We start from the raw sequence: 57,323 nt of genomic DNA on the forward strand, positions 1-57,323 counted from the left end.
GCCGTCTGTCGGTGCTGGGCGCGATCATTCGCGATTTCAACAAGCTCGCCGCCCATGCGCGCGGCGAAACAACCGCCGAGGTCACCTCGGCGCATCCGCTCGACGACACGCAGGTCGACGCATTGAAGGCGAAGCTCAAGACGAGCCTCGGCCGTGACGTGAACGTCGATCTCCGGGTCGATCCCGCGATTCTCGGCGGTCTGGTCGTGCGCGTCGGTTCGCGCATGGTCGACAGCTCGATCAAAACCAAACTCGACAATCTCGCGCTCGCGATGAAAGGCTAACCATGGACATCCGCGCCGCAGAAATCTCGCAGGTCATCAAGGAACAGATCGCCAACTTCGGCACCGAGGCGCAGGTCTCGGAAGTCGGTCAGGTCCTGTCGGTCGGTGACGGCATCGCCCGCGTCTACGGGCTCGACAACGTCCAGGCGGGCGAGATGGTCGAGTTCAACGGCGGCATCAAGGGCATGGCGCTGAACCTCGAGGTCGACAACGTCGGCATCGTGGTCTTCGGCTCGGACAGCGCGATCAAGGAAGGCGACACCGTCCGCCGCACCGGCACCATCGTCGACGTTCCCGTCGGCCGTGGCCTGCTCGGCCGCGTCGTCGACGCGCTCGGCAACCCGATCGACGGCAAGGGCCCGATCGATTCGTCGGAGCGTCGCCGCGTCGAGGTGAAGGCCCCGGGCATCATCCCGCGAAAGTCGGTCCACGAGCCGATGCAGACCGGCCTCAAGGCGCTCGACGCGCTGGTGCCCGTCGGCCGCGGCCAGCGCGAGCTGATCATCGGCGATCGCCAGACCGGCAAGACCGCCGTCGCGCTCGACACCTTCATCAACCAGAAGGGCGTCAACCAGGGCGACGACGAGTCGAAGAAGCTCTACTGCATCTACGTCGCCGTGGGTCAGAAGCGCTCGACCGTCGCGCAGATCGTGCGCGCGCTCGAAGAGAATGGCGCGATGGAATATTCCATCGTCGTCGCCGCGACGGCCTCAGAGCCGGCGCCGCTGCAGTATCTCGCGCCTTACGCCGGCGTGACGATGGGCGAGTTCTTCCGCGACAACGGCATGCACGCCGTCATCGTCTATGACGATCTGTCGAAGCAGGCCGTCGCTTACCGCCAGATGTCGCTGCTGCTCCGCCGCCCGCCGGGCCGCGAGGCCTATCCGGGCGACGTGTTCTATCTCCACTCGCGCCTGCTGGAGCGTGCGGCGAAGCTGAACGACGCCAACGGCTCGGGCTCGCTGACCGCGCTGCCGATCATCGAGACGCAGGCCGGCGACGTGTCGGCCTACATTCCGACCAACGTGATCTCGATCACCGATGGCCAGATCTTCCTCGAGACCGAGCTGTTCTACCAGGGCATCCGCCCGGCGATTAACGTCGGTCTCTCGGTCAGCCGCGTCGGCTCGGCCGCGCAGACCAAGGCGATGAAGAAGGTCGCCGGCTCGATCAAGCTCGAGCTCGCGCAGTATCGCGAGATGGCGGCGTTCGCGCAGTTCGGCTCGGACCTCGACGCCTCGACGCAGAAGCTGCTCAACCGCGGTCAGCGCCTCACCGAGCTGCTGAAGCAGAAGCAGTTCGCGCCGATGCCGTTCGAAGAGCAGGTCGCCTCGATCTACGCCGGCGTGAACGGCTATCTCGACGGCATTCCGGCGAAGGACGTCACCCGCTTCGAGGAGTCGCTGCTGGCGCATCTGCGGGCGAACCATGCGGCGGTGCTGACGGCGATCCGCGACAGCAAGGATTTGTCGGACGACACCCGCGCCAAGCTTAACGACCTGCTCAAGGAGTTCGCGCGCACCTTCGCCTAATCGACAGCTCGTGCTCGTCATCCCCGCGAAGGCGGGGACCCAGCACGAAAAATAAGCGCCGGCGGAAGCGGGCAGTTTGTAAGTAGGACTGGGTCCCCGCCTTCGCGGGGATGACGACAAAGAGAAGGTGGGCATGCCCAGCCTCAAGAGCCTCAAGGTCCGCATCACCTCGGTGAAGTCGACCCAGAAGATCACCAAGGCGATGAAGATGGTCGCCGCCGCCAAGCTGCGCCGTGCGCAGGAAGCGGCGGAAGCCGCGCGTCCCTACGCCGAGCGCATGAACGCGGTGCTGGCCTCGCTGGGCAGCCGCGTCGTCGTCGGCCCGCAGTCGCCGAAGCTCCTCGCCGGCACCGGCGCGGACCAGGTGCATCTGCTGGTGGTCGCGACCTCGGAGCGTGGCCTCGCGGGCGCGTTCAACACCAACATCGTCCGTGCCGCGCGCCGCAAGGCGGAGCAGCTCCTTGCCCAGGGCAAGACGGTGAAATTCTACCTCGTCGGCAAGAAGGGCCGCGCCCCGCTGGCGCGCACCTATCGCGACAGCTTCGTCCATCAGGTCGATCTGTCGGCCGTGAAGAAGCTCGGCTTCGCCGACGCGTCGGGCGTCGCCGAGGATCTGATCGCTCGCTATGAAGCGGGCGAGTTCGACGTCGCGCACCTGTTCTACGCCCGCTTCCAGTCGGCGCTGGTGCAGGAGCCGACCGAAAAGCAGATCATCCCGGTGGCGCTGCCGACCGCAACCGAGGCCGCGGCGAACACCGCTGCTGCCGGCGCGGTGCCTGCCGCCGTCGAATATGAGCCCGACGAGGAGTCGATCCTCGCCGAGCTGCTGCCGCGCAACGTCGCCATCCAGGTGTTCCGCGCGCTGCTGGAAAACGCCGCGTCGGAGCAGGGTTCGCGCATGACCGCGATGGACAATGCGACCCGCAACGCCGGCGACATGATCAACCGCCTGACCATCACCTACAACCGGACGCGTCAGGCCGCGATCACCAAGGAACTCATCGAGATCATCTCGGGCGCCGAAGCGCTCTGACGGATTAGAGGCGAAGGAAACAGACCATGGCTCGTAAGCCCGCCACCGCGCAGCAGACCCCCAATAACGCCGGCCGCATCGCGCAGGTCATCGGCGCCGTCGTCGACGTGTCGTTCGAAGGCGCGCTGCCGGAGATCCTCAGCGCGCTGGAGACGACCGTCGACGGCCGCCGCCTCGTGCTCGAGGTTGCGCAGCACCTCGGTGAATCGACCGTCCGCACCATCGCGATGGACTCGACCGACGGCGTCGTCCGCGGCCAGCCGGTGACCAACACCGGCGCGCAGATCACCGTGCCGGTCGGCCCGAAGACGCTCGGCCGCATCATGAACGTCATCGGCGAGCCGATCGACGAGCGTGGCCCGATCGGTGAATCGCAGCGCGCCCCGATCCACGCCGAGGCCCCGCTCTTCGTCGACCAGTCGACCGAGACCGCCATCCTCGTCACCGGCATCAAGGTCATCGACCTGCTCGCCCCGTACGCGAAGGGCGGCAAGATCGGCCTGTTCGGCGGCGCCGGCGTCGGCAAGACCGTGCTGATCCAAGAGCTGATCAACAACATCGCCAAGGGCCACGGCGGCACCTCGGTGTTCGCCGGCGTCGGCGAGCGCACCCGCGAGGGTAACGATCTCTATCACGAGTTCCTCGAAGCCGGCGTCATCGCGTCGGACGCCGATGGCAACGCCATCTCGGAGGGCTCGAAAGTCGCGCTGGTGTTCGGCCAGATGAACGAGCCGCCGGGCGCCCGCGCCCGCGTCGCGCTGTCGGGCCTGACCATCGCGGAATATTTCCGCGACCAGGAAGGCCAGGACGTGCTGTTCTTCGTCGACAACATCTTCCGCTTCACCCAGGCGGGTTCGGAAGTGTCGGCGCTGCTCGGCCGCATTCCGTCGGCGGTGGGCTATCAGCCGACCCTGTCGACCGACATGGGCCAGCTGCAGGAGCGCATCACTTCGACGAACAAGGGCTCGATCACCTCGGTGCAGGCGATCTACGTGCCCGCCGACGATCTTACCGATCCGGCGCCGGCCACCTCGTTCGCCCACCTTGACGCCACGACCGTGCTGTCGCGCCAGATCGCCGAGCTCGGCATCTACCCGGCGGTCGATCCGCTCGACTCGACCTCGCGCGTGCTCGAGCCGCGCACCGTCGGCGTCGAGCATTACGAGGTCGCCCGTTCGGTCCAGGAAGTGCTGCAGCGCTACAAGTCGCTGCAGGACATCATCGCCATTCTCGGCATGGACGAGCTGTCGGAAGAGGATAAGCTCACCGTCAGCCGCGCCCGCAAAATCCAGCGCTTCCTGTCGCAGCCGTTCCACGTCGCCGAAATCTTCACGGGTTCGCCGGGCGTGTTCGTGTCGGTGGAAGACACGATCAAGGGCTTCAAGGGCCTCGTCGCCGGCGAGTATGACCATCTGCCCGAGGCCGCCTTCTACATGGTCGGCACCATCGAGCAGGTCATCGAGAAGGCGCAGCGCCTGGCGGCCGAGGCGGCCTGATGGCCGACAAGCTCCAGTTCGACCTCGTGTCGCCCGAGCGCGCGCTGCGCTCGGAGGCGGTGCATATGGTCGTGGTGCCGGGCACCGAGGGTGACTTCGGCGTCCTCGCCGGCCACGCGCCCTTCATGTCGACGATCCGCCCCGGCGCCATCCAGGTGTTCGCCGAGGCCGGTTCGGCGCCGGCGCGCATCTTCATCGACGGTGGCTTCGCCGAGGTGAACGAGCGCGGCCTGACCATCCTCGCCGAAGCGGCGGTGCCGGTGGAAGAGCTTCAGCCGGAAGCGATCGCCCGCGATCTTGCCAATGCGCGTGAGGATCTGCGCGACGCGAAGACCGATGCCGAGCGCATCGTCGCCGAGCGTCGCATCGCCCGCTTCGAGGCGATGCAGGCCACGATCACCAACTAAGACTTGGGGCTCCGCCTTAAGCGGAGCGATCAGTTCTTCGAACGCCGGCCGGGGCTCACCGCTTCGTGCCGGCGTTCGTATGTCCAGCTCTTGGCGGATTCGTCGCCGCCGCTCACCGTCGCGGTCAGCCGGTCGCCCTCGCGCTTGTAGGCAATGCGCTTAGGGAAGCCGTGCTGCGGGTTCTCGAAGGCGACTTCGGTCCCGTTTTGCGAAACCAGCTTGAACGGTACCGGCCGCCGACCGCCGGGCGCGCCCCAGAAGATAATGCTGCCGTCGGTCTCGGTGGTGATGCGCATCAGCTCGAAGCCGAGCATGCGCGCTTCCTTGCCCGATCGGCCGAGGCCGAGCATGGCGCCGCCGCGCGGGTGCGTCCAATGCTCTTCGGTCCAGCGTGCGTCGCGCTCGCTGACCCAGTCGCCCGACAGCCAGTCGAGCGCGTCGATGGTCGGCGAATCGGCAGCGACCGCGGCGCCGGCAACCAGCAGCCACCCCAACCCGGCGGCGGCGGCGATGCGACTCACTCTCATGAAGCCTCCCGGCCGGGAAGCTACCTCAGCCGCGGTAGGCGCGCCACCCGCCCTCGGGCAGCGCCAGCCGGTCGAGCACCAGCCGGATGACATCGGGGTTCCACGGCAGGCCGATATGGCTGCCATCGACGGCGATATTCTCGCGCTGCCCGCCCTCGGGGATCATCGCGGCGCCGGGCGGCACGATGCCCTCGTCGGGGCTGTAGATCGAAGTGATCGGCACCGGCGGGCATTCGTGGAGCGCGCTGTCGATCGGTACGGCATCGACCTTGTGGTCGTTGAGCGCCTCATAGAGCCGCCAGGCATTGTTGGCGCGCAGATCGCCGACGCTCGGCGTGCCGAGCGTGATCACCTGCCGCACGCGCTCGGGCTCCATCTTCGCAAGCTCGCGCGCATAGAGGCCGCCGAGGCTCCAGCCGATCAGCGACACCTTGCGGCCATGCTGGTCGTGCCAGCCGCGCAAGCGCGCCAGCATCGCATCGAGCACACCCCTGCGGAGGCCAAGGTTGCGGCCAAGCTCCCAGCCGGTCACCGGATAGCCGAGCGCGGCGATGCTGCGGCGCAGGGGGGCGGTCAGCCGGTCGTTGGCGGCGAGGCCGGGGAACACCATCACCGGATGGCCGTCACCTGCCGGAAGCTGGCGCAGCGACCGCTTCTCGGCACCGTAGCGGATATATTCGGGAAAGGCGCGAAGCTCGGCGAACAGCCGGGGTTTCGAGGGCGGTTCGAGGGTCGTCGCCATGCCCGTCTCCTTATTTCAGCGTCGCGATGAAGGCGCGGACCTCGTCGCCGATGTCGGCGCGCTCCAGCGCCAGCGCGATATTGGCGTTGATGTGCCCCGCCTTGTCGCCACAGTCGAAGCGGCGGCCGGCATAGGTGTAGCCGTGGAACGGCTGCTTGCCGATCAGCTCGGCCATCGCATCGGTCAGCTGCACCTCGCCGCCGGCGCCGCGCTTGTGCGCCGACAGCACGTCCATCACCTCCGGCTGCAGGATATAGCGGCCGACGGCGGCGAGCCGCGACGGTGCGTCGGCGGGCTTCGGTTTCTCGACCATGCCGGTCATCTCGGTCAGCGGCCCATCGGTACGGCCCGGCGTGATGATGCCGTAGCGGTTGGTGTGCTCGCGCGGCACTTCCATCACCGCGAGGATGTTGCCGCCGACCTTGCCATACGCCTCAACCATCTGCTTCAGGCAGGGCGATTCGGGCGACCACAGCAGCTCGTCGGGCAATAGCACCGCGAAGGGCTCGTCGCCGACGATGTGGCGCGCACACCAGACCGCGTGGCCGAGGCCGAGCGGCTCCTGCTGGCGGACGTAGGCGATGTTGCCGGGGGTGAGCTGCGTGCCTTCGAGGTCGGCGAGCGCCTGCGCCTTGCCGCGCGCGCCCAGCGTCGCGACCAACTCGCCGGCGACGTCGAAATAATCCTCGAGCGGATTCTTGCCGCGCGCGGTGACGAAGATCAGCTGCTCGATGCCGGCGGCCAGCGCTTCATCGACTGCATATTGGATCAGCGGCCGGTCGACGACGGGCAGCATCTCCTTCGGGATGGCCTTGGTGGCGGGCAGGAAGCGCGTCCCCATGCCGCCCACCGGGAAAACCGCCTTGCGCACCGGCTTTGAAGCCATCGATCAGAATCCCCTGTCCGTCATGACGCCACGCTAGGTCAGAAACGCTTTAGCAAACGTAAGTAATAGGCGCGCTCTTCCTCCGACCGCTGCGGATCGGCGGCGCGCTCCTCCAGCAATTTGCGGATCGCCTGAACGCGGCGCAAGCGGTCCTCGTCGGGCAACTTGACCAGCCCCTGGCCGAAACCACTGCCCGGTCGGCCGAGCGGATCGACGCCAGAGCCCGGCGTGCCCGGCTGCGCCGCCATCGCGCCGCCCGCCGCGCGCTGCATCGCCTGCGCCTGCCGGTCGAGCACCTGCGCCGCCTCGCCGAGCGCGGACAGCGCCTGCTCCTGCGCCAGCATTGCGTCACCCTGATTACCCTGCGTCAGCGCACGCTGGGCGGCCTGCATCGCCTGCCCGGCGCGGGCGAGCGCGGGGGGTGGTTGTAACCCGGATGTGCGGACCTCTGCTTGCAGGGCACGCGTCGCCGCCTCCAGATCGCCCTGCGTCTCGGCGAGGCCCGCCATCGCACCTTGTCGGCCGGTGACGGCACGGCGGACGCTCTCGGCAATGGTGTCGGCCTGCAAGTCGCGCTGCTGCGCCCCGAGGTCGCGCGCCGTCTCGGCGGCCTGTGCCGCTGCCTGCGCCCGCTTCGCCATTGCCGGATCACCGCCGCCGCTACCGAACTGCAGGCTCTCCATCAATCGGCGCAGATTGGCGAGCGCTTGTTGCGCGCCCTCTTTGTCGCCGGCCGCCAGCCGGTCGCGCAGATCCTGCATCATCGCGTCGAGGAAGGAGAGGTCGAGCGACATGCCTGCCCCCGCAGTGCCCGGCGATCCGGGCTGCGCCTGCATCGCCTCGACCTGGCGGCGCAGATAGTCGCCCATGCCGGCGGTCAGCCGGTCGAGCATCGCGGCGGTATCGGTATCGTTCGCCGATCCCATGCGCTGCGCCAGCTCGTCCATCGCCTGCCGCATGTCGTCCATCGCCCGGCTCGCGCCGCGATCCTCCAGATCGACCGCGATGTCCCACAGCAGACGGATCGCCGACAGCGCGCGCACATCCTCGCTGTCATAGGCGAGGCGCATCGCCGCCGCACGCAGCCCGATGAACACCGCGAGGTCGCCGCCATAGTCGGCTGGCTGCGACGCGAGGTCGGTCAGCTTGTCGCCCGCCGGAACGCGGTTCGCGGGATCGCGGATCAGGCCCTTGCGGATCGCGATGATCTCCTTTGCCACCGGATGCAGGAAGCGCCGTTCAGGCAGGCGCAGCATCATCACCGCCGAATGGCCGGTCTGGCCGCCGCCGTCGCGCGCGGTCAGCCGCAGCGCCACCACCTCGCCGGCAAAGGCATCGGCGGTGAGGTCGGCGAAGCTGGCGCCGCGGCCGTTGCGCACCGCCCCGTCGAGCGGCACGCGGCGGAGGGCGCCGCCGCGCCGCATCTCCAGCGCCACCGCCATCGCGCCATGATCGTCCTGCGCCTGCCAGGCAACGCGCAGCGCGCCGGTAGGGGCGGTCTGTGGCACCCCGTCGAAGCGGATCGTCGGCACCAGATCGGCAGCAAAGCGAACGTCGAGACGCGCCGCCACCCGCTTGCCGAAACGAAGGTCGTAGCGGCCCTCCTCGCCGATCTTCACTGCGACACGCCCGTCATGCACCGGCACGATGCCGTCGGCGCTGGACAGTCGCCAATCGCCCGCCGGCCCCTCGATGCGCAAGGTCATCCGGCTGCCCGCCAGCGCCTCGACCTCGCGGCTGCCGGCGCCGTAGGTGAAGGTGCGCGGCGGCCGGCCGGCATAGGGCGGCGGCTCGACGGTGACGGTCACGCGAAGGTCGGCGAGGCTGACGGCGTAAGGCGAGAAGCCCTCGCTGATGCGGTCGGCCCATGCATCCTTGGCTAGCAGTGCGCCGATCAGCAGCGCGGTGGCGAGCAGCGGTAGCAGGCCATAGCGCTCCGCATCGTCGAGCTTGAGGTGCGGCCAGCCCAGGCGCAGATGCTTCGGCGTCGCCTGCGCTCGCGCCCGCGCCCACAGCCGCACCGCAACCGGGTCGGACAGGTCGACCGCCCGTTCGTCGAGAAGCGACAGGCTGCCGCGCTTCGTCCCGCTCGCCGCCTCCAGCCGCCGTAAAGCCTCGGCGCGGGTCGACAGCGGCACGTCGCGGACAGCGAGGAACAGCGCGGCGGCGGTGCCGAGCGCGAGCCCGTAAAGCAGGGTGACGCGCAACTCGCCGGGCAGGCTGGTCGCCGGGCCCATCAGCGAAAGCGCCAGCCAGATCGTCCAGCCGACCGCGATCCATTTTAGATGTCGCGTCCACGCCCGTTCCAGCCACAGCAGCGTGGCAGCGGGCAGCAACAGGCGTTCGGCAGTCGCGGGCAGGCGGCTGATCGGCAGGCCCGCGTCCATCGCTTAGTCGCCGTTCAGCCAGGGGGCGGGGTGGTCAAGCGCCAGCAGCGCCTCGATCGACTGACGCGGGCGGATCACCGCCCAGCGCTCGGCGCTCACCATCACCTCGGGGGTCAGCGCGCGCGAATTATAGGTCGACGCCATCGTCGCGCCGTAAGCGCCGGCGGTCATGAAGGTGAGCAGATCGCCTTCCTCGACGCTGTCGAGCTCGCGGCCCTCGGCGAAGGTATCGCCGGTCTCGCACACCGGGCCGACCACGGTCGCGGTGATGCGGTCGTTCCTCGGCCGCACCGCCTGGATCGAGTGGTAGGCGTCGTAGAGACTCGGGCGCAGCAGGTCGTTCATCGCGGCATCGACGATGACGAAGCAGGTGGTGCCGCCGGTCTTCAGCCGCACGACGCGCGTGACGAGGATGCCGGCATTGCCGACGATCAGCCGGCCGGGCTCGAAGATCAGCCGCACGTCCCAGCCCTGCGTCAGCCGGGCGACCATCGCGCCATATTCGGCCGGCGTCGGCGGCTCAGGCAGGCTCGGGTCGTAGGGCACGCCGAGACCGCCGCCGAGGTCGGCGCGCTCGATGCGGTGGCCGGCGGCGCGCAGCTCGGTGATGAAGGTACCGACGCGGGTGAAAGCGCGCTCAAGTGGCGCGAGCGAGGTGAGCTGGCTGCCGATGTGGACGGCAACGCCGATCGCCTCGACGCCGGGCAGGCGGGCGGCGAGCGCATAGGCGGCGCCGGCGCGCTCCATCGGGATGCCGAACTTGTTCTCCGCCTTGCCGGTCGAGATCTTGGCGTGCGTGCCGGCGTCGACGTCGGGGTTGAGGCGGAAGGCGACGGCGGCGGTGCGGCCGAGGCGGGTCGCAACGGCGGACAGCGTCTCGACCTCGGTCTCCGATTCGACGTTGAACTGATAGATGCCGTCATCGAGCCCAGCGGCCATCTCGTCGGCGGTCTTGCCGACGCCCGAGAAGACAATGCGCTCGGGCGGCACGCCGCCGGCGAGCGCGCGCTTCACCTCGCCGATCGACACCACGTCGGCGCCGGCGCCGAGCTTCGCCAACGTGGCGATCACGCTCTGGTTCGGATTGGCCTTCACCGCATAGGCAACCAGCGGATCGTCGAGCGCCGACAGCGCCTCGCGGAACACCCGGTAGTGGCGCTCGATCGTCGCCGCCGAATAGCAGTAGAAGGGTGTGCCCACCTCGGCGGCCAAGGCCTCGAGGTTGACGTCCTCGGCGTGGAGGACGCCGCCGCGATAGTCGAAATGGTCCACGGCGATCCTTATTGCGGCGGCGGCAGGTCGAAGGGGTCGTCCGGCCGTTCCTCCGACCGCTTGATCGGGTCGTCGACGCGCTCGGGCGCCGCCTGCGTCGGCGGCTCGAGCATCTGCGTAACGGTGGCGGGTGCCGGTGCGCCATAGGGCGCGGGCGGCAGCGTGCCGTCAGCGGGCTGCAGGTCGGCCTTGCGGCCACAGGCGGCGAGCAAGGCCAGCGCGATCAGGGCGGCGGTACGCATCAACCGATCTCCCGCCTAGCGTCGGCGATGCGGGCGCGCACGCCGTCGGGCGCGGTGCCGCCGAAGCTGGTGCGGCTGGCGACCGACGCCTCGACCGACAACACTTCGTACACGCGGTCATCGATCCGCGCATCGATGGCGGTCAGGGTGGCGAGCGGCAGGTCGGGCAGCGGCACGCCCGCATCCTCCGCCGCTTTCACGGCGCGACCGGTGATGTGATGCGCCTCGCGGAACGGCACGCCGGCGACACGGACCAGCCAGTCGGCTAGGTCGGTGGCGGTCGAGAAGCCGCCCGCGGCGGCGGCGCGCATGCGGTCGGTGTTGAACGTCAGGGTCTCGACCATGCCGGTCATCGCGGCGAGGCACAGCGCCAGGGTGTCATAGGCCTGGAACGCCGGCTCCTTGTCGTCCTGCATGTCCTTCGAATAGGCGAGCGGCAGGCCCTTCATGGTGACGGCGAGCGCCTGGAAGGCGCCGAGCAGCCGCCCCGAATGTCCGCGCACCAGCTCGGCGGCGTCGGGGTTGCGCTTCTGCGGCATGATCGAGCTGCCGGTCGAGAAGGCGTCGGGCAGCGAGATGAAGCCATAGGGCTGGCTCGCCCAGATCACGATCTCCTCGGCGAGGCGGGAGAGGTGCAGCCCGGTCATCGCCGCCGCCGACAGGAATTCCAGCGCGAAATCGCGGTCGGAGACGCTGTCGAGCGAGTTGGCGGTCGGACGCGCGAAGCCAAGCGCCGTCGCGGTCGCTTCGCGGTCGAGCTGGAAAGAGGTGCCGGCGAGCGCGGCGGCGCCCAAGGGGCTTTCGTTCATCCGCGCGCGGGCGTCGGCGAAGCGGCTGCGATCGCGCTTCGCCATCTCGAAATAGGCCATCAGATGGTGGCCGAGCGTCACCGGCTGCGCCACCTGCAGATGGGTGAAGCCGGGCATGATCGTCGCGGCATGCTCCTCCGCGCGAGTCAGCAGCGCGCGCTGGAAGGCGGCGAGGCCGGCGTCGATGGCGTCGACGGCGTCGCGAACCCACAGGCGGAAGTCGATCGCGACCTGATCGTTGCGCGAGCGCGCGGTGTGCAGGCGGCCGGCGGCCGGGCCGATCAGCTCGGCCAGCCGCGCCTCGACATGCATGTGGATGTCTTCGAGCGCCAGATTCTCGACGAGGCCGCCCGCTTCATATTCCTTCTCGATGGCATCGAGCCCCTCAAGAATGCGGTCGGCATCCTCCGCGCCGACGATGCCCTGCGCCTTCAGCATTCGGGCATGCGCTTTCGATCCGGCGATGTCCTGCCGCCACAATCGCTTGTCGAATGGGATCGAGGCGTTAATTTCGCGCATCACTGCAGACGGGCCGTCGGCGAACCGACCGCCCCACATGGCATGGGAGTTTGATGTGCGATCGTTGATGGGAGCGCTCCTGCTACTGGGCCTCGGCGCCTGCGATGCCGCGACGCCAGCCGATACGCAAAAGGCGGAAACGCCGCAACCCGCTGCCCCCGTGGCCGTGACAAAGACGGCAGCCGAGAAGATCGACCGCAGCCAGGCGGGCAAGCCCTTTCCGGTAACCGGGGTGTTCGTCGACCGGCACCAGAAGGCGACGACGCTCGCCGCGTTCAAGGGCACGCCGGTGCTGGTGAACCTGTGGGCGACCTGGTGCGCGCCCTGTCTTGCCGAGATGCCGGCGCTCGACCGGCTGGCGGCGCAGGAGAAGGGCAAGCTCGTCGTGCTGCCGATCAGCCAGGATCTCGAAGGCTGGAAGGCCGTCGACAAATTCTTCGCGCCCGGCAAGTTCGCGACGCTGATTCCCTATCTCGACCAGCCCAATGAATGGGCGCTGGCGGTCGGCGCCAAGGGGCTGCCGGTCAGCATCCTCTATGACGCGCAGGGCAAGGAGGTCTGGCGGGTCAACGGCCCACTGGAATGGGATCAGCCCGAGGTCGCCGCGTTGCTGAAGAGCTAGGCAAGCGCCGCGAGGCGGTTCGCGACCTCCAGCACCGGCAGGCGGCTCTCGTCGCGGCGCAGGCAAATGAAATGCGCCGCCGGATTGGCGATGGCGCGAGCGCTGACCTTGCGCAGCGTCCCACGCTCGAGCGCGGCGCTGGCCAGCGGCTGGCGCAGCAGCGCGATGCCGAGGCCGGCTTTGGCGGCGGCGACGACGGTATCGTAGTCCTCGAACCGGCGGTCCTGCCAGCGTGGGCGATACCGCACCCCCGCCTCGGCCAGCCACGCCCGCCACTGGCTGGCGTCGGAATCGTGGAGCAGCGGATTCGCGAGCAGCTCGTCGGCGCGGGCGTCGGCGCCTAATCGGTCGGCCAGCGCCGGCGCGGCGGCTGGAGCCAGCGTCTCGCCGAACAGCCGCCGCGCGTCGAGGCCGTCCCACTGGCCGCGCCCATAGCGGATCGCGACGTCGGCCTCGCGCGCGTTGAGGTCACTGGTGCGGTGGTCGACGATCAGGTCGATATGCAGGTCGCCGCGCTCGATTTCGCTGAGGCGCGCCAGTAGCCAGAGCCGGGCGAAGGACGGCACGGCGCTGAGCTTCACCGTCTGCCGCCCCTTCCACGGCCGCCACGGCTCGGCACCGCGCTGCAGGGTGCCGAGCGCCGCGCGCGCCTCCTTGGCGAAGCGCTGGCCGGCGGGAGTCAGGCGGACGCCGCGCCCGTGCCGCTCGAACAGCCGCGTGCCGAGCCACGCCTCCAGCGCGCCGATCCGCCGGCTGACCGAGCCGTGCGTCAACCCCAGCGCCTCGGCGGCGGCGGAGAAGGAGCCGCCGTCCGCCGCCGCGAGAAGCGCGCTGAGCCCGTCGAGCGGCGGCAGGGGCAAGTTGTGCATATCATGCACAGCTTGCTGGCGAACGGTGCACTATGTCAATTCACCCGCGCCGCTACATCCGGGGCATGCGCTTCACCCTGCTTCTCTTCGCCGCGATCCCCTTCGCCCTTGCCACCACCGCCCACGCCCAGCGCGTCGACGACAATGCCGTCGCCGATGCCGAGGACGCCTTCGGCTCCAACGACGGCGGCGAGGACCTCGGCGTCTACAGCACTTACGACGTGCGCGGCTTCTCGCCGCTGAAGGCCGGCAACGTCCGCGTCGAGGGGCTCTACATGGACCGGCAGGCCGACCTGTCGTCGCGCCTCGTCGAGGGCAACCGCATCCGCGTCGGCCCCTCGGCGATCGGCTATGCCTTCCCGGCGCCGTCGGGCATCGTCGACTATCGACTGCGCACGCCGGGAGAGGCGACAGTGCTGAGCCTCGTCAGCCAGGCCACGAGCTTCGGCGGCGCGTTGGTCGAGGCCGACGCGATGCTGCCACTGGCCGGGCGCACCCTCGACATCGGCGGCGGCGCCAGCTTCAGCCGCAGCGAGTATGCCTCGGGCAACAATGCCGACATCCTCAACCTGATGGTGACCGCCGTATGGCGCCCCGACGATACGACCGAGGTCCAGCCCTTCTGGAGCCGCGGCCGCACCAGCGACGAGGACATCTACCCGATCATCATCGGCAACGGCACGGCGACCCCGCCGCGCATGACGCGCCGCCGCTTCGTCGGTCAGCCGTGGGCCGACGTCGAAAGCGAGCGTTTCACCTATGGCGGGATCGGGCGGACGATCCTCGGCGACTTCGGCCTGCGCGGCGGCGTGTTCCGCTCGGTCAACATCGTGCACGAAGGCCACAGCATGCTGATCAACGCGGCGACGCCGGGCGTGCTCGCCGCGCGGACGGTGGTGGCGATCCCGCCGCGTTCGAACCGCTCGACCAGCGGCGAGATCGGCGTGGCGCGGCGGTTCGAGACGGGCGCGCTGGTGCACGACCTGCGATTCATCGCGCGCGGCCGTTCGCAGCGGCGCATATACGGCGGCTCGACACGCATTGCGCTGCGCCCCGCGCCGTTCGACCAGCCCGATTTCGTTGACCGTCCCGCCGTCACCTTCGGCGCGCAGAGCGACGATCAGGTGCGGCAATGGACGGCGGGCCTCGCCTATGAGGGCAGCGTCGCGGGTGTCGGGCAGCTCAACCTCGGGTTGCAACGCAGCCATTATCGCAAGTCGGTCGAGGCGCCGGCGGGGGCGCTGCCGGTGTCGCGCGAGAAGCCGTGGCTGTTCAACGCCGCCGCCACCGTCGAGATCGCCGGGCCGCTGGCGCTCTACGGCAGCTACACGCGCGGGCTGGAGGAGAGCGAGGTGGCGCCCGACATCGCGCTCAACCGCGACGAGGCGCCGCCCGCCGTCCGCACCCGTCAGGTCGATGCCGGCGTCCGGCTGCGGGCCGGGCCGATGACCTTGATCGCGGGCGGTTTCGAGATCGAGAAACCCTATTACGGTCTCGACGGCGCCAGTCTCTTCCGACGGCTCGGTACCATCCGCCATCGTGGGCTGGAAGCGTCGGTGACCGGATCACCGGCGGAGGGCTGGACCCTTGTGGCGGGCGGCGTTCTGCTCGATGCCGAGCTGTCCGGCGACGAGGTCGATGCGGGCACGGTGGGCAAGCGGCCGGTGGGCGCGGCGTCGCGCATGCTCACCGCCAGCGTTGAGTGGCGGCCGCTCACGGCGCTTTCGTTCGACCTGTCAGCCGACCACAAGGGGGCGATGCGCGGCGACATTGCCAACGGGGTGCGGGTCGACAGCTACACCAGCGTGGACCTCGGCCTGCGCTACCGCTTCCGGCTCGACAGCCGGCCCGCCGTGCTACGACTTCAGGCGACCAACCTGCTCAACACCTATGCGTGGGAGGTGTCGGGCAGCAACGCCTTCACCTATCTCGAGCCGCGCCAGCTGGTCGCCCGGCTGACCGTCGATTTCTAGAGTTCGTACTTCTCGAGGATGATGGTCTCGGCGTCGGCGCCGGCTTTCCACTCGCGCATGAATGGCTGCGCCACCATCGCCTCGACATAGGCCTGCGCCACCGGCGGCAGCTCGATGTCGTAGGTGACGAAGCGGGTGACCACCGCCGAGAACATGATGTCGGCGGCACCGAACGCGCCGAACAGGAAGTCGCCCCCGGCGCCGAAGCGGGTGCGCGCCTCGGTCCACAGCGCCGTGATCCGATCGATGTCGGCCCGCGTCTCGGCGCTGACCGCGAAATTCGGATAATGGCGCCCCAGATTCATGCCGCACTGCTGGCGCAGCGCGCTGAAGCTCGAATGCATTTCTGCCGAGATCGAGCGCGCGAAAGCACGCGCCGCGGGATCTGCAGGCCAGAAGCGGTCGCCACCGACCTTGTCGGCGAGATAGTCGGTGATGGCGAGGCTGTCCCAGACGACGACGTCGCTGCCGTCCCACAAGGTCGGCACCTTGCCCGAGGGCAGCAGGCCGTCCGCCTTCGCCGCCTCATATTCGGGCGTCCACATCGGGATCACCCGCTCTTCGTGCGGCAGCCCCGCATGCTTCACCGCCAGCCACCCGCGCAACGACCAGGAGGAGTAGCGCTTGTTGCCGACGATGATCTTCAGCACGGGTGAGGTCTCCGGGGTCTAGATGGACGCGAGAACGGCGGCGCGCAGCTCGGGGATGCCGAAGCCCTTTTCCGAACTGGTCGCGAGCACTTCTGGATACGCGGCCGGGTGGGTGCGGGCGCCGTCGGCGACCTTGAGGCGCGTCGCCTCCAACTCGGTCGGCTTGATCTTGTCACCCTTGGTGAGGACGACCTGATAGCTGACCGCCGCCTTGTCGAGCAGGTCCATGATCTCGCCGTCGACCGGCTTCAGCCCGTGGCGGCTGTCGATCAGCAGCAGCACGCGCTTCAGCGTGGCGCGGCCGCGCAGATAATCGTTCACCAGATGCTTCCACTTGCGCACCACGTCCTTGGGCGCCTCGGCAAAGCCATAGCCGGGCATGTCGACCAGCCGGAAGACGATCGGATCGCCGACGTCGAACAGGTTCAGCTCCTGCGTGCGCCCCGGCGTGTTCGAGGTGCGCGCCAGGCTGTTGCGGCCGGTGAGCGCGTTCAAGAGCGACGACTTGCCGACGTTCGAGCGGCCGGCGAAGGCCACTTCGGGCACGTCGGGATCGGGCAGGAACTGCAGGCCCGGCGCCGACTTCAGGAAGGCGATCGGCCCGGCGAACAGCTTGCGCGCCGCCTCGATCCGCTCGGCGGCTTCCGCTTCCTCTATCGTCACTTCTTCCGCCTTGCCGGGCGGGTCGGCGCCGGGGCCGGCGTGGCGGTCGCCTCGATCACCGTGTCGGCGGCCGGCGCCGGGTGCTTGCGGATCAGCACGTACTGCTGGCCGATCGAGATGATGTTGTTGACCGTCCAGTAGAGCTGAAGGCCGGCGGCGAACGGCGCCATGATGAACATGAAGATCCACGGCATGATGCCGAACACCTTCGCCTGGATCTCGTCCATCGGCTGCGGATTGAGCTTCTGCTGCAGCCACATGGTGATGCCGAGCAGGATCGGCAGCACGCCGATGGCGATGAACTGCGGCGGCGTGAAATCGAGCAGGCCGAACAGGTTGAGCGGCGTCATCGGATCGGGCGCCGACAGGTCGCGGATCCACAGCACGAACGGCTGGTGTCGCATTTCGATGGTGAGCAGCAGCACCTTGTAGAGCGCGTAGAAGATCGGGATCTGCAGCAGGATCGGCAGGCAACCCGCCATCGGGTTGACCTTCTCGGTCTTGTACAGCGCCATCATCTCCTGCTGCATGCGCAGCTTGTCTTCCTTGTGCCGCTCCTGGATGGCCTTCATTCGCGGCTGGATCTGCCGCATGCGCGCCATCGAGGCGAACTGCTTGTTGGCGATCGGGAACAGCAGGATTCGAACGATGACGGTAAGGCCGATGATCGCCACGCCGAAGTTGCCGAACATGCGGAACAGCCAGTCGAGCAGGTAGAAGATCGGCTTGGCGATGAAGTCGAACCAGCCCCAGTCGATGGCGCGGTCAAACAGGGGTACGCCGGTGTCGTCCATATAATGGTCGAGCAGCGCGGTTTCCTTGGCGCCGGCGAACAGGCGCATCGAGCTGCTCGCCGCCTGGCCGGGGCCGACGATGGCCGGCTTGCCCGCCGCGTCCGCCTGGAAGCGGTCGCCGGACGACTGGCGGAAGCTCGCCTCGATCGGCGTACCCTTGCCGGCAACCAGCGCGGTCAGCCAATATTTATCGGAGAAGCCGAGCCAGCCGCCGGTGCTGGTGAAGTCCATCGTGCGGTTGGCGGCCTCGCGCACATCCTCCCAGTTCACGTCGTTCACGCGGTCGTCGAACACGCCCATCGGGCCGACATGCGCGGTCCAGCTGTCAGGATCGGTCGAGGCGCCAACGCGCGACACGAGGCCGTAGGGCCGCGCCACCAGCGCCTGCGTACCGCCATTGGTGACGCGCTGCGTGACCGTGAACATATAGTCTTCGTCGATCGCGATGGTGATCGCGAAGCTCTGCCCGCCGGCGTTGGCGCTGGTCAGCGTCACCGGCTTGCCGACCGACAGCACCGCGCCCTGCGGCGCCTGCCAGACGGTGTCCGGTCCCGGCAGGCCGCTAGCGCCCGACCAGCCGAAGCCGGCGAAATAGGCCTTGGGCGACCCCGAGGGCGACAGCAGGCGGATGTTCGGCGAGCCCTTGGCGATGGTCTCGCGGTAATTGGTCAGCACCAGATCGTCGATGCGCGCGCCGGTGAGGTTGATCGAGCCGGTCAGGCGATCGGTGCGGATCGGCACGCGCGGCGTCTCGCCCAGCACGGTCGCACGGTCGCGGATCGCGGTGATGGTGTCGGCCGCCGGATCGGCGCCGGGCTTGGGAATGACGACCTCCTTGCCGTCCTCGATCTTGGTCGCGGGCGGGTTGGCGGTCGGGAAATAGCGCTCGGAGATCGCGCTCCAGCCGAACAGCACGACCGCCGACAGGACGATCGCGAGGATGAGGTTCTTCTGTTCGTTCACGTGGAGGGACCTTTTTAGGACTCTGGCTTCGGCGGCACCGGGTCATAGCCCGAACCGCCCCAAGGGTGACAGCGCGCGATCCGCCTAGCCGCCAAGCCGCACCCCTTCAAGGCTCCGAAGCGCCGCAGCGCTTCGATGGCGTAGGCGGAGCATGAGGGCTGAAAGCGACAGGTCGGTGGCAGCACCGCGGAAAAGGTCAGCTGCCAGAGGCGCGCGACGCCGATCAGCAGCCTGGCGATCATCGCGCCGCTTTCGCCAGCGCCGCTTCGAGATCGGCCTTCATCACGGCGAAATCGCGGGTCGGCGTGTCGTCCCGGCCGACCAGCACATGGTCAGCACCGGGGCGGCCGGCCGCGGCGATCACCTCGCGCGCCAGCGCGCGCAGCCGCCGCTTGCAGCGGTTGCGCACCACCGAATTGCCGATCTTCTTGGTGACGGTGAAGCCGACGCGCATGCGATCATCCGAATCGCGGCGGTCGTTGATCAGCAGGACGAAGCCCGGAGTCGCGAATCGGCGGCCGCGGTTGGCGGCGAGGAAGTCGCGGCGCTGGGTGAGCGTGTCGAGCGTATTAGGCCGAGAGCGACTTGCGGCCCTTGGCGCGGCGCGCGGCGATCACCTTGCGGCCACCGACGGTCGCCATGCGGCTACGGAAACCGTGGCGACGCTTACGGACCAGGCGGCTCGGCTGATAGGTGCGCTTCATTGTACGTCCTCAAAAACGGCAAGCGGGCCGCCACGCGGCGACCTGAAAATCGGAAGCGGCGAGATAGCGGCGACTTCGGCGAAAGTCAAACCTCTGCCGCCACCGGCGCCACAGGCGGTTTGACGCCGCGGCGCCGGCGCAATGCCAGCTCGGCGACCTTGCCGAACCGCGGGTGCCGCCGCTTGAGGATCACATAGCGCCGCCGCGCCCAGCGCGAGTTTCTCAGCAGTAGGACAAGCCCGGCCCCGAAAGACAGCAAGCCGAACGGTCCCGGCGTCGTCGGCCCGAGGATCAGCGGCCCGAAAATGACGAGAATCGCGCCGATCCCGATCTGCAGCATCCGCATCGGCGGGCTGCGCATGAATCGGCTGAATGGGGTGGGGGCGGGCATGCGCCCTTAGATACGCAACTCTGCGGTGAATTTATGTCAGCGCGGGTCGGGTGACAGCCGCCACGGCCGGCGGCGGAGCGCCACGTCGCTCCAATGACCCCAGCGCGGGTGGCGGCGCTTGAACATCACATAGCGCCGCTTGGCCCAGGCCGAGCTGCGCAGCACCAGGGTCAGGCCGGCGGCGAAAGCGATGACGCCCCACGGCCCCGGCACGGGCCCGCCGATCAGCGGGCCGAGGATCATCAGCAGCCCGCCGGCGACGAGCTGGGCGATCCGCAGCGTCGGGCTGCGCAGGAAGCGGGGACGATAGGCGGTCATAGCGGTCGATGTAGGAAACGCACCGCCGCCCGGTAAGCTGCCTTGGCCTCGGCCCATCGGGCATCCTAAGCTGTTCGTCGATCTGGGACGGGAGAATAGGCGATGAACGATTTCATCCGTGTGGCGGCCGTGGCCGGCGCGATGCTGGGGGCGACGCCGGTGCTGGCCGCCGATCCGCCGACCAGCCCGATCTGGCACGAACAGAAGGTGAAGAACTACCTGCCGCACATGAGCTGGCCGGAGGTCGCCGACCTGCTGATGCGCAGCGACCTCGTCATCATTCCCGTCGCCGCGATGGAGGAGCACGGCCTCCATGGCCCCATCGGCACCGATTTCCTCAACAGCAACGAGGAAGCCAAGCTGATCGCGCAGAAGGCCGACATCCTCGTCGCGCCGATCCTGCTGCCCGGCAATTCACCCTATCACATGGGCTTTCCCGGCACGATCAGCCTGCCCGCCGAAACGATCCAGAAGGTCTATTTCGAGGCGGTGCAGAGCCTGATCCAGCACGGCTTCAAGCGCTTCCTGCTGCTCAACGGCCATGGCGGCAACGCCGCGACGACGCGCTTCATCGTCGACCGCGTCAACCAGGAGACGCCGGGCATCGCCGTCGAGGTCGGCGAGGCGATCCAGCCCTATCTGGCGAAGATGCGCGGGGCGGAAGGCGCGAAGCCGCCGGTAGCGGCAACGCCGGTGTTCGACCGCCATGGCGGCACGCCGGAGACCAGTTCCTCGCTCTACCTGACACCCAACCTCCTCGACATGTCGAAGGCGAAGACCGCGCCGCTGAAGCTGCCCGAGCATATGCAGAAGATGCTGCCGCAGGTGGTTGCCGAGGACCCGACCGCCAAGCTGGTGTTCCTCGCCGAGGGGCTGAAGGCGAAGGAAACCGGCAAGAAGACCTCGACGCGCGAGATGACCGCGACCGGCGTCTGGGGCGTTGCCGACTTCGCGAGCGCCACTGCCGAGCGCGGCAAGGCCAACATCACCCGCCGGGTGGATGCGACGGTGCAGTTCATCGAGGCCTGGAACAAGCTTCGCCCGTCGGGGACCAAGTGATGGACCGCCGCCATTTGCTCGCCGCCGGCCTCGCGCTGGCCGTTGCGCCGCGCGCGGTCCTCGCTGCCGTGCCGGAGGTCGATCAGCGCTTCCTGAAGCTGCTCGGCCGGGCGCCGCGTCCCGCGCAGCCGATCGGCGACTATGTCCCGGCGCGCCGCTCAGGTCGCATTCTCTACCTGTCCACCACCACCGCGCGCACCGACGGCCAGCCCGATTTCCGCGGCAAGGTCGGCGGCGAGCTGACTTTGGCGCAGGGGCAGCAGGCGGCGCGCGCGGCGGCGCTGGCGATGCTGGAGACGATCTACAACGAACTCGGCGGCACGCTCGCGCCGGTGACGCAGATCCTCAACATGGTCGGCTATGTCGCCTCGGCCGACGGCTTCTACGATCAGGCGAGCGTGATGAACGGCGCCACCGCCGTCCTCATCGAGGTATTCGGCGCTGACATCGGCCGCTCCAGCCGCTCGGCGATCGGCATCAAGGCGATGTCGCGCGACGCGGCGGTCTCCATCGCCGCGACAGTGGAGGTACAGGCGTAATCCGGCATCGACTTTTCTGATTGTCCCCCTAATCTGCGCCGGAACAAAGGGGGATCGATGGTCGCTCACGTTACCACCGTGGCGTTCCTGGGGTTGGAGGCGCGCAGCGTCGATGTGCAGGTGCAGGTCGCCAAGGGCGGGATGCACGCCTTCAACGTCGTCGGCCTTGCCGACAAGGCGGTCAACGAATCGAAGGAGCGGGTGCGCGCCGCGCTGGCGGCGATCGGCCTCGCGCTTCCCTTCCAGCGCATCACCGTCAACCTGTCGCCGGCCGACCTGCCGAAGGAAGGCAGCCATTTCGACCTCGCCATCGCCATGGGGTTGCTCGCGGCGATGGGCGTCGTCGATGCCGAGGCGCTGTCACACTATGTGGTGATCGGCGAGCTCGGATTGGACGGGCGGTTGGCGCCGGTACCGGGCGTGCTGCTGGCGGCGTTGCACGCGTCGGAGAAGGATCTCGGGCTCATCTGCCCGGTGACGCAGGGCGGCGAGGCGGCGTGGGCAGGGCGCATCGAGGTGCTGGCGGCGCCCGACCTGCTGTCGCTGATCAACCATCTGAAGGGCGCGCAACTGCTCGCCCCGCCCGAACGCGCGGTGGCGGACAGTAGCTGGAACGGCCCCGACCTCGCCGAGGTGAAGGGGCAGGAGACCGCGAAGCGCGCGCTGGAGATCGCGGCGGCCGGCGGCCACAATCTGGTGATGGTCGGGCCGCCGGGGGCGGGCAAATCGCTGCTCGCCGCCTGCCTGCCCGGCATCCTGCCCGAATTGAGCCCGCAGGAAGCGCTCGAGGTGTCGATGGTCGCCTCGGTCGCCGGGCAATTGGAAGGCGGCCGCCTGCTGCGCCGCCGGCCCTATCGCGCGCCGCATCATTCGGCGTCGATGCCGGCGCTGGTCGGCGGCGGGGCCAAGGCGCGGCCCGGCGAGGTCAGCCTCGCGCATCTCGGTGTGTTGTTCCTCGACGAGCTGCCCGAATTCCAGCGCCCGGTGATCGATTCGCTGCGCCAGCCGCTGGAGACCGGCGCCATCGTCGTCGCCCGCGCCAATGCGCATGTGAGCTATCCCTCACGCATCCAGCTCATCGCCGCGATGAACCCCTGCAAATGCGGGCATCTGGGCGACGCGGCGCTGGCCTGCTCGCGCGCGCCGCGCTGCGCCGCCGACTATCAGGCGCGGGTGTCGGGGCCGTTGCTCGACCGCATCGACCTGCACGTCGACGTGCAGGCGGTGTCCGCCGCCGACCTCGCGCTGCCGCCGCCCGCCGAAACCTCCGCCGACGTGGCCGCGCGCGTGGCTACCGCTCGCGCCATCCAGACGGCGCGCTACGCCGATCACGGCGGTGTCCGCACCAACGCCGAGGCCGACGGCAAGCTGCTCGAAGCCGTCGCGACCCCCGACGAGCCGGGCGGCAAGCTGCTGGCGCAGGCCGCCGAGGCGATGCGTTTGTCGGCGCGCGGTTATCACCGCGTGCTGCGGGTCAGCCGTACGCTTGCCGATCTGGCAGGTGCGGAGACGGTGGGGCGGGTGCATGTCGCCGAGGCGCTGAGCTATCGGCGGCGTGCGCCGGTCAACTGAACGAGCGTGACGAAGGACGGACGCGAATGAGTGAGCATCACGGAAGCTGCCATTGCGGGCGGGTTCGCCTGACCTTGCGCGACACGCCGACGGAGGCGGGCGAGTGCAATTGCTCGATCTGCCGGCGCAACGGCGGGCTGTGGCATTATTGCGCTCCCGCCGCGCTGACCGTCGAGGGCGACGGCGTCGCCTATCAGCAGGGCGATCGCGCGCTCGACCTGTGGCATTGCCCGACCTGCGGCTGCACCACGCACTGGACGCCGACCGATCTGGCCTATCCGCGCGTCGGCATCAACCTCAGGATGTTCGATCCCGCGCTGTGGCACGACCTGCCGCGCCGCCTGATCGATGGTGCCAGCTACTAGCCCGCCATCCTAATCCCGCGCCGCCCGGATCAACCGCCGCCGCGTCTCGTGGCTGCGCGCCGCGCACCACGCCGAGACCGACACGCCCTTCGGCGGCAGCGGGGCACCGTCTTCCAGGCGCAGCGCGGTGGGCGATCCCTCGGGCACCAGCGCCAGCACCGCACCGCGCCGGTGGCAATTGTCGCAGATCATCTTGCGCTCGGCGCGGGCGCGATCGTCGCTGACCCGCTTGTCGGCGAGGATGGCGAGAAAGGTGGCGCGGTCGAACAGCAGTTGCCGGCCGCAGCCGAGGCAGCGGACGAGGATATCGGCCTTCTGCGCGACAGCATCGGACAGGCGGCGAAAGCGGATGATTGAGTCGGCCACATAAGAACAAAAGCAGAATATTCTTCATGTGTGGAGTCAGCGACTCGGCCATATCAGGGCGCGACGTCCGATAAGGCTAGGGCGGGGATCCATCAGGTGGAGCTCCGAAATGGAGTGCTAAGCGCACCATGTCGCCTAATCGTAACAAGCATTTAGCGTGCGAAAAAATGGGAATCCTATCGATATGTATAGGTAGGTGAGGTACACCGCACGCGTACATTCGTCCGCAGTCTCAGGGGGCGAGACTGTTGCGGGGGGTCTTTAGGTTGCTCTCACCCGAACGGGTGATGGTGACACCGCGCAGAAGCGCTACCGAGATCGCAGGGTTGTGAAGCTGTTGGCCAGGCACGGCCGGCAGGTTCGCGGAGTTGGGGCGTTCTCATTTATGGGGTCGATGGGTCACGGCGTTTGCCGTGCAGCGATGCTGCGCGCATGCCTGACGGCGGCTGTCGCCTGCGCGACGGTGGCGCCGGCGGCTGCGGCGACCTTTGCCCAAGCCCTTAGAACTGTTGCCGAAAATCACCCGCGTCTGCAGGCGGTTGACGCCATCGCTGCGGGTGGCCGCGCGGATATCGATGCGGCAAAGGCTGCGTGGCGGCCGCAAGTCTCGCTGGTCGGCGACACCGGCTGGCAGCGCAGCGGCCTTACCTCGCGCTCCGACACGGCCTTCCTGCCCGGCGTCCGCGCCACGCAGCTCGTTTATGACGGCGGCCGCACCGGCGCCGACGTCGCGCAGCGTCGTTACCGCGCCGAGTCGCTGGCGGTCGAGCATGACCGCGTCCTCGCCGATCTCGCGCAGCGGCTTTCCGATGCCTATCTCGAATGGTCGAGGCAGCGCGCGCTGCTCGCTATCGCTGACGAGCAGGTCGTGTCGCTGCAACGGCTCGAGACCATGGTTCGCCAGATCGCCGAGTTCGATCGCGGCCGGGCCTCCGACGTGGCGCTGGTCTCGACGCGGCTTGCCCAGTCCGAAGCGCAGCGCGACGCACGTCGCATCGCGATCTCCGATGCGCGCGCGCTGATCCGCCAAATCGCCGCCGCCGAGGTCGAGCCCGAAGGCGAGATGCCGTCACCCGACCCCTTCATGCCGAAGTCGCTCGACGCGGCGCTCGGCGCGCTCGACACGCACCCGGCAGTGCGGATCGCCGATCTGGAGATCAGCCAGGCGGGCGCGGCGGTCGATGCTGCCCGTGCCTGGTGGAAGCCGCGGCTGTCGCTCGATGCGGGCAGCGAATCGGAAAGCTCGCTCACCGGCCGCACCAATCTGTTCGGCACCGTCGAGCTGAAGCTGCGCTCCACCCTGTCGCCGATCGACGGTGGCGGCGGCTCGGCGCGGCTGGCGAGCGCGCAGGCCAACGCCTCGGCCGCGCGGCTGGAAGCGCGCTTCACCGAGCGCAATCTGCGCGACGAGGTGGTGCGGCACTGGACCTCGGTCGCTGACCGCACGCCGCGGCTCGCGACGCTGTCGGCGCTGGTTGAAACTACCGACGCGTCGAGCGCGGTGGTCGGCGAGCAGTTCAAGCTCGGCCGCCGATCGATCCTCGATCTGCTGTCGTTCGAGGTCGAGCGTTTCTCGGCGCGCACCCAGCTCGAAAGCGAGCGCCGCGACCTGCTCGCCGCCAAATATCGCCTGCTCGCCGTGACCGCTCGGCTCAGCCCCGCCTTCGTTCCCGATGCCGTCGCGGCGCCGGTGGAGGGCGGGTCATGACCGCGCCGCTGTTCGACGCCATTGCCCGCTGCCTGACCCTGCAGGGCACGCCCAAATCGACGGGCGTGCTGTCGACCGCCATCGTTCCCGAGGCGGTTGGCGATCCCGCCGCCGTGCTGACCGGCCTCGCCACCCTTGGCATCCAGGGCGCCTGGACGCGTGGCGACCGGCTGACCCCCGACATGCTGCCAGCCGTGGCGCTGACCGCCGATGCCGAGCCGCTGGTGCTCGTCGCCGATGGCGAGACGATCCGGGTGGAGAACGGCGCGGCGCTCGATGGCGAGGCGCTCGCGGCCCTGCACGTCCTTCTGCTGCGTACGCCGGTCGCTCGCGACACCCGCGCCGATGCGCTGGTCGAAACCGATGCGCCCGGCTGGTTCTGGCCGACGCTCTGGTCCTACCGTCGCTATTTCTTCGAGGCAGGTGCGCTGTCGGCGGTGATCAACCTGCTGAGCCTTGCCGGCATCATCTTCATGATGACGGTCTATGACCGGGTGCTGCCCAATCAGGCCTATGTGACCTTGTGGTCGCTGGCCGGCGGCGTCGTCATCGCGATGATCTTCGAGTTCGCGTCGCGCACCTTGCGCAACAAGGTGCTCGACGGCGCCGGCAAGAAGATCGACCTTGTCCTCGGCGATGCGGTTTTCACGCACGTCCTCGGCACCCGGCTCGAGCATCGCGCCGCCTCGTCGGGCGCGTTCGCCAATCTGCTGAAAGAGTTTGAATCGGTTCGCAGCTTCGTCACCTCGGCGTCGCTGACCGCGGTCGCCGACCTGCCGTTCGCGCTGCTGTTCCTTGTCGTCACCGCGCTCATCGCCGGGCCGCTGGTCTGGGTGCCGCTCACCGCTTTCATCCTGGTGCTGGCGCTGTCGCTCGCGGTGCAGATCCCGCTCGCGAAGCTAGCCACCGAAGGGCTGCGTGAAGGCGCCGTGCGCCATGGCACGGTGATCGAAAGCCTCGAGGGGCTGGAGACGCTGAAGGCGCTGCGCGGCGAGGCGGCGATGCGCCGTCGTCACGAAGCGGCCAGCGCGGTGATCGCGGGCACCTCGGTGCGCAGCCAGGCGATCTCCAACTTCGCGCTCAACACCACGATGTTCATCCAGCAGGCGGCCGGCGTGCTGCTGCTTATCTGGGGTGTCTATCTGGCGAGCGCCGGCGAAGTCACTGCCGGCGCGCTGATCGCCTCGGTGCAATTGAATTCGCGCGCGCTGGCGCCGCTCGCCACCCTGTCGTCGCTGGCGGTGCGCTTCCAGGCGGCGCGCAGTGCCTTGACCGGCCTCAACCGCATCATGGCGCTGCCGCGCGAGCGCGATCCGGCGCGTGCCTATCTGTCGGGCGACCATTGGCGCGGCGAGATCGAGCTGCGCGGCGTCGAGTTCGGCTATGCGAGTGAAGGCCCGCTCGCCGTTGAAGGCGCCTCGCTGAAGCTGAAGCCCGGCGACCGCGTGGCCATTCTCGGCCGCATGGGGTCGGGCAAGTCGACGCTGCTGCGGTTGATGTCGGCGCTCTATCGGCCGCGCGCCGGCCAGATCTTCCTCGATGGCGTCGAGATGGGGGCGATCGAGCCTGCCGATGTCCGTCGCACCATCCAACTGGTCGGCCAGGATGCGCGGCTGTTCCACGGCACCCTGCGCGAGAATTTGCGCGCCGCCGCGCCGCAGGCCGATGACGCCGAACTGGTGCGCATCGCCACCGCGCTCGGCGTCGCCGAGATCGCGGCGGCCGATCCCGCCGGCTTCGACCGGCCGATCGGCGAGCGCGGTGACACCTTGTCGGGCGGCCAGCGGCAGGCGGTGGCGCTGGCGCGCGGGCTGCTGCCGGCGCCGAAGGTGCTGCTGCTCGACGAGCCGACCTCGGCGATGGACCAGCGCTCGGAGGCCGAAGCGCTGCGGCTGCTCGAATCGCTGCCCGCCGACACCATCATCGTGCTGGTCACCCACAAGCAGTCGGTGCTGCCGCTGGCCAATCGCCTGATCGTCATGGACCGCGGGCGCATCGTTGCCGACGGGCCCAAGGCGGACGTTCTCGCGGCGCTCGGCGAAGGTCGGGTGAAGGCGGCGGCATGAGCGCGACCGACCTCTTCCGCCAGCCGCTGGTCGCCGCCCGCGACAATGATCGGCATCCGGCATGGCTGTGGTTCTCGATCACGCTCGTTGGCCTGATCGTCGCGATGCTGATCTGGTCGCGCTTCGCCATTCTCGAACAGGTGACCACCGGTCCCGGCCAGGTGGTGCCGTCCGGCCGGCTGCAGATCATCCAGAACCTCGAAGGCGGCATCGTCTCCGAACTGAAGGTGCGCGAAGGCCAGATCGTCGAGCGCGGCCAGCCGCTGGTGACCATCGACCCGACCCGCGCCGAATCCTCTTATCTCGAAATGGAAAAGCGCCGTCGTGGGCTGCTCGCGTCGGTGGCGCGACTGCGCGCAGAGGCGACCGGGCGCGCCATGGTGTTCCCGCGTGAGATCGCGAGCGATCGCGAGCTGGTCGCCAACGAGCGCGCCACCTATGCGGTGCGTCGGCAGGCGGTCGATCAATCGGTGGCGGCGCTCGCCGCCAGCACCCGGCTGCTGCGCCGCGAACTGGCGATCACCGAGCCGATGGCGGCGCGCGGCCTCGTGCCCGAGGTCGATGCGCTGCGCCTCCGCCGCCAGCTCAACGAAACCGAGATGCAGATGGGCGAACGGCTCAACCGCTACCGGGCCGACGCCGGCACCGAACTCGCCAAGGTCGAGGCCGAACTGGCGCAGGTGTCGGAAGTCGCTGCCGGCCGCCGTGACATGTTCGAGCGCACGGTGATGCGCGCGCCGGTGCGCGGCACCGTCAAGAACATCCAGGCCTCGACGGTCGGTGGCGTGGTGCAGCCGGGTGCCGACATCATGGAGATCGTGCCGCTCGAGGACGAGCTGCTGATCGAGGCGAAGATCAAGCCGTCGGACGTCGCCTTTCTGCGCCCCGGCCTCAAGGCGACGGTGAAGCTCACCGCCTATGATTATCTGATCTACGGCTCGCTCCCCGGCACCGTCGAGACGATCGGCCCTGATACGGTACGCGAGTCGAAGCTCCCCAATGAGGAGCCTTTCTACCGCGTGTTGGTGCGCACCGACCGCGCCTACATCCGTCACAACGGCAAGCTGCTGCCGATCATCCCCGGCATGACCGCGACCGTCGACGTGACGACCGGCCGCCGCACCGTCTTCGATTTCTTCCTGCGTCCCGTCCTCAAGGTCGAGGAGGCGTTCCGTGAACGCTGACCGGCCCGCTTCCCGCCAATCCTGCCTGCCGGCCGCCCCGGTAGTTTCGCGCTTCTAGGAGACTTTCCATGGCTCTCATCGCACGCATTCACACCGCCGGTCAGCCGACCCGCACCGTTCGCCTCCGCAAGGGGCGCAACAAGCTGGTGCTGCAGCCCGGCGAGAAGGTGGAGATCGTCGACGAGGCCACCGGGCAGGCCCCGGCGCAGGCCGCGGCCGACCGCGCCGGCGACGATCTGATCGTCAGCGCCGGCGACGGCGTGACGGTGCGGATCGAGGGCTTCTACGCCGCGGGCGGCGGCGAGATGTACACGCTGAGCCTGCCGGGCACCGCCTATGCCGAAGTCACCCCGGCGACCTCGCTCGCGGCGTGCCAGGCGGAAGCGGCGGCGGGCGGTGCCGCGGCGGGCGGCATCGGCGGGACGACCATGGCGATCATCGGCGCGGTGGTGGCGGCCGCCGGCGTGGCGGCGGTGGCGAGCAGCGGCGGCAAGGATTCGGGCGGCGGCGGCCAGACCCCCAATGTGGTTCCGCCGGCGACCCCGACCAACCTCGACCTCGCGGCGGCCGACGACAGCGGCGCGTCGAACAGCGACAACGTCACCAGCCGCACCAGCGCGCTCACCATCACCGGCCGCGGCGAAGCGGGCACCACGGTGCAGATCCTGTCGGGCACCACCGTACTCGGCAGCGGCACCGTCGCCGCCGACGGCACCTTCAGCATCGATATCTCGCTGCCGGCGGGCGCCACCACCATCACCGCACGGGCGCAGAATGGCGGCGGCACCAGCAGCATCTCGGCCGGCCTCACCATCACCGTCGATGCAACCGCGCCAGGCGCCCCCGCCGGGCTCGACCTCGCGGCGGCCGACGACAGCGGCGCCTCCAACACCGACAACATCACCAACCAGACCAGCGCGCTCACCATCAGCGGCACCGCCGAGGCGGGCGCCATCGTCGAGCTGTTCACCGGTACCACCAGCCTTGGCACCGTTACCGCGGGCGCCGGCGGCGCGTTCAGCTTCGAAATCAGCCTGCCGGCCGGCACCGCTGCGCTCACCGCGCGCGCCACCGACCTTGCCGGCAACGTCAGCAATGTCTCGGCGACGCTGACCATCGTCGTCGACACCAGCGCGCCCGGCGCGGCGACCGCGCCCGATCTCGCGGCGGCCGACGACACCGGCGTGTCGAACACCGACAACATCACCAGCCAGACCAGTCAGCTGACGCTGAGCGGCACCGCCGAGGCGGGCGCGCGCGTCACGCTGTCGAACGGCGCCACCCCGCTCGGCATCGTCACGGCAGGGGCCGATGGCAGCTACAGCCTCGACGTCACGCTCGCGGCAGGCACGCATACCATCATCGCGCAGGCGACGGATGCGGCCGGCAACATCGGCGCCGCCTCGAGCGTCACCACCGTTACCGTCGACACCACCCCGCCGGCCGCGATCGGCATCGGCAGCATTTCGGGCGGCACCATCAACACGACCGAGCAGGCCGCCGGTGTCACCGTCGCGCTCACCGGCTTTGAAAGCGGTGCGGCGCAGGCCGTGACCCTGAGTGGCACCGACGCCGCCGCGCCGGGCCAGACCTTGACGGTGCAGGCCACCGTCGATGCCAGCGGCAATCTCGCGCTGACTCCGGCGATCCTGGCGCGCTTCGCCGACGGCAATTTCACCATCACCGCGACGCAGACCGATGTTGCCGGCAACGTCAGCACCGCCGCGACGGCGACAGCCACGCTCGACCGGTCGGCGCCGGCGCTGACCATCACCACGTCGAGCACCGCGCTGGAATTCGGCCAGACCGCGACGCTGACCTTCACCTTCAGCGAGGCACCGACCGGCTTTGCGGCGGGCGACGTGGCGGTCACCGGCGGCAACATCTCGAACTTCACCGCGACGGCAAACCCGCTCGTCTACACCGCCACGCTGAATCCCGTCGGCGCGGCCGGCGCGGTGGTCGTCACCGTCGCCAACGCGACGTTTACCGATGCGGCGGGCAATGCCGGCACCGGCGGCAATGCGCCGGGCATCAGCTATGATCCGGGCACCACCGGTTCGGCGGTCGACGGTTACATCGCCTTTGCGCTCGTCTTCCGCGACACCAACAATGACGGTGTCTGGAACCGCGAGAACTTCACCGACAGCAACAACAACGGCCTGTGGGATGCGGGCGAGGCGTTCGTCGATACCAACGGCGACGGCCTGTGGACCGCGACCGAGCGCTTCACCACCACCGATTCGAACGGCAACTTCGCCAACCTCGGCGGAGCGGGCCGCATCGTGCTGGCGCCGCTCGTTGCCGGCAACGGTGACGTGCTGTCGCGCGATATCTCGACCGGCGGCACCTTCACCAAGCAATTCTCGGCCGCCGAAGGCTCGACCGTCGTCACGCCGCTGACCACGCTCGTCGAGGCGCTCGCCGGCACCGGCGCCAGCGCGGCGCAGGTCGCGCAGGCCGAAGCGACGGTGAAGGCCGCGCTCGGCATCAGCAGCAGCGTCGATCTCGCCACCTTCGACCCGATCGCCATGGCGAATGCGAGCGGCGCATCGGCGGCCGACCAGCAGACCGCGGTCGAAATCCAGAAGATCGCGGTGCAGGTCGCCAACGTGCTCAACGTCGTCGCGACGGCGGCGAAGGCGGCGGGTTCCTACAGCACCGAGGCCGAGGCGTCGGTCATCGCCGCGAACTCGCTCGCGACGCAGATCACCAATGCCGGCACCGGCGGCACGCTCAACCTGTCGAACAGCTCGGTCGTCTCGAACGTCATCTCGGCGGTGTCGTCGCAGGGCGATATCGCCGGCCGCCAAAAGCTCGACGATCAGGCGGAATCCGTCTCGACCGCGCTCGCCACCGTCAACGAGGCGGTCAGCCAGGTCGATGCGACGTCGAACGTGAACTCGGCTTTCGCCCAGGTCGTCGCGACGCAGATCGTCGCGCAGGTCGATCTCGCCGCTGCGGCTTCCAATGCCGTCTCGACGACGGGCGCCGTGCTCGACGCGACGGCGTTCAGCGGCACCGCGCTCGGCGACAAGGTCGATAGCGCCGCCAGCCAGGTGCAGGTGATCGCGCAGGTCACGCAGGCGACGCAGACGCCGCAGGCGCTCGGTCAGCCCGGCCGCCCGACTGTCGACGACGGCACGCGCATCACTGGCGCCGAGGCGAGCAACGGCATTCAGATCAGCGTCAGCTATACCGACGCCGCACACGTTCGCGCCGGCGACAAGCTGCGCGTCACCTACAATGATACACCTTATGAGGTGACCCTCGTCGCCGGCGATGTGCCGGGCACTGGCGAGACCAAAACGCTGACCATCAGCGTGCCCGCCGGCAGCATCGGCGGCGACGGTCCGAAGAGCATCGTCGCCACGTTCGTCGCCGCCGACGGCGTCGCCGGCCCGTCCTCGTTGCCGTTGCTGGTGTCGGTCGATACGACCGTCGCCGATCCGACGATCGGCGTGGTTTCGGGCGGTGCGCTCAATGCCGCCGAAGCGACCGCGGGCGTGTCGCTGACGCTTGCCGGCGTCGAGCTCGGCTCGGCGGTCACCCTGACGCTGTCGGGCACCGACGCCGTCGATGGCACCTCGCCGCTGACTGTCGCCGTCACCCGCGTCGACAATGAATTCCGCCTGACCTCGGCGCTGCTCGGCCGCTTCACCGACGGCACGCTGACGCTCAGCGTCCAGCAGACCGACATTGCTGGCAACACCAGCAACCCGACGACCCGAACCTTCAGCCTCGACCGGCTGGCGCCGGTGTCGATCGCGATCGGCGAAATCTCCGACCGCTTCATCAACGCCAGCGAAGCGCAGACCGGTGTTGCGCTCACGCTGACCGGCGTCGACGGCACGGCGGGCACCACGCAGCTCGTGCAGGTCACCGGCACCGCCGCAGTCGGCGGCGCGTCGCTCACGCAGACTGTCGTCGCCTCGGGCAACGTCTATGCGCTGTCGCCGGCACTGCTGGCGCAGTTTGCCGATGGGCAGCTCACCGTCACCGCGCAGCAGACCGATGCCGCCGGCAACGTCAGCACCGTCGGCACGCAGACCGTCCAGCTCACGCGCGGCAGCACCCTGACCCCGCCGGGCATCGGCGACGTGTCGGGCGGCCTCATCAACGCGGCCGAAGCGCAGGCCGGCGTCAGCTTCACGCTGTCGAACCGCGAGCCGGGCGGCTCGCAGACCGTGTTGATCAGCGGCGGGGGCCTCGCCTTCCCGCAGGCGGTCACCGGCAGCAACGGCACCTACACGCTGACGCCGCAGCAGCTCGCGGCGCTGACCGGCACCTCGTTCCAGATCATCGCGACGCAGACTGATTCCGTTGGCAACCAGTCGGGCGCCGACGTGCGCACCGTGCTGATCGACAAGGTCGTTCCGAACGCACCGGGCGGATTCCGTCTCGCCGCGATCGACGATACCGGCAGCTCGCCCACCGATGGCATCACCAACAAGCAGGTGTTCCGTCTGACCGGCACCGGCGAGGCCGGCGCGACCGTCGAAATCTATGACGGCGTAACGCTGGTGAAGTCGGCGATCGTCGGCGGCAACGGCCAGTTCTCGGTCGAGGTGAACCGCGCCTCGGGCACCACCAGCAACTTCACCGCGCGCCTCGTGGATTCGGCCGGCAATGCCAGCTCGGCGACCAGCGTCGTGCAGGTGCAGGTCGATACGTCAGCTCCGGCGGCGGTGTCGGTCGCGGCGGTCGCCACCGACAACATCGTCAATGCGACGGAGCGTGCCGCTGGCGTCAACGTCACCGTCACCGGCGCCGAGAATGGCGCCACCCTGTCGGCGACGCTGTCGGGAACCGCCACGGCGGGCGGCGCGCTCACGCTGGTCGTGCCGGTCTCGGGCGGTGTCGTCGCGCTCGATTCGACCGCGCTCGGCCGCTTCGCGCAGGGCGACCTCGTGCTGTCGGTCACGCAGACCGACGCCGCGGGCAACCGCAGCCCGGCCGCGACCCGCACCTTCAAGCTCGACACCGTCGCGCCGGGCGCGCCGACCGGTGTCCGCGTCATCGCCGCCGATGATAGCGGCGCCTCGAGCACCGACAGCCTCACCAACAAATCCAGCGTCTCAATCACCGGCACGGCGGAAGCCAATGCGACCGTTACCGTGCTCATCGGCAGCACCGTGCTCGGCACCGCGACCGCCAATGCCCAAGGTGTGTTCACCGTCGCCGGCGTCGCGCTGGCCGACGGCGCGAACGGCCTCACCGTGCGCGCAACCGACGCTGCCGGCAACATCGGCACCGCCGTGACGCTGAACGTCACGCGCGACAGCGCCGCACCGGTCGCCCCGACCGCCGTGACCTTGCTCGCCGCCGACGATACCGGCGTCTCAAATAGCGACCGCCTGACCAACAAGGCGAGCGTGACGATCACCGGCACCGCCGAGGCGGGCGCGACGGTGCAGATTCTCAGCGGCGCCACCGTCGTCGGCGCGGCGGTCGCCAATGCGCAGGGCCAGTTCACCGCGACGGGCGTCGCGCTTGACCCCGGCGCCAATTCGCTGACCGCGGTCGCGACCGATGCGGCGGGCAACGTCAGCGCGGCGTCGGGCACACTCACCGTCACCCGTGATTCGAGCGCCCCAGCGGCGCCGAGTGTCACCGTGCCGACTTTGGCCGGCGGCCTGATCAACGCTGTCGAGACCGACGTGCGCGTCATCGTTACCGGCGTCGAGAACGGCGCGACCGTTACGACGACGCTGACGGGCACCAGGATCGGCCAGCCGGTCACCCTGACGCTGGCGCGCGACATCATCGATCGCGACTGGGGCACCAACGGCGTCGTCGCCGTCGACTTCGGTGGCAATGAATTCAGCCGCGCGCTGACCGTGCTGGCCGACGGGCGCATCGTCGTTGCCGGCAGCGCCAGCAACCTCGGCACCGGCGATCCACAGGCGATGCTCGCCCGCCTCAACACCAACGGGACGCTCGACAACAGCTTCGGCACCGGCGGCAAGGCGACCGCCAATTTGATCGCGGGCAGCACCGTTACCGAGGACACGCGCAAGGTGCTCGTGCTCGGCGATGGCAGCTATGTTGTCATCGGCCAGACCTTCATGGGTCCGCAGGCGGGCTTCGCCGCCAAGTTCACCGCCGCCGGCGCGCTCGATACGAGCTTCGGGACCAATGGTGTCGTGCGCTTCGGCAACCCCGCTCAGAACGCCAACGGCCTCGACGGCGGCCTTGGCGGCTCGGTGCAGGCCGACGGCAAGATCCTTATCGCCGCGCGCCTGACGATCACCGGCAACAACAGCGAGATGGCGACCATTCGTCTTAACGCCGATGGCACGTTCGACAGCAGCTTCGGAACCAACGGCATCGTCGCAGGCGGTTTCGGCGGTGGACGCGCCACGTTCAGCCAGCAGATCGCCGGCGGCAAAATCCTGTCTATCGGTTACGGCGCGAGCATCTTTGTCCAGAAGCTCAACGCCGACGGTACCGCCGACACCAGCTTTGGCACCAATGGGCGCGTGACGATGATGCCGTCGACCGGCGCAGTCACGTTCGTGGGGCAGCCGGCCGTCGATGCGCAAGGCGGCATCCTGTTCGCGGGCTACGCAATCGACTTCAACAATGTGTCGAGCAGCTTCGTCGGTCGCTTGAACGCCGACGGCACGTTGGACACCAGCTTTGGCGTCGGGGGCTATCGGATACTGCCGCCAGCACTTGGCTTCGATGCACAGTATTTCCAGGTCGCCGTCGACAATGCCGGAAACATCATCGTCGGCGGTCAAGCTAATCATCCGGTGCGCGGGCCGCACGGCGCGCTTGTTCGCCTGACCTCGAACGGCACTGTCGACACGAGCTTTGACGGCGACGGCATCTTCATCACCAAGACGCTCGTGCAGATGCTCGGCATCAGCATCGCGTCGAACGGCGACATCCTCGCGGTGGCGAGCGCCGCCGGCGACATCGGCGTGATGCGCATCGACCCGACGCAGACCGACGCCTGGCGCATCTCGCCGGAGGAAATCGCGCGGGTCGATGCGGGCACGATCACCGTGTCGGCGACGCAGACCGACGCGGCGGGCAATACCAGCCCCGCCGGCACCGCGACCTTCGTGCTCGACACGACGGCGCCGGTCGCGCCGAGCGCGCTGACGCTGGTCAACGACAGCGGCGTGGCGGGCGACCGCCTGACCAACGCGACCACGGCCACGATCAGCGGCACCACCGAGGCGAACGCCACGGTGCAGATCATCAACGCTACCGGCACCGTCGTCGGCACCGCCACCGCCAACGGCCAAGGACAGTTCACCGCGACCGGCGTCACGCTGGTCGAGGGCACCAATGCGCTCACCGTCGTTGCCCGCGACCTCGCCGGCAACGCGAGCGCGTCGACCGCCATCACCGTCACCCGCGACACCGGCGCGCCGGCCGCGCCGACGGGCCTCACCCTGCTCGCCGCCGACGACACGGGCAACTCGGCGAGCGACCTGCTCACCAACCGCGCGACCGTCACCATCACCGGCACCGCCGATGCGGGCACGACGGTCGAAATCCGCAGCGGTATGACCGTCGTCGGCACCGCCGTCGCCAATGCACAGAACCAGTTCACCGTCACGGGTGTGGCGCTGACGGCCGGCGCCAACGCGCTGACCGCCGTCGCGATCGATCCGGCAGGCAACGCCAGCGCGGCGTCGAGCACGCTCACTATCACCCGCGATGCGACCGCGCCGACCGCGGCGGTGGTCACGGTTCCGGCGCTCGCCGACGGCACCATCAACGCGTCCGAGTTCGAGACGCTGGTCACCGCGACCGGCCTCGAGAATGGCGCGAGCGTCGTCGCGACCTTGTCGGGCACCCGCAACGGCCAGCCGGTCAGCTTCACGCTGGCGCAGGACATCGTCGATCGCGGCTGGGGCACCAACGGCGTCGTCCTGACCGACTTTGGCGGCAGCGAGTTCAGCCGCGCGCTGACCGCGCTCGCCGATGGCCGCGTTATTGTTGCGGGCAGCGCCAGCAACACCGGCACCGGCGACCCGCAGGCGATGCTCGTCCGCCTCAACGCCGACGGCACGCTCGACACCAGCTTCGACACCGACGGCCGCGCCAGCGCCAACCTGATCCCGGGCAGCACGGTCACCGAGGACACGCGCAAGGTGCTCGTGCTCGGCGATGGCAGCTATGTCGTCATCGGCCAGACCTTCGGCGGTACGCAGAGCGGCTTCGCGGCGAAGTTCACCGCTGCCGGTGCGCTCGACACCAGCTTCGGCACCAACGGCGTCGTTCGCTTCGGCACCAGCGCCAACTCCAACGGCCTCGACGGCGGCCTCGGCGGCTCGGTGCAGGCCGACGGCAAGATCCTGATCGCGGCGCGCCTGACCCCGGCCGGTGGGCCGACCCAGATGGCGACCATCCGCCTGAATGCGGACGGCAGCCTCGACACCGGCTTCGGCACCGACGGCGTCGCCCGCAGCAACACCCCGGGCACCCGCGCTACCTTCAGCCAGGAAATTGCCGGCGGCCAGATTCTCACCATCGGCTTCAATAGCGCCGGCGCCGTCTTCGTCCAGAAGCTCAATGCCAACGGCACCGCTGATGGCAGCTTCGGCACGGGCGGCCTGCTCACGCTGAATCCGCCGACCGGCGTCACCTTCATGGGTCAGCCGACAGTCGACGCGCAGGGCCGGGTCGTTTTCGCCGGCTACGCGATCGACGCCAACAATGTTTCGACCAGTTTCGTCGGCCGTCTCCTCGCGAACGGCACGCTCGACACCAGCTTCGGTACCAACGGCTATCGCGTGCTACCGCAGGTTACCGGCTTCGATACCCAGATGTTCCAGGTCGCCATCGACGGCGCCGGCAACATCGTGGTCGGCGGCGGCCTCGTCCATCCGACGCGCGCCAACTTCGGCGCGGTTATGCGCCTGACCGCTTCGGGTGCGCTCGACATCAGCTTCGACGGCGACGGCATCTTCGTCACCAAGCAGCAGATCCAGGTGCTCGGGATCACCGTCGCCGCCGATGGCGGTATCCTGGTCGCGGCGGGCGGCGGCACCGGCGGCGATGTTGCCGTGATGCGCCTCGATCCGGCGCAGACCGGTGCGTGGCGCGTCTCGCCGCAGGAACTGGCGCAGCTCGATCCGGGCTCGGTGACGGTCAGCGTCACCCAGACCGACGCGGCGGGCAACAGCAGCAGCGGCACCGTCAGCGGCACTTACAATCCGTACCTCGGCACCGCGGGCAACGACTCCATCGGCGGCTCGGCCGGCAATGACGTGCTGAACGGCGCGGCCGGTGACGACACCATCAATGCCGGCGCGGGCAATGACGAGATCACGCTGGGTGCGGGCAACGACCGCGTCGATGGCGGTGAGGGCGTCGATACCGTCGTCCTGTCGGGTACGCCGGGCGACTATCATGTCATCCTGCAGCAGGACGGCTCGCTGCTCGTCACCGACATGCGCGCCGGTTCGCCGGACGGCACCGACACGCTCTACAATGTCGAGCGGCTGCGCTTCACCGCGGCCAACATCACCATCGACCGCACCGCGCTGAACTCGATCTACGGGACCGCGGCCTCCGAGATGCTGAACGGCGCGACCGGCAACGACCTGATCTGGGGCAATGCCGACGCCGACACGCTGGTCGGCGCCGCCGGTGCCGACGTGCTGATCGGCGGCGACGGCAATGACGTGCTGGTCGGCGCCTTCAACGAGGGTGGCGCGCCGCAGGCCGGCGATGGTGCCGACATCCTGTTCGGCGGTGCCGGCAACGATCGTATCCGTGGCGGCGACGGCGATGACCAGCTGTTCGGCGGCGACGGCGACGACAATTTGCGTGGCGACCTCGGCAACGACATCATCGACGGCGGCGCCGGCCGCGACTTCGCCAGCTATCGCTTCGACGATTTCGCGAGCGGTCGGACGATCGACTATCGCCAGTTCGCGGCGACCAGCAGCTTCGCCTGGAACGACGGCCGCGGCGGCACCGACCAGGTGACCAGCATCGAATCGGTCGGCGTCAGCGGCACGCAGGGCGACGACATCATCTATGGGTCGGAGCACACCACCGGCGCAGCCAATGTCGGGTTTGCCAACCAGCTGACCGGCGAGGGCGGCAACGATGTCCTCCACGGCGCCGGCTCGCACGACCTGCTCCGCGGCGGCGTGGGCAACGACACGCTGAACGGCAATGGCGGCGACGACCTTCTGGAGGGCGGCGCCGGCAACGACACCATCGATGGTGGCGATGGGGAAGATACCGCGCAGTTCAGCGGGGCGCTGCAGAATTACCTGATCGAGCGGCTTGAGAGTGGCCAGGTGCGCGTCACCGATCTGCGCAGCGGCTCGCCGGACGGGATCGACACGCTCGTCAACGTCGAGCGGCTGCAGTTCAGCGACGTCACGATCGCGGCGCCCGGCGCCAACGGCCTGTCGGGCACGACCGGTAACGACCTTCTTACCGGTGACGAGGAGGACAACTACATCGACGGCCTCGCCGGCAACGACACGCTGGTCGGCGCCGAGGGCGCCGACGTGCTGAGCGGCGGCGAGGGCAACGACATCCTGATCGGCGGCATCGACGGCGTCTCGAACCAGACCGGTGACCTCGCCGACACGCTGGCGGGTGGCGCCGGTGACGACATGCTGCGGGGCGACGCGGGCGACGACACGATCGACGGCGGCGACGGCATCGACACGGTCGCCTACCGCTTTGACGACCAGTCGGGCCCGGTGATCTTCGACGCCCGCACCATGGGCACGACGACCAGCTTCACCTGGGCCGACGGCCGCGGCGGCACCGACACGGTGTCGAACGTCGAGGCGCTCGCGGTGATCGGCTCGCAGGGCGCCGACACGCTCCGCGGCAGCCTCAACTTCCAGGGCGGAACGGGCGTGTTCGCCAACGTCATTGACGGTGCGGGCGGCAACGACCAGATCTTCGGTGGCGACCACAACGACCTGCTGATCGGTGGCGCCGGCGATGACACCATCGATGCGGGCGGCGGTACCGGCGACATCGCCCAGTGGGTGGTGAGCACGACGACCATCGGCACCTTGCGCGGGGTCGAGGGCACCGGCGGCGATGCCGGCTCGGTCATCATCGAGCGCGTCGACGGCCAGAATATCGAGCAGCTGTTCAAGGTGACCGGCAGCAACGGTACCTACACGGTGGAGGGCCTGGGCGTGATGACCGGCCTCGGCACCGACACGCTGACCAACACCGAGCAGTTCCGCTTCGTCAACGGCACCGGCAGCTTCAGCCTGTTCACCACCGTCGCGGTCAACGCGATCGTCAACAACATCGGTTCGGTGCTCGGCACGATCAACAGTGAGACGTTGAACCTCAACAACCTCTATCCGGGTGCGGCAGCTTCGGTCACACTCAATGCCACGGGCAGCTTCGGCACCGATACGCTGATCGGCCATGAGGGCATCAACAACCTCACCGGTGGCACCGGTGACGATCTGCTGCAGGGGAATGGCGGCAACGACAATCTGCAGGGCGGCGCCGGCAACGACACGCTCGAGGGCGGCGCCGGCTTCGACATCGGCCAGTTCTTCCTGATCCCGCCGATGACCGGCAGCTTCCGCGTCGTCGACGGCGCCAACAGCACGCTCGTCGTCGAACGGGTCGACGGCAATACCGTCGAGCAGTTGTTCAGCGTCACCCCGACGGGCACCGGCGCGGCGACGGTAACCGGGCTCAACAGCGCGGCGTTGCTGGGCACCGACACGGTGTCGGGTGTCGAGCAGCTGAGCTTCCAGGTCACCAACAATCCGTTCAACCCGGCGCAGTTCGTGCGCGTGCTGCTCGATGTGGTCGCGCCGGCACTTACCGCCAATACCTTCGTCGAAGGCTCGGTGGTCGCCGACACCATCGATCTCGCGACCCTCTATGCCGGCGCCACCGCCGGCAACGCGATCAACGCCGACGGCGGCCGCGGCAACGACATGATCAGCGGCAATGCCTTTGCCAACAATCTGTCGGGCGGCGCGGGCAGCGACACGATCAACGGCCGCGACGGCGACGACTATATCCAGGGCGGCGCCGGCAACGACACGATCGACGGCGGCGCGGGCACCAACGACATCGCCGCCTTCCAGCTCCCCGCGGGAACGACCGGCACGCTGCGCGTGATCGGCGGCACCGGCGGCGACCTCGGCAAGCTGCTGGTGCAGCGTGTCGATGGGCAGACGGTGGAGACGATCTTCCGCGTCACCGCAACGGGCACCGGCGCCGNTTCCGCGTCACCGCAACGGGCACCGGCGCCGCGTCGATCGAGGGTGTCGGCAGCGCCGCCTTCCTCGGCACCGACATGGTGACCAACGTCGAGAATCTCGATTTCTCGGTCACGAACGGCAACAACCAGTTCGTCCGCGTCAATCTGTCGACCGGCAGCTTCACCGACCAGAACGGCAATCCCTACACCACCGGCTCGGCGGCGGGCGACACGATCAACCTCGCGACACTCTATCCGGGCATGGCCAATCTCAACCTCGGCGCCAGCGGCGGCGGGGGCGATGACACGCTGATTGGCAACGCCGGCAACAACAATCTCGACGGCGGCTTCGGCAACGACAGCATCGACGGCGGCGCGGGGCAGGACTTCACGTCCTTCCTCCTCCCGCCAGGCCTCGGCGGCGTGCTGCGCGTGGTTCAGGGCACCGGCGGCGACGCCGGCAAGCTGATCGTCGAGCGGGTCGAGAACAACGTGCCGGAGCAGGTGTTCCGCCTGACCAGGGCGCCGAACGGCGTGGTGACCGTCGAAGGTCTAAACTCCGCGGCTGCCAACGGCACCGACACGCTGACCAACGTCGAATTCGCCAACTTCGCGTTCGATGGCTTCGCCAACCCGATCAACGTCCGCCTGTTCGTGAACGTCAATGCGCCCGACGCGAATGGCGGCTTTGCCAACGGCACCGACTTCGCCGAGACGCTCGACGCCGCAGCGCTCTATCCGGGCGCCAGCCACCAGATCACCCTTGCCGGCGGCGCCGGTAACGACACGCTGATCGGTCATGACGGCGCGAACGGCCTCGACGGCGGTCAGGGCAGCGACACGATCGACGGCGGCGCCGGCCTCGACACCGCGAACTTCACTATCGCGCCGTTTACCGGCACGCTGCAGCTCGTCGAAGGCAGCGGCGGCGACGCCGGCAACTGGCTGGTTCAACGCGTTGACGGGCAAACCACCGAACTGCTGTTCCGTATCAGCAACTTCAGCAACGGCGGCGCCACCGTCACCGGGGTGAACAGCGCTTCGGTCTATGGCGTCGATACCGTCACCAACACCGAGTATCTGTCGTTCCAGGCGAGCAGCGGCAACAGCTCGTTCGTGACGTTGCAGATCGGGCTCACCCCGAACCCGGTCGTCAGCAACAGCGCCCATGTAAATGGCACCTTCCAGAACGACACGATCAACCTCGCGACGCTCTATCCGGGCGCGGGCACGGGGGTGTTCCTCGGCGCGAGCGGGCAGGCCGGCAACGACACGATCATCGGCCATGCCGGCAACAACGGCCTCAACGGCGGTGACGGCAACGACGTCCTCACCGGCGGGCTCGGCGACGACAGCCTGATCGGCGGCGCCGGCACCGACGTGGCGGTATTCGCGGGCGCCCGTAACCTTTACACGCTCAGCCGCCAGCCGAACGGCGACATCATCGTCGCCGGCCCCGACGGGAACGATACCGTCAACGGCGATGTCGAAACGCTGCGCTTCGACAACATGGACGTCGCGACCGAGACGATCGGCGCGGTGATCGACGGCACCTCGGGCAACGACAACCTCAACGGCACCACCGGTGCCGATACGCTGAACGGCCTCGACGGCCAGGATAATCTGCACGGCGGCGCGGGTGGCGACTCGCTCAACGGCGGCGCCGGCAACGACTATCTGCACGGCGGCGGTGGTGACGACGTGGCGGTGTTCTCGGGCAACCGCAACGACTACACGATCACCCAGCTCGCGGGTGGCGCGGTGTCGGTCAACGGCCCCGACGGCATCGACTATGTCACCAACACCGTCGATCGCCTCTACTTCCAGGGCGATGACGTGACCGTCGTACTCGACGGCACGTTCGGCATCGAGGCGAGCGCGCCGGGCGGCGGCGGCACCGTAAATGGCGGTGCCGGCGATGACGCGCTCAGCGGCAGCGCCGCGGCAGACACGCTTAACGGCGGCGACGGCAATGACTCGCTGTTCGGCAACGACGGCAACGATACGCTCAACGGCGGTGCCGGCAACGACGACATGAACGGCTGGACCGGCGACGACACGCTGATCGGCGGGGCCGGCAACGACGCGATGTACGGCGAAGCCGGTAACGACTATGCCCGCGGCGAGGAAGGCGCCGATCGTATCGACGGCGGCGACGGCGACGACATCCTGCTCGGTGGCTACTACGGCGACCATGTCGCCCAGCCGGGCGACGGCGCCGATCATGTCCTTGGCGGCAGCGGCAACGATGTGCTGCGCGGCGGCGACGGCAACGATATTCTCGAAGGCGGCGACGGCGACGACAATCTGCGCGGCGACCTCGGCAATGACCGGCTCGACGGCGGCGGCGGCAACGATTTCGTGTCCTACCGCTACGATGCCAATGGCGAGATGGGCCGCACCTATGATCACGGCGCGCCCATCAACTTCGACGCCTCCGGCATCGACTTCACCTCGGGCGCCGAACAGACGATCGACGACCTGCGCGGCGGCACCGACACGCTGATCTCGATCGAGCGGCTGGGCGTCACCGGCACCAACTATGCCGACACCATCCGCGGCGGCCTCAACGCCCAGAGCAACCAGCTCACCGGCTATGGCGGCAACGACACGCTGATCGGTGGCAACAGCAATGATGACGTCGCCATCTACACCGGGTCGTTTGCCGACTATGACATCGCGCAGAGCGGCGGCACATTGACGGTCACCGATCTGCGAGGTGGCGCGCCCGACGGCACCGACACGCTGACAAGCATTGAGCTGCTGACCTTCAGCGACGGCCAGGCGCGGATCGCGCCGGTGGTCGGTGACGGCACCGACAATCTCATCGGCGGCGGTAACGAGGCCGACCTGCTTGTCGGCAACGGCGGTGACGATGATCTGTTCGGCAACAACGGCAACGACCTGATCAACGGTGGCGCCGGCGACGACTATATGAACGGCGGCGCGGGCGACGATCGCCTGCACGGCGGGGCCGGCCGCGACCAGGCGGCGTTCAACTTGCCGCAGGGCACGCCGGGCACGTTGCGCCTCGTCGAGGGTGGCAACGTCAACGAGATGTTCGTCGAGCGGGTTGACGGCCAGACCGTCGAGCAGGTGTTCCGCATCAGCTTCGGCGCCAACGGCGTAACGACGGTCACCGGCATCGGCACCGGCGCGGGCGTCGGCACCGACACGCTCACCGCCATCGAGCAGCTCGATTTCTTCATCGAGCAGCCGCAAGGCCAGAACATCCCGAACGGCCAGTATCTGGGCGTGAACCTGTCGGCGCGCTTCGGCACGGTCAGCAACAACTTCGCCTTCGTCGAAGGCGCGGTGCTGAACGACAACATCGATCTGGCGGCGGCCTACCCGGCGGCTGACGGCACGATCTCGATCAACGTCAACGCCGGTCGCGGCGACGACGTGGTCACCGGCCATGCCGGCCAGAATTTCCTCGACGGCGGCGTCGGCAACGACACGCTAGATGGTGCGGGCGGCAATGACACGCTCAACGGCGGGCTCGGCAACGACGCGCTCACCGGCGGCGACGGCGACGATCGTCTGCAGGGCGGCGCCGGCAACGACACGCTCAACGGCGGCACCGGCAGCAGCGACTTCGCCATCTATACGCTGGCAGGCGATACACCGGGCACGCTCCGCTCTGTCGCGGGGCCGGATCCCGATACTTACATCGTCCAGCGCCTCGTCAACAGCACGCCGGTCGAGGATCTGGTCAAGGTAACGGTAACGGGGATGGGTGCGGCGATCGTCGAGGGTCTTGGCGCGCGCGCGGCGGAGTTCGGCACCGACACGGTGTCGAACATCGACGAGCTGCACATCTACATCGACACCGGCCAGTTCGTGCAGGAGCAGTTCGTCGGGCTGCGGCTTTCGCCACTGGTGCCGGCGCAGGCGAACAACGCGTTCGTCAACGGCTCGCTCGCGGGCGATACCATCAACCTCGCGACGCTGTATCCGTCAGCGGACGGCACGATCCAGCTCAACGCCAACGGCAATGAAGGCAACGACACCATCACCGGCCACGTCGGCGCCAACAACTTGCAGGGCGGCGCCGGCAACGACACGCTCAACGGCGGCGACGGCAACGACACGCTGTCCGGCCAGGTCGGCGACGACACCATCAACGGCGGCAACGGCACCGACAACGCGCAGTTCACCCTGCCGGCAAACACCATGGGCACGCTGAGCTTCCGCCCCGGCACCAACGCGGGCGAGTTCATCGTCCAGCTGACCAACGGTCAGACGGTCGAGGATATCTTCCTCGTTACCCATGGCGGCGGCCAGTCGGCCACCGTCCAGGGCATGGGCCGGGCTGCCTTCCTCGGCACCGACACGGTGTCGAACATCGAGCAGCTTCAGTTCTTCATCGCGAACGCGAACTATCAGGGCTCGTTCGTCGGCATCAACCTGGCACCGGTCACCTTTCCGGCGAACGGCAACAACAACGCCTCCGTTCAGGGCAGCATCGGCAACGATAGCATCGACATCTCGATGATGGGCTTCGGCCAGGTGCCGGTGAATTCCAACGGCGGCTTCGGCAACGACAGCATCACCGGCCATGCGGGCGACAACACGCTCACCGGTGCGGCGGGCGACGACATGCTGTTCGGCGGTGACGGCGACGACATCCTGATCGGCGGCTTCAACAGCGGCGGCGCGCCGCAGCCGGGCGACGGCAACGACACGCTTGAAGGTGGCGAGGGCGATGACGTGCTTCGCGGTGGTGACGGTGACGATTTGCTGCGCGGCGAGGAAGGCGACGACAATCTGCGCGGCGACCTGGGCAGCGACATCCTCGACGGTGGTGCCGGCCGCGACTTCGTCAGTTACCGCTTCGACGACCTGTCGGACGGCGTTGTCTTCGACGCGGCGAACTTCGGCGCCACGACTTCGTTCACGCACAGCGATGGCCGCGGCGGTACCGACCAGTTGGTCAACGTGGAGGCGCTGGGTGTCACCGGCAGCCAGGGCAATGACGAGATCTACGGGTCGATGCATACGCAGGGCGCCGAGTTCGTCGGCTACGCCAACCAGCTCTCGGGCGAGGGTGGCAACGACCAGCTCCATGGCGGCGGTTCGATCGACCTGCTGCAGGGCGGCGCGGGCAACGATCAGCTATATGGTCTGGGTGACGACGACGATCTGAACGGCGGCGCCGGCGATGATTATCTGGAAGGCGGCGCCGGCCACGATACGGCTGGATACAACTTCAGCACCCGTACCAGCGGCGTCACTTTCGACGTTTCGGCGCTCGACCTCGGCAACAACGTTGAGGTCACCGACGAGTTCGGTGACACCGACACGCTGTACGAGATTGAGGCCTTCGCGGTCGACGGCTCGAGCCACGCCGACACGTTCATCGGCAACACCGGCAACGATGAGTTCTACGGTGCCGGCGGCAACGACATCTTCATCGGCAGCGCCGGCATCGATCGCGCGAAGTACGACGGCTCGCGCGATGACTATGACGTCACGCGCCTTCAGAACGGCAGCATCCAGGTCACTGACCTGCGCGAGGGCTCGCCCGACGGCGTCGACGTGCTCACCGACGTCGAGGAGCTCCACTTCCTCGGCGAGGATGACGAGGGCGGTTTGGTCGTCATCGCGGACTCGGTCGGGACGGCAGGCGACGACAATAACCCGCCGCTGTTCGGCACCAGCGGTGACGACACGCTCTACGGCGGCACCGGCAACGACAGCCTGGTCGGCGGCGATGGTGAGGACTATCTCGCCGGCGGCGCGGGCAACGACTCGATGCAGGAAGGCGACCTCGGCGTGGCCGCAGGCGGCCTTGGCGACGATCTGCTCGACGGCGGCGACGGCAACGACGTCATCTTCGACTTCGTCGGCAGGAACGAGATCCGCGGCGGCGCGGGCAACGACCTGCTTGGCGGCACCGGTGCGATCTTCGGCGGCGCGGGAACCGACAGTATCGTCTTCCTCTCGGCCGGGCCGTCGATCGACTACGCTTGGGGCGGTACGGGCAACGATATCTTCACCGTCGTTCCGGCGGTCGATCCGAACTGGGTTGCCGACCACATCATGGACTTCAACCCTACCGACAGCGACCTGATCAACGTTGGTCCGATCGTCGATCGCCTGCAGAACCATGTCGCGGGTACTGACCTTTTCGCCGGGGGCTACCTGCGGCTGACGCAGGCCGGAAGCCATGTGGCGGTCCAGGTCAACTTCGCGGCCACCGGCAACACCAACGACTTCGTTGACCTCGTCATCGTCGAGAACCGCCTAGTCGGCGCCGTGCAGGGTCGGGTGATCCTGCCGGTATCGGGCCTGGCAAACGGCGGATCGGCAGGTAACAACAACCTGACCGGCACGGACGGCAACGACACGATGCACGGCTTTGGCGGCACCGACACGATCGGCGGCGGCCTCGGCAACGATACGATCACCGGCGGTGCCGGCAATGATACGCTCAACGGCGGCAGCGGCGACGACACGCTGAACGGCGATGGTCCGCTCGAACTGTCGCCAGGCGACGATCTCCTCAATGGCGGAGACGGAAATGACCGGCTGTTCGGCGACGGCGGCTATGATCGCCTGCGCGGCGGCATCGGCGACGATCTGCTCGACGGCGGCGGCGGCGAGGATGACATTCAGGGCAACGAAGGAAACGACACGCTGATCGGCGGCGAAGGGACCGATTTGATGCGCGGCGGCAGCGGCGTCGACAGCTTCGACGGCGGCGACCATGATCCGCTGTCGACGCGGTTCCACGAGGCCCGTTTCGGCGATCGCATCAGCTTCTTCGAGCAGACCGCGACCGCCGGCGTCATCGCCGACCTCCGCTCCGGCATCATCTCGAACGACGGCTTCGGCAACAGCGAGACGATGGTCGGAATCGAGAGCCTGGGCGGTGACACCCGCTTCGCCGACATTTTCCACGGCAATGACGCGGACAATCTGCTGCTCGGCAGCATTGGCGACACGCTCAACGGTTATGACGGCGATGACCTCATCCAGGTCAGCGGCGCGGCGACCGTCGACGGCGGCGATGGTCATGACGGGCTCGTACTCGCCAACGGCGGTTACCTGATCGCCGACGGCAACGCGGACGGCCTTGCGGATAACCGCGCGGCGATGACGAACGGCTGGACGATCGACCTCGCCGCCGGGACCATGACCGACGGCTATGGCGACGTCGGCACCGTCACCGGCATCGAGGAGGTGCTTGGCAGCGTCCTGGCCGACACGCTGATCGGTAGCGCGAATGCCGATATCCTCAATGGCGGCGACCATAACGATACGCTCGACGGCGGTACCGGCGACGACGCGCTGACCGGCGGCGCGGGCTATGACGTGCTGACCGGCGGTGATGGCGCCGATCGCTTCGTGCTCGGCGATGAGGCCGGCGGCTCGATCGAGCTCGCCGACCTGATCACCGACTTCGAACTGGGCAGCGATCATATCGAGATCGGCGGCGGGCTGACCTTCGCCGATCTGACGATCACCGATGGCGACGTCGGCGCGGTGATCCAGAATGCCGACGGCGACTATCTGGGCACGGTGCTGAACATCAATGCGGTGGACCTGACCGCGCAGCAGTTCCAGTTCGCCTCGGGCGGCTGATCGCAGGGCTCTCGATGGGAAAGGGGCGCGCGGGCTTCGGGCCGTGCGCCCCTTCCTCTTTGGTGTCAGGCGACCAGCGGATGTTTCGCGACGTGCAGGCGGTATGCTTCCAGCCGCTGACCGAGCCGCCGCAGCAGGAACTCACCGGGCGGACGCTGCTGGGCTGGCCGATCGACGGCTGACGCGATGAAGGGTGATAGACATTGCTGAGGTCACCGGCGATGGTGCGCCGCCGCATCACCTGACGCGGCTGGCAGGTGCGGCGATCGGCCAGCCATCGCACAAGGGGTGCCATGGACGATCTCAAAGATGTTGCCGTCGACTCGGTTGACGACATTGCCCGCGCCGCCACGGCCTTTCGCGATGCCGTGGCGCGGATGGCCGCCTATCGCCTGATCATCTCCGACAACATCGCCACCGCCCGGCCGATGCGCGATGCGAGCGGCGAAGCGCTCGGCGCCACTGTCTTCGCGAAGGCAGCGCCGCACGACCGCTGGTGGTGCCGCAGTCAACTCGCGCTGAAGTCGCCGCTGGCGCAGGGTGCGCGCTACGAGAGTGAGCCTTTCTGGGCGAATGCCGATGGCTTTCGCACACTGCATCCGAACGCCTATCTTGATGCGATCGACCTTTCAGATTTTGCGGCGCGCAACCTGCTGCTCGCCGGCATCGTCGTGCCGGTTCACATGCCGTTCGGGCAGCTCGGCATGGCGACCTTCGGGTCGATCGACCCGCGCTGGACGGACCTGTCGAACAATTTCGCGCGCGATGCCGACCGGCTGATGCTGCTGACGCGGCGCTTCCTCACCACTTACGCGCAGGTGACGCGTCGCCGCGAATGGCTGCCACCCGACTGCCGGCTCACAGGACGCGAGATCCAGTGCCTGCGCCTCGCCGCTGCCGGCAAGAAGGATCACGAAATCGCGCGGATCATCGCGCGCAGCCACACCACCATTCGCTTCCATCTCCACAACGCCGGCGAGAAGCTGAACGCCGTCAGCCGGGGGCAGATGGTCTTCAAGGCCGGCCAGCTCGGTTACCTCGCCCCGCTCAACTGACCCTGACCCTGAGGCCTCGCCATGCTTGATACCAGCCTTCGCTCCGCCTTCGACCCCGAGCATGAGATGTTCCGGGATTCGGTGCGGAAGTTCTTCGCGAAAGAGATGATCCCGTATCTGGACGCGTGGGAAGAGGAAGGGCTGGTGCCGCGTGCCTTCTGGCGCAAGGCCGGCGAGGCGGGGCTGCTGTGCCCGACGGTGCCGGAAGCCTGGGGCGGGCTCGGCCTCGACTTCCGCTACAATGCGATCATCACCGAGGAACTGTCGTACGCCGGCTCGTCGGCGAGCCTGCCGCTGCAGTCGGACATCATCGTCGACTATTTCGTCGCTTACGCGTCCGACGAGCAGAAGGCGAAGTATCTGCCCGGCATGGTCAGCGGCGAGATCATCGCTGCTATCGCGATGACCGAGCCCGGCGCTGGCTCCGACCTGCAGGGCGTGCGCACCACCGCGAAGCGTGACGGCGACGACTATGTGGTCAACGGCTCGAAAATCTACATCTCGAGCGGGCAGAACGCCGACATCGTCGTGGTCGTCGCCAAGACCGATCCGTCGCTGGGCGCCAAGGGCACCTCGCTGGTGCTGGTCGAGACGGATCGGCCCGGCTTCGCGCGGGGCCGCAACCTCGACAAGATCGGGCAGAACTCGGCCGACACCTCCGAGCTGTTCTTCAACGATGTGCGCGTGCCCGTCACCAACATCCTCGGCGGCGAGGGACAGGGCTTCGGCTACCTCATGAGCAACCTGCCGCAGGAACGGCTGTCGCTGGCGGTCAGTGCACAGGCGGGCGCGCAGCGCGCCTTCGACGAGGCGGTAAAATTCACCAAGGACCGCAAGGCGTTCGGCAAGACGGTGTTCGATTTCCAGAACACCAAGTTCACCCTCGCGGCGATCAAGGCGAAACTTCAGGTCGGCTGGGCGCATCTCGACTGGTGCCTGCTGCGCCACGCGAAGAAGCAGCTAACGGTCGCCGAGGCCGCCGCCGCCAAGCTCTGGCACACCGAGATGCAGTGGGAGGCGACCGACGCCGCGCTGCAGCTGCACGGCGGCGCCGGCTACATGAACGAATATCCGATCGCCCGACTGTGGCGAGATGCGCGCGTGCAGCGCATCCACGGCGGCACGTCGGAGATCATGAAGGAAGTCGTCGGGCGGTCGATCTAGGCGATCTTCAGGATCATCTTGCCCTGGTTGCTGCCGTCAAACAGCCGCATGAACGCGGGGTAGGCATTCTCCAGCCCCTCTTCGATATGCTCGTCGATGGTCAGCTTGCCCTCGGTCAGCCAGGCTTCGAGCTGCTCGCGTGCCTCGGGGAAGCGCGGCAGGAATTCGGTGGCCAGCACGCCGCGGATTTGGGCGTGGTGGACGATCAATGACCAGAGGTTGCGCGCCCCGATCCGCTGCTCTGAGTTATACTCGCTGATCAGCCCACATAGCGCGACGCGGGCGTTGCGGCGCAGGTTGAGCAGCGCCGCGTCGAGGATGTCGCTGCCGACATTCTCGAACACCATGTCGACGCCGTCGGGCGCGGCGGCGCGGATCGCCGCCGACAGCGCGGCGACATCCTTGCCGCGGTAATCGATGGCGGCGTCGAAGCCGTAGCGATCAATGAGCTTGGCGCATTTCGCCGCGCCGCCGGCGATGCCGATCACCCGGCAGCCGTGCAGCTTGCCGAGTTGGCCGACCAGCGACCCGACCGCGCCGGCCGCGCCGCTGACCAGCAAGGTCTGTCCCGGCTGCGGCTGGCATTCCTCGAGAAAGCCGAAATAGGCGGTGAGGCCGACGCCGCCGAGGATCGAGAGGTAGTTGGTCACCTTGGCCAGCCGGCTGGCATCGAACTTGCGCGTGGTACCGCCCTCGGCGCCGACCGAATAATCCTCAAGGCCGTTGAGGCCGCCGACCCACTGCCCGACCGGATAATCGAGCGTGCGGCTCTCGACCACCACGCCGATCGTGCCGGCGCGCACCGTGGCGCCGAGCGGGATCGGCGGCAGGTAGCTCGGCACATCGTCCATCCAGCCGCGCATCGCCGGGTCGAGCGAAGCATAGTGGTTGCGGACGAGGAACTGGCCGTCGGCGAGTGCCGGCAGCGGCTCGACCGCTATCGAAAAATCTTCGGCGCGGAGCATCCCTTGCGGGCGGGCGACGAGCAGCACCCTGCGATTCTCGGCCAAGCTTCACCTCCCCAGACGGCTGCCGTTTGAATGCTGCGTCTCACGCGCGAAGGCGGTCAGCACCTCCCAAATGGCGACCGGCGCCTGCCGCGAGAAATTCTCAGGCTTCGCGCCAGATTATCTGGGTTGCGCGCCGCCTGTGCTTGCGCGTCACTGGCGACTGGATTGTCGAAGGGGAATGCGGATGTCGAACTTGTCACGCCGGCAGATGGTGGGCGGCGCGCTGACGGCCGCCGCGGTGGGCGCCCCCTTCATCAGCCGGCCGGTACGGGCCTTTGAAAAGCGCGCCTATCCGCCGCGCGAATATCCCAAGCGCGTCGTCGATCTGGTGAATGAATCGCTGGTGCTCGACATGCTGCACCCGCTCCAGATCAACGACGGCCCGCTGCCGATGACGCCGGCGATGGCCGCTGATTACAAGGCGAGCGGCATCAATGCGATCCACCATGCCTATGGCGTCGGCGGGCCGAACGCCCGCGAGGCGGTGCTGACTTTCCTCGTCCGCTGGGGTCATCATGTGCAGGTGAACGCGCATGTGTTCACCGGCGTCGACAAGTTCTCCGACATCCTGCGCGCCAAGCGCGACGGCAAGATCGCGGTGATCATGGGCCTCCAGAATTCGGAGCATTTTTACACGCCCGACGATGTGAAGCTGTTCTGGGATCTGGGGCAGCGCATCTCGCAGCTCACCTACAACACGCAGACGCGCATCGGTTCGGGCTCCACGGAGCGGGTCGACGGCGGCGTGTCCGATTTCGGCGCGTCGATCATCGAGGCGATGAACAAGGTCGGCATGCTGGTCGACGTTTCGCACTGCGGCCCGCGCACCACGCTCGATGCGATCGAGATTTCGAAGAAGCCGATCGCGATCACCCACAGCAACTGCCGTGCACTCAACGATCATCCGCGGCTGAAGACTGACGAGGCGATCAAGGCCTGCGCGGCGAAGGGCGGCATGATGGGGATCGCCGGCGTGCGCAATTTCGTCAGCGCGAAGGAGCCGACGGTGCTCGGCAACATGGTCGACCATATCGACCATGCGGTGAAGCTGATCGGTATGGACAATGTCGGGATCGGCAGCGACCTCGACCTCTATGGCTATGACGACGCGCCCGAGGGTTACATGAAGGGGCTGATCGCGTGGCTCAACAAGAGCTACGCCTTCCGCGACAAGGTCGATGTCGACGGCTTCGATCATGCGCGCCGCACCTACGACCTCGTCGAAGAGCTGCTGCGCCGCAACTATTCGAAGGACAATATCAAGGCGATCCTCGGCGGCAATTTCCAGCGGCTGCTGACCGCCAGCTGGGGCGGCTGAGCGCCAACCGCTAACGGAGCCGCAGCCGCAGCGACTTCATCGCGCCGACGAAGTTCGACCGGATGAAGCGCGGCGGCTCGATCACCTCATAGTCGGGGTAGGCGGTGAGGAACGCCGTCAGGATATGCTTCAGCTGCAGGGTTGCGAGCCGCAGCCCGGCGCAATGGTGGATGCCGTAGCCGAAGGCGAGATGGGCCTTCGCATTGGCGCGTGTAATGTCGAGCGTGTGCGGATCGTCGAACACCGCCGGGTCGTGATTGCCGGCGCCGTAGAGCATCGCGACGCGCTCGCCGGCGGCGATGGTCTCGCCGCCGATCACCACATCTTGCGTCGCCGTCCGCGCCATCTGGAACACCGGGCTGTGCCAGCGCAGCAATTCGTTGATCGCCGCCGGGATCAGCGACGGATCGTCGACGAGGCGGCGGCGCTGATCAGGAAAGCGCCATAGTGCCCAGAGCGCGCCGGCGAGCGAGCTGCGCGTCGTTTCGTTACCGGCGGCGATCATGTTCGAAAAGAAGCTCTTCTTCTCGGTATCGTCGAGCGGTCGGCCGTCGATTTCGGCGTGCGCGATCAGCGAGATGAGGTCGTCGCGCGGCTCGCGGTGGCGGCGCTCGATCAGGTCGAGGGCATAGTCGAAGATCGCGAGATAGCGCTCACTCGCGACTTCGACCGAGGCGGCATAGTCGGGGTCGTCGGTGCCGAATACCGCGTTGGTGAATTCGAACACGCGCCACTCGTCCTCGGGCGGCACGCCCATGATGGTGCAGATCGACCGGATCGGCACGATCGCGCCAACCTCCTCGACGAACTCGACCTCGTCGCGCCCCGCGATATCGGCCATCAGCTTCGCGACCGACGCCTCCACGCGCGGCTCGAACCGGGCGATGGCGGCGGGCATGAACGCCGAGGCGACGAGGTTACGGAAGGCGGCATGCTCGGGATTGTCCATTGCGAGCATAAAGCGCGCGAGTGTTCGCCCGATCTCCGGGTCCATCGCCGCGCGCTTGTCGGTCGGGACGCGGAAACCCTTCGTCGAGGTGAAGTTCTTCGCATCGAGCGAGACGGCACGGATGTCGTCGTAGCGAGTCAGCATCCAGAAGGGCGGCTGCTTGTCCGATCCCGGATGGCGATAGACCGGCCGGTCGGCGCGCAGTGCGTCATAGGCGGCGTGGGGATGCCCGTCGGCGAAGTTCGCCGTATCAAGCAGGTCGAGGTGTGCCATCGTCAGTCGGCGATCTGCCGTTCGTACATCCCCCAATCATAATATTCGCGCCAGGTGCGCACCTTGCCGTCCTCGACCTCGAAGATGCCGACGCACGGCAGAATGCCCGATTTGCCGCGCGCGGTGAAATGGTCGCGCCGCTCGAGCGTCACCACATTGCCCTCGACGCGGCGGTTGAGCACTTCCTGGAAGACATGCGTGGCAATGCCGAGAAAGCCGTCGAGCATCGCTTTGATCTCGGCCTTGCCGTTGTAGGGCGCCTTCATCATGCTCTGCATAACCGCATCGTCGTGGAACAGCGACAGGATCAGCTCGCCGTCGAGGCTGTTCCAGCCCTCGCGCATTCGGTCGACGACGGCCAGCGCAGCTTCTTCCTCAGCGGTTCGCATTTCGGTCCTCTCCCAAGTGCCGGCGTGGGCGCCGTCTCGTATATTCGTCAAATCTATTGACAATAATAACTGTCCTGTTTCATCCTCAACATGTCAACCAGCTTTACGAAGCGGAGCAACCGCCGGCGCTGGTGAGTGGGAGGAAAAATATATGGGCGTTTCCAGCAAGCTGACGTTGCTGGTCGGTGCGAGCCTGCTCGCGATGCCGGCCATGGCACAGACCGCCGCCGAACCCGCGGCCGAGGCCGCCTCGGCCGCCGAGATCGATACCGCAGAGGACATCATTGTCACCGCGCAGCGCCGCGAGCAGCGGCTGCAGGACGTGCCGATCTCGATCGCGGTCGTCTCGGGCGAAGCGCTGCAGGATCGCGCCATCCAGAATTTCGAGCAACTCGCGCCGCTCATCCCCAATCTCACCATCGCCAAGACGCCCGCTGCCAACCTCATCGTGCTGCGCGGCATCGGCTCAAGCGCGGGCAGCCCGTCGCTCGACCAGTCGGTGGTGATGTTCGTCGACGGCATCTATTCGGGCAACGCCCGCCAGTTTGCCGCGCCCTTCCTCGATATCGAGCGGCTGGAAGTGCTGCGCGGCCCGCAGGGCGCGCTGGTCGGTCGCAACACCAGCGCCGGCGCGATCAACATCCTGACGCGCAAGCCGGGCGACGAGCTTGGCGGCTATGTGCTCGGCGACTATAATTTCACCTTCGAGGGCGTCAGCCTCGAAGGCGCCGTCGACCTGCCGGTCACCGATAATTTCGCGATCCGCACCACCGGCCGCTACGCCGATACCGACGGCTATATCTACAACCCGCTCGTCGATCAGGATCAGCCGACCCGCAAGGAAGCGATTGGCCGCATCACCGGCGTGTGGGAGGGCGAGGGCGTCACCACGACGTTCAAATATGAGCACGCCGATGTCGATATCGAAGGCTCGCCGGTGCAGGTGTTCGCGCCGACCAACAACGAGTTTCGCGACTATGTGAAGAGCGCGCGGCTCACCACCGGCCCGGAGTATGACAATATCGTCACCAACAATGCGGTGCTGCAGCTCGACATCGAGATGGGCGGCCCGACGCTGACGGCGATCACCGGCTATTCGCAGTTCAAAAACCGCAACCTGATCGACGCCGACTTCTTCGCCGGCAATTTCGCCACCGCCGACTTCGACCAGGATTTCAAGCAGGTCTCGCAGGAGATCCGGCTGACCTCACCGACCGGCGGGCCGATCGAATACTCGGCCGGCGCCTATTATTCGGACGCCAACCTCGACGAGGAGCGCACCACCGGCGTGCTGTTCGCGCCGGTAGCCAGCACTTTCCGTGCCTTCAATCAGGAGGACAAGGCCTTCTCGCTGTTCGGTCAGCTCACCTGGGTCGCGTCGGAGGCGCTCCGCGTCAACGCCAGCGGCCGCTGGACGCACCAGAACAAGACCGCCGACTATCTCCGCCTCGGCGGCGCGCAGGCCGCAGTCGCGCGTACCGGTGCGGTGCAGGCGGACTTCAGCGGCAAGACCACCGACAGCCGCTTCGATCCGGCCGCCTCGGTGCAATTTTATGCCAACCGCAATTCGATGTTCTACGCGAGCTTCGGCAAGGGCTCGAAGAGCGCCGGCTTCCAGGGCGCGATCTCGAACGCCTCGCCCGCGACCTTCGAATATCTGCCCGAACGATCGACCGCCTTCGAGGGCGGCGCGCGCCTCAGCTTCCCGGGCACCGGTTATCTGAACCTCGCCGCCTTCCACACCACCTACAAGGATCTGCAGGTGTCGGCGGGCATCTCGGTGCCGGGGTCGCTCGCCGCGATCTTCTTCACCGGCAACGCGCCCGAGGCGCGCATCGCCGGCCTCGAGGCGGAGTTCCTGTTCCGGCAGAGCCAGATGTTTCAGGTCGACGGCAGCCTCGCCTGGCTGCCGACCGCCAAATATGTCGATTTCACCGCCGGGCCTTGTTATGCGCTGCAGCCGTCGAACGGCACCTTGCCCGGCACCTGCAACCAGACCGGTCAGCGCCTCGGCTTCACGCCGAAATTCTCGGGTTCGGTCAACGGCACGGTGAAAGCGCCGGTCAGCAGTGACCTGCAGGTGAAGGCCACGATTTCGCCGGGCTTCCAGACGGGCAACTTCCGCGACTTCACCAATGATCCGGTGGCGCGGCAGGACGGCTGGCTGAAGCTTGATGCGCGGCTGTCGCTCGGCAGCATCGACGATGGCTGGGAACTGGCGCTGGTCGGCCGCAACCTCACCAACAAGCTGACCAACGCCTACAGCAACACCGCCGGTCTGGCGAACACCTTCCTTAACCCGGCCGCGCGCGTGACGGTGGTCGATGCGCCGCGCAACATCTCGGTGCAGGCGCGCTACAAATTCTGAGCTGACGTGAAAGCTGCGCGGTGACCTAGAGCGGGATGACGCTACACGGAAGCATACCCTGAGTTGGCGAGATAGTTGGCGCAC

At 68.1% G+C, this 57,323-nt stretch carries 39 protein-coding genes and 1 pseudogene (1 of these 40 cut by a window edge); 20 read left to right on the forward strand and 20 right to left on the reverse strand.

The features are described 5' to 3' along the window. From ACFOMD_RS09285 to ACFOMD_RS09305, 5 genes are all read left to right on the forward strand, one after another. Nucleotides 1–284 carry the 3' portion of a F0F1 ATP synthase subunit delta gene (locus ACFOMD_RS09285; protein WP_380860279.1) on the forward strand. The gene continues 271 nt to the left of window position 1, outside the view, so only the last 284 of its 555 coding nucleotides appear in the window; its start codon lies off the left edge, out of view; the stop codon is at nt 282–284. A 2-nt stretch (nt 285–286) separates the two neighbouring features. Beyond that, nucleotides 287–1,816, forward strand: coding sequence for a F0F1 ATP synthase subunit alpha (gene atpA / locus ACFOMD_RS09290; RefSeq protein ID WP_380860282.1), 1,530 nt, complete (start codon nt 287–289; stop codon nt 1,814–1,816). Between the two features lie 133 nt (nt 1,817–1,949). Beyond that, nucleotides 1,950–2,849: a F0F1 ATP synthase subunit gamma gene (locus ACFOMD_RS09295; RefSeq protein WP_380860285.1), complete on the forward strand. Its 900-nt coding sequence runs from the start codon at nt 1,950–1,952 to the stop codon at nt 2,847–2,849. A gap of 26 nt (nt 2,850–2,875) precedes the next feature. Continuing rightward, on the forward strand, nt 2,876–4,345 hold the full coding sequence (gene atpD, locus ACFOMD_RS09300; RefSeq protein WP_380860288.1) for a F0F1 ATP synthase subunit beta: 1,470 nt from the start codon (nt 2,876–2,878) through the stop codon (nt 4,343–4,345). Next, on the forward strand, nt 4,345–4,752 hold the full coding sequence (locus tag ACFOMD_RS09305) for a F0F1 ATP synthase subunit epsilon (protein WP_380860291.1): 408 nt from the start codon (nt 4,345–4,347) through the stop codon (nt 4,750–4,752). Before atpD ends, ACFOMD_RS09305 begins: the two co-directional genes overlap by 1 nt. Nucleotides 4,753–4,781: 29 nt before the next feature. Here the strand turns inward: ACFOMD_RS09305 and ACFOMD_RS09310 are convergent, their stop codons facing one another. From ACFOMD_RS09310 to argH, 7 genes are read right to left on the reverse strand one after another with little or no spacing between them, the layout of a single operon-like run. Beyond that, nucleotides 4,782–5,279, reverse strand: a complete 498-nt coding sequence (locus ACFOMD_RS09310; protein ID WP_380860294.1) for a DUF6265 family protein — start codon at nt 5,277–5,279, stop codon at nt 4,782–4,784. 25 nt (nt 5,280–5,304) lie between these two features. After that, nucleotides 5,305–6,021, reverse strand: a complete 717-nt coding sequence (locus ACFOMD_RS09315; RefSeq protein ID WP_380860297.1) for an alpha/beta hydrolase — start codon at nt 6,019–6,021, stop codon at nt 5,305–5,307. A 10-nt stretch (nt 6,022–6,031) separates the two neighbouring features. Then, on the reverse strand, nt 6,032–6,907 hold the full coding sequence (galU, locus tag ACFOMD_RS09320; RefSeq protein WP_380860300.1) for a UTP--glucose-1-phosphate uridylyltransferase GalU: 876 nt from the start codon (nt 6,905–6,907) through the stop codon (nt 6,032–6,034). 38 nt (nt 6,908–6,945) lie between these two features. Continuing rightward, complete coding sequence (locus ACFOMD_RS09325; protein ID WP_380860303.1) at nt 6,946–9,294, reverse strand: DUF4175 family protein; 2,349 nt, start codon at nt 9,292–9,294, stop codon at nt 6,946–6,948. Between the two features lie 3 nt (nt 9,295–9,297). Then, nucleotides 9,298–10,566: a diaminopimelate decarboxylase gene (gene lysA, locus ACFOMD_RS09330; protein WP_380860306.1), complete on the reverse strand. Its 1,269-nt coding sequence runs from the start codon at nt 10,564–10,566 to the stop codon at nt 9,298–9,300. A gap of 8 nt (nt 10,567–10,574) precedes the next feature. Continuing rightward, nucleotides 10,575–10,808: a lipoprotein gene (locus tag ACFOMD_RS09335; protein ID WP_380860309.1), complete on the reverse strand. Its 234-nt coding sequence runs from the start codon at nt 10,806–10,808 to the stop codon at nt 10,575–10,577. Further along, complete coding sequence (gene argH / locus ACFOMD_RS09340) at nt 10,808–12,175, reverse strand: argininosuccinate lyase (protein ID WP_380860312.1); 1,368 nt, start codon at nt 12,173–12,175, stop codon at nt 10,808–10,810. The genes ACFOMD_RS09335 and argH overlap by 1 nt, the downstream gene beginning before the upstream one ends. A gap of 127 nt (nt 12,176–12,302) precedes the next feature. Here argH and ACFOMD_RS09345 point away from each other — a divergent pair, with 127 nt between their 5' ends. After that, complete coding sequence (locus tag ACFOMD_RS09345; RefSeq protein ID WP_380860315.1) at nt 12,303–12,758, forward strand: TlpA family protein disulfide reductase; 456 nt, start codon at nt 12,303–12,305, stop codon at nt 12,756–12,758. Here the strand turns inward: ACFOMD_RS09345 and ACFOMD_RS09350 are convergent. Further along, a complete protein-coding gene (locus ACFOMD_RS09350) occupies nt 12,755–13,627 on the reverse strand; it encodes a LysR substrate-binding domain-containing protein (RefSeq protein ID WP_380860318.1) in 873 nt (290 codons plus the stop codon). The two genes, ACFOMD_RS09345 and ACFOMD_RS09350, sit on opposite strands and share 4 nt — an antisense overlap. Before the next feature lie 65 nt (nt 13,628–13,692). Here ACFOMD_RS09350 and ACFOMD_RS09355 point away from each other — a divergent pair, with 65 nt between their 5' ends. Continuing rightward, nucleotides 13,693–15,600, forward strand: a complete 1,908-nt coding sequence (locus ACFOMD_RS09355; protein ID WP_380860321.1) for a TonB-dependent receptor domain-containing protein — start codon at nt 13,693–13,695, stop codon at nt 15,598–15,600. Here ACFOMD_RS09355 and ACFOMD_RS09360 read toward each other — a convergent pair. The 8 genes and pseudogenes from ACFOMD_RS09360 to ACFOMD_RS09395 form a co-directional block, all read right to left on the reverse strand. Then, the gene (locus ACFOMD_RS09360) at nt 15,597–16,250 is read right to left on the reverse strand and encodes a glutathione S-transferase family protein (protein ID WP_380860324.1); all 654 of its coding nucleotides are present in this window, start codon (nt 16,248–16,250) and stop codon (nt 15,597–15,599) included. The genes ACFOMD_RS09355 and ACFOMD_RS09360 overlap by 4 nt on opposite strands. Nucleotides 16,251–16,268: 18 nt before the next feature. Continuing rightward, nucleotides 16,269–16,907 (reverse strand): ribosome biogenesis GTP-binding protein YihA/YsxC, encoded by a 639-nt coding sequence (gene yihA / locus ACFOMD_RS09365; RefSeq protein ID WP_380860392.1) that lies wholly within the window; start codon nt 16,905–16,907, stop codon nt 16,269–16,271. Nucleotides 16,908–16,909: 2 nt separating this feature from the next. Next, nucleotides 16,910–18,670, reverse strand: coding sequence for a membrane protein insertase YidC (gene yidC, locus ACFOMD_RS09370; RefSeq protein ID WP_380860327.1), 1,761 nt, complete (start codon nt 18,668–18,670; stop codon nt 16,910–16,912). 14 nt (nt 18,671–18,684) lie between these two features. Further along, on the reverse strand, nt 18,685–18,912 hold the full coding sequence (gene yidD / locus ACFOMD_RS09375) for a membrane protein insertion efficiency factor YidD (protein ID WP_380860330.1): 228 nt from the start codon (nt 18,910–18,912) through the stop codon (nt 18,685–18,687). Next, nucleotides 18,909–19,169, reverse strand: a pseudogene (gene rnpA / locus ACFOMD_RS09380) (ribonuclease P protein component); the annotation flags it as partial. The pseudogene rnpA and the gene yidD, both read right to left, overlap by 4 nt. A 70-nt stretch (nt 19,170–19,239) precedes the next feature. Then, on the reverse strand, nt 19,240–19,374 hold the full coding sequence (rpmH, locus tag ACFOMD_RS09385) for a 50S ribosomal protein L34 (RefSeq protein ID WP_380860333.1): 135 nt from the start codon (nt 19,372–19,374) through the stop codon (nt 19,240–19,242). An 85-nt stretch (nt 19,375–19,459) separates the two neighbouring features. After that, nucleotides 19,460–19,735, reverse strand: coding sequence for a hypothetical protein (locus tag ACFOMD_RS09390; RefSeq protein ID WP_380860335.1), 276 nt, complete (start codon nt 19,733–19,735; stop codon nt 19,460–19,462). Nucleotides 19,736–19,801: 66 nt separating this feature from the next. After that, the gene (locus tag ACFOMD_RS09395; RefSeq protein ID WP_380860338.1) at nt 19,802–20,083 is read right to left on the reverse strand and encodes a hypothetical protein; all 282 of its coding nucleotides are present in this window, start codon (nt 20,081–20,083) and stop codon (nt 19,802–19,804) included. Nucleotides 20,084–20,185: 102 nt separating this feature from the next. On the opposite strand from ACFOMD_RS09395, the gene ACFOMD_RS09400 reads away from it, so the two are divergent. Genes ACFOMD_RS09400 through ACFOMD_RS09415 form a run of 4 tightly spaced genes read left to right on the forward strand, consistent with a single transcriptional unit; the run spans nt 20,186 to nt 23,618 of the window. Then, a complete protein-coding gene (locus ACFOMD_RS09400) occupies nt 20,186–21,142 on the forward strand; it encodes a creatininase family protein (protein ID WP_380860341.1) in 957 nt (318 codons plus the stop codon). After that, a complete protein-coding gene (locus ACFOMD_RS09405; RefSeq protein ID WP_380860344.1) occupies nt 21,142–21,681 on the forward strand; it encodes a RidA family protein in 540 nt (179 codons plus the stop codon). Before ACFOMD_RS09400 ends, ACFOMD_RS09405 begins: the two co-directional genes overlap by 1 nt. Before the next feature lie 57 nt (nt 21,682–21,738). Beyond that, a complete protein-coding gene (locus ACFOMD_RS09410; protein ID WP_380860347.1) occupies nt 21,739–23,253 on the forward strand; it encodes a YifB family Mg chelatase-like AAA ATPase in 1,515 nt (504 codons plus the stop codon). A 26-nt stretch (nt 23,254–23,279) separates the two neighbouring features. Continuing rightward, complete coding sequence (locus ACFOMD_RS09415; protein WP_380860350.1) at nt 23,280–23,618, forward strand: GFA family protein; 339 nt, start codon at nt 23,280–23,282, stop codon at nt 23,616–23,618. A gap of 9 nt (nt 23,619–23,627) precedes the next feature. Here the strand turns inward: ACFOMD_RS09415 and ACFOMD_RS09420 are convergent, their stop codons facing one another. After that, complete coding sequence (locus ACFOMD_RS09420; protein WP_380860353.1) at nt 23,628–23,984, reverse strand: hypothetical protein; 357 nt, start codon at nt 23,982–23,984, stop codon at nt 23,628–23,630. A gap of 421 nt (nt 23,985–24,405) precedes the next feature. On the opposite strand from ACFOMD_RS09420, the gene ACFOMD_RS09425 reads away from it, so the two are divergent. The 7 genes from ACFOMD_RS09425 to ACFOMD_RS09455 all read left to right on the forward strand — a co-directional run bounded on the left by ACFOMD_RS09425 (nt 24,406) and on the right by ACFOMD_RS09455 (nt 50,932). Next, nucleotides 24,406–25,692: a TolC family protein gene (locus ACFOMD_RS09425; RefSeq protein ID WP_380860356.1), complete on the forward strand. Its 1,287-nt coding sequence runs from the start codon at nt 24,406–24,408 to the stop codon at nt 25,690–25,692. Beyond that, nucleotides 25,689–27,758: a type I secretion system permease/ATPase gene (locus ACFOMD_RS09430; protein WP_380860359.1), complete on the forward strand. Its 2,070-nt coding sequence runs from the start codon at nt 25,689–25,691 to the stop codon at nt 27,756–27,758. Before ACFOMD_RS09425 ends, ACFOMD_RS09430 begins: the two co-directional genes overlap by 4 nt. Then, nucleotides 27,755–28,942, forward strand: a complete 1,188-nt coding sequence (locus ACFOMD_RS09435; protein ID WP_380860362.1) for an HlyD family type I secretion periplasmic adaptor subunit — start codon at nt 27,755–27,757, stop codon at nt 28,940–28,942. The genes ACFOMD_RS09430 and ACFOMD_RS09435 overlap by 4 nt, the downstream gene beginning before the upstream one ends. Before the next feature lie 428 nt (nt 28,943–29,370). After that, nucleotides 29,371–41,226, forward strand: a complete 11,856-nt coding sequence (locus tag ACFOMD_RS09440; RefSeq protein WP_449329075.1) for a beta strand repeat-containing protein — start codon at nt 29,371–29,373, stop codon at nt 41,224–41,226. After that, entirely contained in the window at nt 41,220–48,713 is a 7,494-nt protein-coding gene (locus ACFOMD_RS09445) for a hypothetical protein (protein WP_380860367.1), read from the forward strand. Before ACFOMD_RS09440 ends, ACFOMD_RS09445 begins: the two co-directional genes overlap by 7 nt. Before the next feature lie 293 nt (nt 48,714–49,006). Next, entirely contained in the window at nt 49,007–49,768 is a 762-nt protein-coding gene (locus ACFOMD_RS09450; RefSeq protein WP_380860370.1) for a helix-turn-helix transcriptional regulator, read from the forward strand. Between the two features lie 21 nt (nt 49,769–49,789). Further along, nucleotides 49,790–50,932 (forward strand): acyl-CoA dehydrogenase family protein, encoded by a 1,143-nt coding sequence (locus ACFOMD_RS09455; protein WP_380860373.1) that lies wholly within the window; start codon nt 49,790–49,792, stop codon nt 50,930–50,932. Here the strand turns inward: ACFOMD_RS09455 and ACFOMD_RS09460 are convergent. Then, nucleotides 50,929–51,942, reverse strand: a complete 1,014-nt coding sequence (locus tag ACFOMD_RS09460) for an NADP-dependent oxidoreductase (protein ID WP_380860376.1) — start codon at nt 51,940–51,942, stop codon at nt 50,929–50,931. The two genes, ACFOMD_RS09455 and ACFOMD_RS09460, sit on opposite strands and share 4 nt — an antisense overlap. A 184-nt stretch (nt 51,943–52,126) precedes the next feature. Between ACFOMD_RS09460 and ACFOMD_RS09465 the strand changes: the two genes are divergently transcribed. Further along, nucleotides 52,127–53,260, forward strand: coding sequence for a dipeptidase (locus ACFOMD_RS09465; protein ID WP_380860379.1), 1,134 nt, complete (start codon nt 52,127–52,129; stop codon nt 53,258–53,260). Between the two features lie 10 nt (nt 53,261–53,270). Here the strand turns inward: ACFOMD_RS09465 and ACFOMD_RS09470 are convergent, their stop codons facing one another. Further along, nucleotides 53,271–54,482, reverse strand: a complete 1,212-nt coding sequence (locus tag ACFOMD_RS09470; RefSeq protein ID WP_380860381.1) for a cytochrome P450 — start codon at nt 54,480–54,482, stop codon at nt 53,271–53,273. A gap of 2 nt (nt 54,483–54,484) precedes the next feature. Further along, nucleotides 54,485–54,871: an SgcJ/EcaC family oxidoreductase gene (locus ACFOMD_RS09475; protein WP_380860383.1), complete on the reverse strand. Its 387-nt coding sequence runs from the start codon at nt 54,869–54,871 to the stop codon at nt 54,485–54,487. Nucleotides 54,872–55,022: 151 nt separating this feature from the next. Between ACFOMD_RS09475 and ACFOMD_RS09480 the strand changes: the two genes are divergently transcribed. After that, nucleotides 55,023–57,239, forward strand: coding sequence for a TonB-dependent receptor (locus tag ACFOMD_RS09480; protein ID WP_380860386.1), 2,217 nt, complete (start codon nt 55,023–55,025; stop codon nt 57,237–57,239). The last annotated feature ends 84 nt before the right edge of the window (nt 57,240–57,323 follow it).

It is taken from the genome of Sphingoaurantiacus capsulatus, from assembly GCF_042648405.1.
Classification (GTDB): Bacteria; Pseudomonadota; Alphaproteobacteria; order Sphingomonadales; family Sphingomonadaceae; genus Sphingoaurantiacus; species Sphingoaurantiacus capsulatus.

What these genes read in the sequence shown, in the direction of transcription:
- ACFOMD_RS09410 (WP_380860347.1), top strand. Translation starts at nt 21,739, where the DNA reads ATGGTCGCTCACGTTACCACCGTGGCGTTCCTGGGGTTGGAGGCGCGC.
- yidD (WP_380860330.1), bottom strand. Translation starts at nt 18,912, where the DNA reads ATGATCGCCAGGCTGCTGATCGGCGTCGCGCGCCTCTGGCAGCTGACC.
- ACFOMD_RS09405 (WP_380860344.1), top strand. Translation starts at nt 21,142, where the DNA reads ATGGACCGCCGCCATTTGCTCGCCGCCGGCCTCGCGCTGGCCGTTGCG.
- ACFOMD_RS09475 (WP_380860383.1), bottom strand. Translation starts at nt 54,871, where the DNA reads ATGCGAACCGCTGAGGAAGAAGCTGCGCTGGCCGTCGTCGACCGAATG.
- galU (WP_380860300.1), bottom strand. Translation starts at nt 6,907, where the DNA reads ATGGCTTCAAAGCCGGTGCGCAAGGCGGTTTTCCCGGTGGGCGGCATG.
- ACFOMD_RS09470 (WP_380860381.1), bottom strand. Translation starts at nt 54,482, where the DNA reads ATGGCACACCTCGACCTGCTTGATACGGCGAACTTCGCCGACGGGCAT.
- ACFOMD_RS09455 (WP_380860373.1), top strand. Translation starts at nt 49,790, where the DNA reads ATGCTTGATACCAGCCTTCGCTCCGCCTTCGACCCCGAGCATGAGATG.
- ACFOMD_RS09355 (WP_380860321.1), top strand. Translation starts at nt 13,693, where the DNA reads ATGCGCTTCACCCTGCTTCTCTTCGCCGCGATCCCCTTCGCCCTTGCC.
- ACFOMD_RS09415 (WP_380860350.1), top strand. Translation starts at nt 23,280, where the DNA reads ATGAGTGAGCATCACGGAAGCTGCCATTGCGGGCGGGTTCGCCTGACC.
- atpD (WP_380860288.1), top strand. Translation starts at nt 2,876, where the DNA reads ATGGCTCGTAAGCCCGCCACCGCGCAGCAGACCCCCAATAACGCCGGC.
- ACFOMD_RS09450 (WP_380860370.1), top strand. Translation starts at nt 49,007, where the DNA reads ATGGACGATCTCAAAGATGTTGCCGTCGACTCGGTTGACGACATTGCC.
- ACFOMD_RS09350 (WP_380860318.1), bottom strand. Translation starts at nt 13,627, where the DNA reads ATGCACAACTTGCCCCTGCCGCCGCTCGACGGGCTCAGCGCGCTTCTC.
- ACFOMD_RS09445 (WP_380860367.1), top strand. Translation starts at nt 41,220, where the DNA reads ATGGTGACCAACGTCGAGAATCTCGATTTCTCGGTCACGAACGGCAAC.
- ACFOMD_RS09295 (WP_380860285.1), top strand. Translation starts at nt 1,950, where the DNA reads ATGCCCAGCCTCAAGAGCCTCAAGGTCCGCATCACCTCGGTGAAGTCG.
- atpA (WP_380860282.1), top strand. Translation starts at nt 287, where the DNA reads ATGGACATCCGCGCCGCAGAAATCTCGCAGGTCATCAAGGAACAGATC.
- ACFOMD_RS09305 (WP_380860291.1), top strand. Translation starts at nt 4,345, where the DNA reads ATGGCCGACAAGCTCCAGTTCGACCTCGTGTCGCCCGAGCGCGCGCTG.
- ACFOMD_RS09400 (WP_380860341.1), top strand. Translation starts at nt 20,186, where the DNA reads ATGAACGATTTCATCCGTGTGGCGGCCGTGGCCGGCGCGATGCTGGGG.
- ACFOMD_RS09425 (WP_380860356.1), top strand. Translation starts at nt 24,406, where the DNA reads ATGCTGCGCGCATGCCTGACGGCGGCTGTCGCCTGCGCGACGGTGGCG.
- ACFOMD_RS09435 (WP_380860362.1), top strand. Translation starts at nt 27,755, where the DNA reads ATGAGCGCGACCGACCTCTTCCGCCAGCCGCTGGTCGCCGCCCGCGAC.
- ACFOMD_RS09430 (WP_380860359.1), top strand. Translation starts at nt 25,689, where the DNA reads ATGACCGCGCCGCTGTTCGACGCCATTGCCCGCTGCCTGACCCTGCAG.
- ACFOMD_RS09465 (WP_380860379.1), top strand. Translation starts at nt 52,127, where the DNA reads ATGTCGAACTTGTCACGCCGGCAGATGGTGGGCGGCGCGCTGACGGCC.
- ACFOMD_RS09395 (WP_380860338.1), bottom strand. Translation starts at nt 20,083, where the DNA reads ATGACCGCCTATCGTCCCCGCTTCCTGCGCAGCCCGACGCTGCGGATC.
- ACFOMD_RS09310 (WP_380860294.1), bottom strand. Translation starts at nt 5,279, where the DNA reads ATGAGAGTGAGTCGCATCGCCGCCGCCGCCGGGTTGGGGTGGCTGCTG.
- rpmH (WP_380860333.1), bottom strand. Translation starts at nt 19,374, where the DNA reads ATGAAGCGCACCTATCAGCCGAGCCGCCTGGTCCGTAAGCGTCGCCAC.
- argH (WP_380860312.1), bottom strand. Translation starts at nt 12,175, where the DNA reads ATGTGGGGCGGTCGGTTCGCCGACGGCCCGTCTGCAGTGATGCGCGAA.
- ACFOMD_RS09325 (WP_380860303.1), bottom strand. Translation starts at nt 9,294, where the DNA reads ATGGACGCGGGCCTGCCGATCAGCCGCCTGCCCGCGACTGCCGAACGC.
- ACFOMD_RS09480 (WP_380860386.1), top strand. Translation starts at nt 55,023, where the DNA reads ATGGGCGTTTCCAGCAAGCTGACGTTGCTGGTCGGTGCGAGCCTGCTC.
- ACFOMD_RS09390 (WP_380860335.1), bottom strand. Translation starts at nt 19,735, where the DNA reads ATGCGCAGCCCGCCGATGCGGATGCTGCAGATCGGGATCGGCGCGATT.
- ACFOMD_RS09335 (WP_380860309.1), bottom strand. Translation starts at nt 10,808, where the DNA reads ATGCGTACCGCCGCCCTGATCGCGCTGGCCTTGCTCGCCGCCTGTGGC.
- ACFOMD_RS09315 (WP_380860297.1), bottom strand. Translation starts at nt 6,021, where the DNA reads ATGGCGACGACCCTCGAACCGCCCTCGAAACCCCGGCTGTTCGCCGAG.